The 56,668-nt window shown below is 62.6% G+C and carries 53 protein-coding genes and 2 pseudogenes (1 of these 55 cut by a window edge); 24 read left to right on the top strand and 31 right to left on the bottom strand.

What is annotated here, in order from left to right; genetic code table 11:
- From GTP69_RS17075 to GTP69_RS31105, 3 genes are all read left to right on the top strand, one after another.
- Positions 1-247, top strand: a 247-nt coding sequence (locus tag GTP69_RS17075) for a response regulator transcription factor (RefSeq protein ID WP_161055993.1), incomplete at its 5' end; no start/stop codon positions are given.
- On the top strand, positions 247-2,184 hold the full coding sequence (locus GTP69_RS17080; protein ID WP_161055994.1) for a sensor histidine kinase: 1,938 nt from the start codon (positions 247-249) through the stop codon (positions 2,182-2,184). The genes GTP69_RS17075 and GTP69_RS17080, both read left to right, overlap by 1 nt.
- 301 nt (positions 2,185-2,485) lie before the next feature.
- Positions 2,486-2,623: a hypothetical protein gene (locus GTP69_RS31105; RefSeq protein ID WP_202424471.1), complete on the top strand. Its 138-nt coding sequence runs from the start codon at positions 2,486-2,488 to the stop codon at positions 2,621-2,623.
- A gap of 137 nt (positions 2,624-2,760) precedes the next feature.
- Here the strand turns inward: GTP69_RS31105 and GTP69_RS17085 are convergent, their stop codons facing one another.
- The 3 genes from GTP69_RS17085 to GTP69_RS17095 all read right to left on the bottom strand — a co-directional run bounded on the left by GTP69_RS17085 (position 2,761) and on the right by GTP69_RS17095 (position 7,352).
- Complete coding sequence (locus GTP69_RS17085; RefSeq protein ID WP_161055995.1) at positions 2,761-5,262, bottom strand: TonB-dependent receptor; 2,502 nt, start codon at positions 5,260-5,262, stop codon at positions 2,761-2,763.
- A gap of 152 nt (positions 5,263-5,414) precedes the next feature.
- On the bottom strand, positions 5,415-6,629 hold the full coding sequence (locus tag GTP69_RS17090) for an acyl-CoA dehydrogenase family protein (protein ID WP_161055996.1): 1,215 nt from the start codon (positions 6,627-6,629) through the stop codon (positions 5,415-5,417).
- Positions 6,630-6,647: 18 nt separating this feature from the next.
- Positions 6,648-7,352: a histidine phosphatase family protein gene (locus GTP69_RS17095; protein WP_161055997.1), complete on the bottom strand. Its 705-nt coding sequence runs from the start codon at positions 7,350-7,352 to the stop codon at positions 6,648-6,650.
- 84 nt (positions 7,353-7,436) lie between these two features.
- On the opposite strand from GTP69_RS17095, the gene GTP69_RS17100 reads away from it, so the two are divergent.
- Positions 7,437-8,348, top strand: a complete 912-nt coding sequence (locus GTP69_RS17100; RefSeq protein WP_161055998.1) for a LysR family transcriptional regulator — start codon at positions 7,437-7,439, stop codon at positions 8,346-8,348.
- On the opposite strand, the gene GTP69_RS17105 is transcribed toward GTP69_RS17100, so the two are convergent.
- Positions 8,320-9,459 carry an MFS transporter gene (locus GTP69_RS17105; RefSeq protein ID WP_161055999.1) on the bottom strand — a complete coding sequence of 380 codons (1,140 nt, stop codon included), beginning with the start codon at positions 9,457-9,459 and terminating at the stop codon, positions 8,320-8,322. The two genes, GTP69_RS17100 and GTP69_RS17105, sit on opposite strands and share 29 nt — an antisense overlap.
- Positions 9,460-9,553: 94 nt before the next feature.
- Between GTP69_RS17105 and GTP69_RS17110 the strand changes: the two genes are divergently transcribed.
- Positions 9,554-10,471: a LysR family transcriptional regulator gene (locus GTP69_RS17110; protein ID WP_161056000.1), complete on the top strand. Its 918-nt coding sequence runs from the start codon at positions 9,554-9,556 to the stop codon at positions 10,469-10,471.
- A gap of 32 nt (positions 10,472-10,503) precedes the next feature.
- On the opposite strand, the gene GTP69_RS17115 is transcribed toward GTP69_RS17110, so the two are convergent.
- On the bottom strand, positions 10,504-11,145 hold the full coding sequence (locus GTP69_RS17115) for a glutathione S-transferase (RefSeq protein WP_161056126.1): 642 nt from the start codon (positions 11,143-11,145) through the stop codon (positions 10,504-10,506).
- Between the two features lie 129 nt (positions 11,146-11,274).
- Between GTP69_RS17115 and GTP69_RS17120 the strand changes: the two genes are divergently transcribed.
- Positions 11,275-11,850: a TetR/AcrR family transcriptional regulator gene (locus tag GTP69_RS17120; RefSeq protein WP_371867984.1), complete on the top strand. Its 576-nt coding sequence runs from the start codon at positions 11,275-11,277 to the stop codon at positions 11,848-11,850.
- A 9-nt stretch (positions 11,851-11,859) separates the two neighbouring features.
- Here the strand turns inward: GTP69_RS17120 and GTP69_RS17125 are convergent, their stop codons facing one another.
- From GTP69_RS17125 to GTP69_RS17135, 3 genes are read right to left on the bottom strand one after another with little or no spacing between them, the layout of a single operon-like run.
- Positions 11,860-12,450 carry a PqiC family protein gene (locus GTP69_RS17125; protein ID WP_161056001.1) on the bottom strand — a complete coding sequence of 197 codons (591 nt, stop codon included), beginning with the start codon at positions 12,448-12,450 and terminating at the stop codon, positions 11,860-11,862.
- Entirely contained in the window at positions 12,447-14,069 is a 1,623-nt protein-coding gene (locus GTP69_RS17130; protein WP_161056002.1) for a PqiB family protein, read from the bottom strand. The genes GTP69_RS17125 and GTP69_RS17130 overlap by 4 nt, the downstream gene beginning before the upstream one ends.
- Positions 14,062-15,282, bottom strand: coding sequence for a paraquat-inducible protein A (locus tag GTP69_RS17135; RefSeq protein WP_202424461.1), 1,221 nt, complete (start codon positions 15,280-15,282; stop codon positions 14,062-14,064). The genes GTP69_RS17130 and GTP69_RS17135 overlap by 8 nt, the downstream gene beginning before the upstream one ends.
- Positions 15,283-15,425: 143 nt before the next feature.
- On the opposite strand from GTP69_RS17135, the gene GTP69_RS17140 reads away from it, so the two are divergent.
- On the top strand, positions 15,426-16,142 hold the full coding sequence (locus tag GTP69_RS17140) for a substrate-binding periplasmic protein (protein ID WP_161056004.1): 717 nt from the start codon (positions 15,426-15,428) through the stop codon (positions 16,140-16,142).
- Here the strand turns inward: GTP69_RS17140 and GTP69_RS17145 are convergent.
- Together GTP69_RS17145 and GTP69_RS17150 are read right to left on the bottom strand one after the other, a co-directional pair.
- On the bottom strand, positions 16,135-17,364 hold the full coding sequence (locus tag GTP69_RS17145) for a M20/M25/M40 family metallo-hydrolase (RefSeq protein WP_161056005.1): 1,230 nt from the start codon (positions 17,362-17,364) through the stop codon (positions 16,135-16,137). The genes GTP69_RS17140 and GTP69_RS17145 overlap by 8 nt on opposite strands.
- An 11-nt stretch (positions 17,365-17,375) precedes the next feature.
- Positions 17,376-18,584, bottom strand: a complete 1,209-nt coding sequence (locus tag GTP69_RS17150; RefSeq protein WP_161056006.1) for a urate hydroxylase PuuD — start codon at positions 18,582-18,584, stop codon at positions 17,376-17,378.
- Between the two features lie 116 nt (positions 18,585-18,700).
- Between GTP69_RS17150 and GTP69_RS17155 the strand changes: the two genes are divergently transcribed.
- Both GTP69_RS17155 and GTP69_RS17160 read left to right on the top strand, forming a co-directional pair.
- Positions 18,701-19,639, top strand: coding sequence for a LysR family transcriptional regulator (locus tag GTP69_RS17155; RefSeq protein ID WP_161048722.1), 939 nt, complete (start codon positions 18,701-18,703; stop codon positions 19,637-19,639).
- 71 nt (positions 19,640-19,710) lie between these two features.
- On the top strand, positions 19,711-21,459 hold the full coding sequence (locus GTP69_RS17160; RefSeq protein WP_161056128.1) for an allantoate amidohydrolase: 1,749 nt from the start codon (positions 19,711-19,713) through the stop codon (positions 21,457-21,459).
- Here the strand turns inward: GTP69_RS17160 and GTP69_RS17165 are convergent.
- Positions 21,456-22,370, bottom strand: a complete 915-nt coding sequence (locus GTP69_RS17165; RefSeq protein ID WP_110847177.1) for an AraC family transcriptional regulator — start codon at positions 22,368-22,370, stop codon at positions 21,456-21,458. The genes GTP69_RS17160 and GTP69_RS17165 overlap by 4 nt on opposite strands.
- Before the next feature lie 96 nt (positions 22,371-22,466).
- Between GTP69_RS17165 and GTP69_RS17170 the strand changes: the two genes are divergently transcribed.
- Entirely contained in the window at positions 22,467-23,360 is an 894-nt protein-coding gene (locus GTP69_RS17170) for an SDR family oxidoreductase (RefSeq protein ID WP_161056007.1), read from the top strand.
- Here the strand turns inward: GTP69_RS17170 and GTP69_RS17175 are convergent.
- The 9 genes from GTP69_RS17175 to aptA are packed head-to-tail and all read right to left on the bottom strand — an operon-like array spanning position 23,323 to position 35,560.
- Positions 23,323-24,702 carry a tetratricopeptide repeat-containing glycosyltransferase family protein gene (locus GTP69_RS17175; protein ID WP_161056008.1) on the bottom strand — a complete coding sequence of 460 codons (1,380 nt, stop codon included), beginning with the start codon at positions 24,700-24,702 and terminating at the stop codon, positions 23,323-23,325. The two genes, GTP69_RS17170 and GTP69_RS17175, sit on opposite strands and share 38 nt — an antisense overlap.
- A 32-nt stretch (positions 24,703-24,734) precedes the next feature.
- On the bottom strand, positions 24,735-25,961 hold the full coding sequence (locus GTP69_RS17180) for a Zn-dependent hydrolase (protein WP_161056009.1): 1,227 nt from the start codon (positions 25,959-25,961) through the stop codon (positions 24,735-24,737).
- Positions 25,962-25,971: 10 nt separating this feature from the next.
- Positions 25,972-27,372 carry a dihydropyrimidinase gene (gene hydA / locus GTP69_RS17185; protein WP_161056010.1) on the bottom strand — a complete coding sequence of 467 codons (1,401 nt, stop codon included), beginning with the start codon at positions 27,370-27,372 and terminating at the stop codon, positions 25,972-25,974.
- An 11-nt stretch (positions 27,373-27,383) separates the two neighbouring features.
- Positions 27,384-28,868: an NCS1 family nucleobase:cation symporter-1 gene (locus tag GTP69_RS17190; protein WP_161056011.1), complete on the bottom strand. Its 1,485-nt coding sequence runs from the start codon at positions 28,866-28,868 to the stop codon at positions 27,384-27,386.
- A 50-nt stretch (positions 28,869-28,918) separates the two neighbouring features.
- Positions 28,919-30,214, bottom strand: a complete 1,296-nt coding sequence (gene preA, locus GTP69_RS17195; RefSeq protein WP_161056012.1) for an NAD-dependent dihydropyrimidine dehydrogenase subunit PreA — start codon at positions 30,212-30,214, stop codon at positions 28,919-28,921.
- Positions 30,214-31,584, bottom strand: coding sequence for an NAD(P)-dependent oxidoreductase (locus GTP69_RS17200; protein ID WP_161056013.1), 1,371 nt, complete (start codon positions 31,582-31,584; stop codon positions 30,214-30,216). Before GTP69_RS17200 ends, preA begins: the two co-directional genes overlap by 1 nt.
- A gap of 16 nt (positions 31,585-31,600) precedes the next feature.
- Entirely contained in the window at positions 31,601-33,094 is a 1,494-nt protein-coding gene (locus GTP69_RS17205) for a CoA-acylating methylmalonate-semialdehyde dehydrogenase (RefSeq protein WP_161043643.1), read from the bottom strand.
- Positions 33,095-33,116: 22 nt separating this feature from the next.
- Positions 33,117-34,232, bottom strand: a complete 1,116-nt coding sequence (ald, locus tag GTP69_RS17210) for an alanine dehydrogenase (RefSeq protein WP_161056014.1) — start codon at positions 34,230-34,232, stop codon at positions 33,117-33,119.
- Positions 34,233-34,243: 11 nt separating this feature from the next.
- Positions 34,244-35,560, bottom strand: a complete 1,317-nt coding sequence (aptA, locus tag GTP69_RS17215) for an omega-aminotransferase AptA (protein WP_161056015.1) — start codon at positions 35,558-35,560, stop codon at positions 34,244-34,246.
- A 190-nt stretch (positions 35,561-35,750) separates the two neighbouring features.
- Here aptA and GTP69_RS17220 point away from each other — a divergent pair, with 190 nt between their 5' ends.
- Together GTP69_RS17220 and GTP69_RS17225 are read left to right on the top strand one after the other, a co-directional pair.
- Complete coding sequence (locus tag GTP69_RS17220) at positions 35,751-37,211, top strand: aminotransferase-like domain-containing protein (protein WP_161056016.1); 1,461 nt, start codon at positions 35,751-35,753, stop codon at positions 37,209-37,211.
- Positions 37,199-37,861 (top strand): TetR/AcrR family transcriptional regulator, encoded by a 663-nt coding sequence (locus GTP69_RS17225; protein WP_161048711.1) that lies wholly within the window; start codon positions 37,199-37,201, stop codon positions 37,859-37,861. The genes GTP69_RS17220 and GTP69_RS17225 overlap by 13 nt, the downstream gene beginning before the upstream one ends.
- On the opposite strand, the pseudogene GTP69_RS31935 reads toward GTP69_RS17225, so the two are convergent.
- Positions 37,818-37,925 (bottom strand): annotated as a pseudogene (locus GTP69_RS31935) (FxDxF family PEP-CTERM protein); the annotation flags it as partial. The gene GTP69_RS17225 and the pseudogene GTP69_RS31935 overlap by 44 nt on opposite strands.
- A 48-nt stretch (positions 37,926-37,973) precedes the next feature.
- Positions 37,974-38,756 (bottom strand): annotated as a pseudogene (locus GTP69_RS17230) (choice-of-anchor A family protein); the annotation flags it as partial.
- A gap of 135 nt (positions 38,757-38,891) precedes the next feature.
- Between GTP69_RS17230 and GTP69_RS17235 the strand changes: the two are divergent.
- The 5 genes from GTP69_RS17235 to GTP69_RS17255 all read left to right on the top strand — a co-directional run bounded on the left by GTP69_RS17235 (position 38,892) and on the right by GTP69_RS17255 (position 41,958).
- Complete coding sequence (locus GTP69_RS17235) at positions 38,892-39,437, top strand: GNAT family N-acetyltransferase (RefSeq protein ID WP_371867988.1); 546 nt, start codon at positions 38,892-38,894, stop codon at positions 39,435-39,437.
- 101 nt (positions 39,438-39,538) lie between these two features.
- Positions 39,539-39,790, top strand: coding sequence for a hypothetical protein (locus GTP69_RS17240; protein WP_161056019.1), 252 nt, complete (start codon positions 39,539-39,541; stop codon positions 39,788-39,790).
- A complete protein-coding gene (locus tag GTP69_RS17245) occupies positions 39,787-40,716 on the top strand; it encodes a sensor histidine kinase (RefSeq protein ID WP_110847193.1) in 930 nt (309 codons plus the stop codon). Before GTP69_RS17240 ends, GTP69_RS17245 begins: the two co-directional genes overlap by 4 nt.
- Complete coding sequence (locus GTP69_RS17250) at positions 40,713-41,477, top strand: LytR/AlgR family response regulator transcription factor (RefSeq protein ID WP_161056020.1); 765 nt, start codon at positions 40,713-40,715, stop codon at positions 41,475-41,477. Before GTP69_RS17245 ends, GTP69_RS17250 begins: the two co-directional genes overlap by 4 nt.
- A 55-nt stretch (positions 41,478-41,532) precedes the next feature.
- A complete protein-coding gene (locus tag GTP69_RS17255; protein ID WP_110847195.1) occupies positions 41,533-41,958 on the top strand; it encodes a VOC family protein in 426 nt (141 codons plus the stop codon).
- On the opposite strand, the gene GTP69_RS17260 is transcribed toward GTP69_RS17255, so the two are convergent.
- From GTP69_RS17260 to xapA, 8 genes are all read right to left on the bottom strand, one after another.
- Positions 41,955-42,659, bottom strand: a complete 705-nt coding sequence (locus GTP69_RS17260; protein WP_161056021.1) for a DUF3800 domain-containing protein — start codon at positions 42,657-42,659, stop codon at positions 41,955-41,957. The two genes, GTP69_RS17255 and GTP69_RS17260, sit on opposite strands and share 4 nt — an antisense overlap.
- A 91-nt stretch (positions 42,660-42,750) precedes the next feature.
- Entirely contained in the window at positions 42,751-44,001 is a 1,251-nt protein-coding gene (locus GTP69_RS17265) for a nucleoside deaminase (RefSeq protein ID WP_161056022.1), read from the bottom strand.
- Positions 44,001-44,408: a cytidine deaminase gene (locus GTP69_RS17270; protein ID WP_161056023.1), complete on the bottom strand. Its 408-nt coding sequence runs from the start codon at positions 44,406-44,408 to the stop codon at positions 44,001-44,003. The genes GTP69_RS17265 and GTP69_RS17270 overlap by 1 nt, the downstream gene beginning before the upstream one ends.
- A complete protein-coding gene (deoA, locus tag GTP69_RS17275) occupies positions 44,405-45,730 on the bottom strand; it encodes a thymidine phosphorylase (protein WP_161056024.1) in 1,326 nt (441 codons plus the stop codon). Before deoA ends, GTP69_RS17270 begins: the two co-directional genes overlap by 4 nt.
- A gap of 121 nt (positions 45,731-45,851) precedes the next feature.
- Positions 45,852-48,233: an aldehyde dehydrogenase family protein gene (locus tag GTP69_RS17280; RefSeq protein WP_371867990.1), complete on the bottom strand. Its 2,382-nt coding sequence runs from the start codon at positions 48,231-48,233 to the stop codon at positions 45,852-45,854.
- 13 nt (positions 48,234-48,246) lie between these two features.
- Positions 48,247-49,209, bottom strand: coding sequence for a deoxyribose-phosphate aldolase (gene deoC, locus GTP69_RS17285; protein WP_161056025.1), 963 nt, complete (start codon positions 49,207-49,209; stop codon positions 48,247-48,249).
- Entirely contained in the window at positions 49,206-50,399 is a 1,194-nt protein-coding gene (locus tag GTP69_RS17290; RefSeq protein WP_161056026.1) for a phosphopentomutase, read from the bottom strand. Before GTP69_RS17290 ends, deoC begins: the two co-directional genes overlap by 4 nt.
- Positions 50,400-50,451: 52 nt before the next feature.
- On the bottom strand, positions 50,452-51,291 hold the full coding sequence (gene xapA, locus GTP69_RS17295) for a xanthosine phosphorylase (RefSeq protein WP_161056027.1): 840 nt from the start codon (positions 51,289-51,291) through the stop codon (positions 50,452-50,454).
- 213 nt (positions 51,292-51,504) lie between these two features.
- On the opposite strand from xapA, the gene GTP69_RS17300 reads away from it, so the two are divergent.
- The 7 genes from GTP69_RS17300 (at position 51,505) to GTP69_RS17330 (ending at position 56,467) form a co-directional block, all read left to right on the top strand.
- The gene (locus tag GTP69_RS17300) at positions 51,505-52,635 is read left to right on the top strand and encodes a carbohydrate kinase (protein ID WP_161056028.1); all 1,131 of its coding nucleotides are present in this window, start codon (positions 51,505-51,507) and stop codon (positions 52,633-52,635) included.
- A gap of 4 nt (positions 52,636-52,639) precedes the next feature.
- Positions 52,640-53,554, top strand: a complete 915-nt coding sequence (locus GTP69_RS17305) for a pseudouridine-5'-phosphate glycosidase (RefSeq protein ID WP_161056029.1) — start codon at positions 52,640-52,642, stop codon at positions 53,552-53,554.
- A gap of 18 nt (positions 53,555-53,572) precedes the next feature.
- Entirely contained in the window at positions 53,573-54,481 is a 909-nt protein-coding gene (locus GTP69_RS17310) for a LysR family transcriptional regulator (protein WP_161056030.1), read from the top strand.
- 2 nt (positions 54,482-54,483) lie between these two features.
- Positions 54,484-54,774, top strand: coding sequence for a GNAT family N-acetyltransferase (locus tag GTP69_RS17315; RefSeq protein ID WP_161056031.1), 291 nt, complete (start codon positions 54,484-54,486; stop codon positions 54,772-54,774).
- Positions 54,775-54,925: 151 nt separating this feature from the next.
- A complete protein-coding gene (locus tag GTP69_RS17320; protein WP_161056032.1) occupies positions 54,926-55,687 on the top strand; it encodes an alpha/beta hydrolase in 762 nt (253 codons plus the stop codon).
- Between the two features lie 103 nt (positions 55,688-55,790).
- Positions 55,791-56,012, top strand: coding sequence for a hypothetical protein (locus GTP69_RS17325; RefSeq protein WP_161056033.1), 222 nt, complete (start codon positions 55,791-55,793; stop codon positions 56,010-56,012).
- Positions 56,006-56,467: a PIN domain-containing protein gene (locus GTP69_RS17330; protein ID WP_161056034.1), complete on the top strand. Its 462-nt coding sequence runs from the start codon at positions 56,006-56,008 to the stop codon at positions 56,465-56,467. The genes GTP69_RS17325 and GTP69_RS17330 overlap by 7 nt, the downstream gene beginning before the upstream one ends.
- Positions 56,468-56,483: 16 nt before the next feature.
- On the opposite strand, the gene pcp is transcribed toward GTP69_RS17330, so the two are convergent.
- On the bottom strand, positions 56,484-56,668 hold the 3' end of the coding sequence (pcp, locus tag GTP69_RS17335; protein WP_161056035.1) for a pyroglutamyl-peptidase I. It continues 466 nt past the right edge of the window; the window shows 185 of its 651 coding nt (coding positions 467-651); its start codon lies beyond the right edge, outside the window; the stop codon is at positions 56,484-56,486.

Genomic DNA, 56,668 nt, shown 5'->3' on the forward strand with positions numbered 1-56,668 from the left:
GGTCAGCCCCGCCGGCGCCGGCGCCGATGCCGCCGAGGCCGCCGACGCCCCGCCGTTGCTGTCGCAGCGCGAGAAGGAAGTGCTGGACTACATCACCAAGGGCTTCACCGTGCACGAAATCGCCGGCCTGATGCAGCTCTCGCACTTCACCGTGCGCACCTTTGTGCGCCGCATTTATAGCAAATTGAAAGTCACCTCCAAGGCCGAGGCGATTTACGAGGCGCGCACCCAGGGTCTGCTGTCCTGATGGCGCGTCCACCGCGCCTGCTGGGCAATCTACTGCTGCTGTTCTCGCTTGCCGTGCTGCTGGCGGCCGCGACCCTCTATCTGGACAACGACAGCGGCCACGGCCCGGCCGCCAGCCTGCACCTGACCCAGGCCGGCTGGCAGGAAACCGTCGCCACCGGCTATACGGCGCCGCCGGCCGAGCTCGACAGCGCCAATCTGCCGCCGGCGTGGCAGCTGGTGGCATTGCCGTTCAGCCCGTCGATTGCGCTGCTGCGCCAGGCCGCAGCCGGCGCGGGCGCCGGCGCCACCGGCCATGTGCCGCCCGGCGTACGCATCAGCTGGCTGAAAGTCGCGGTGGACGGCTTGCCGGTGCAGGCCCGGCTGCTGGCCCTGTACGGCATCCGCGTCAAGACTGACGGCACCATCGCGGTGTATATCAACGGCAAGCTGGCGCACCAGGCGCAAGCGGAGGGACCGGCCTGGAACAGCACCCGCACGCCGCTGTGGTTCACACTGGACCAGCATGCCGGCAGCGCGCCGGTGCGCGAAATCCTGCTGCGGCTGGAACACAGCCCGGCGTCGCAGACGGCGCTGTCGTCCTTGCGGCTGGGACCGGCCAACACACTGCAGTCGGCCTATCATGTGCGGCTGTGGCTGCAACAGCAGTTGCCGGCCATGCTCAGCGCCGCCTTCATGGCGGTCGGCGTTTTTTCCGTGTGCGTCTGGCTGCGGCGGCCGCAGGAGATTGCCTACCTGCTGTTCTTCAACCTGGCCGTCACCGCCTTCCTGCGCGGCCTGCATTTCTATGTCGACCTGCCGGTCGAAAATGACTGGTTCGCGTGGCTGACCGTGAATTCGCTGTTCTGGCTGGTATTGGCGGTGCACTTCTTCCTGTGCCAGCTGCACCAGCGGCCACTGGTCTGGCTGACCCGCGCGCTGGTGGCGGTGACGCTGCTGATCGGCGTGCTGACCTTGCCGGTGCTGGCGGTGCTGCCGAATATGCCGACCGTGACGCCGCTGGTCTACCTGATCGCGCCGGTGATGAGCATGATTACCTGCGTGGCCGGCTGGCGCCATTCGCCGGAAGGCCGGCTGGTGGTCTACGGCCTGTTCGCCTGCACCGCCATGGGCATGTCGGACTGGCTGCTGCAAAACAACATCATCAACGCGGAAGGCTGGTATCTGGGGGCGTATGCGCCGGCCGTGTGCTTCATCACCTTCGGCGTGCTGATGTACCGCCGCTATATCGACGCGATTGCCGAGGTCGAGCGCGTCAACGCCGGCCTGGCGGAACGGCTGAAAGTGCGCGAAGCGGAACTGGAAGCCAGCCACCAGCGCCTGCGCGAGATCGAACTGCGCCAGACCATCAGCGACGAGCGCCAGCGGCTGATGCAGGACATGCACGACGGCCTCGGTTCCTCGCTGATCAGCGCGATCCGCTCGGTCGAGCGCGGCAACATCAGCGACGAACGCGTTTCTCAAATATTGAAAGATTGTCTGGATGACCTCAAGCTGACTATCGATTCGATGGAGCCGGTCGAGGCCGACCTGCTGCTGTTGCTGGCCACCCTGCGCTTCCGCCTGGAACCACGGCTGGAAGGCACCGGCGTCAAGCTGCTGTGGGAAGTGCGCGAACTGCCGACGCTGCCGTGGCTAAATCCTTCGAGCGCGCTGCACATCCTGCGCATTGTTCAGGAAAGCATCGCCAACATCCTGCGCCACACGGGCGCCACCGAAATCCGCGTCGCCACCACCGATGGCGTCGACGGCGTGCAGGTGCACATCTCCGACAACGGCAGCGGCTTCGACGTGGCGCAAGCGCTGGGCCAGCCCGGCGGCCGCGGCCTGCAAAACCAGCGCCGCCGCGCCGCCTCGGTGGACGGCAAGGTCAGCTGGCAATCCAACGACACCGGCACCCTGTTCACCCTGTGGCTGCCACTGGCGCGCAAAGCCTAGCCCCACGAGGATATATACAGGGGGTAGCCAGTCCACAGCCCTGTGGCAAACCTTCTATTTTCGCCCCTATTTTTCACTATTTTCATTTGCATTGAACTATTCCACCAACTGCCGATCTAAATAGAGGAAAACAGAGAAAAATAGAAAGACAAATAGAATGAAATCCACAGTGAGTCTGCAGGTAGACACCGATACCCTGCTCCGCCTGGATGGACCTCTACATCAAACGTCCTGAAGACAAGCAGTTCAAGAACGCTGGCCGGCTGCGTCAGACACCACCATCACCGCGTTGCTCGCCGCCTTGCAACAGAAACTGCAAGCACCGCCGGTGCCAGCGGAACCGCCGCCCCGGCCGCGCAACACCACGCCGGGCGAAGGCTGGACCTTGCCCGAGCGGCGCAAATTCCGCTTCCGTATCGAAGACGTCGCGTTTGAATAAAAAAAAGCCCGCTACGAGAGCGGGCTAAATCTATTTCCTTGGAGGAGAATAGAGGAGACAGGTGCAATCATGCCTGCCGCCGAACTATTTATCCAATTTATATTACTGATGCCAGAGATTCACACAACGCATAATGCTCAGAACTTCACATCCAGCTTGACGCTGAAGTAGCGGAACACATCACGCGGCGGCACCCAGCTGCTGGCCGACACCTGCGGCGACGTCGCAGTCGCACCGGCACGGAACGACGACGGACCGCTGGCGTTCGCATTCGGAATATAGAAGCGATCGAACAGATTGTTGACGCGGAAGCTGATCTTGTACTTGTCCTGCGGATCGCGCACGCCGAAGCCCACATCGGTAATGCTGTATGGATCGTTGACCGAGTTCGGATCGTTGTTGATATTGGTGTAATACTTACTCTGATAGCGCACATTGGCGTTGACAAAGGCCCGCAGCGGCATCGTCGGCACATTGAACTCATAGGTGGCGCCGATATTCAGCTTGATCTTCGGCGTGCCCGGGAAGTTGGAATTATTCAGATTCTGCACGCCGGTGGTCGAACCTGGCGAAATCGGGAAGCAAGCGCTGTTCTGGCCGGCGATCGAACCGTTGGCCGCCAGCTTGGTGCCGCCCACCGCCACATTGGTCGAATCGCTGTAGCACGGACCATTGGCCCACTTCTCGATGGTCGGCAGCGTGAACGCCAGCGCCGCATTCACATTCAGATCCTTGGCCGCCAGCGCGTTCACATCCAGTTCAAAGCCATGGGTGGCGATGTTGGGAATCGAATTGAGCTGGCTGTAAATGGTCGGATCGTTCGGCAGCACGTAGGTCACGTTCTGCTGGTAATTGAAGAAATCCGACTTGAAATACGTGGCCGCAATCGACATGCGGTTGTTGAACAGATTGGCCTTGGTGCCCAGCTCGAAGCTCTGGCTGGTTTCCGGCCGAATCGGGAACGCCGCCGACGCCTTCAGGCCCGAGGTCACGTCATACGCCTCGCCCTTGTAGCCGGTCGATACCTGCGAATACACCATCCATTCCGGCGTCACCTGCTTCTGCAGGCTGACCTTGCCGGTGGTGGCGCGGTCGTTGTTGCCGGTGCTCTGGAACTGGTCGACGCCCACCGGACCCGGCTTGAATGAAGCCTCGGTCAGTTGGTCGGTGTAATAGTTGCGCTTGTAGTGGTAGCCGGAAATTTCTTCGTTGACGCGCAGGCCGCCGGTCAGCGTCCAGGTCGGCATGAACTCCCACGACGCCTGGCCAAACACCGCCTTGTTGGTGTTGTAGATGTCGGTGTAGTAGTTGGTCGGGCTGGACGTCGAGGTGGCGCTGCACACGGCCGGCGCCACGCAGTAGCCGCGAATGAAGTGGCGGTAGATCTCGTTATGCGCCAGCCACAGGCCGGCCACGTACTTGACGCTGCCCGAATCCGGCGACACATAGCGCAACTCCTGCGTCTTCGAGCGGATGTCGTAGGTGCCGAACTGGTTGTTGCCCACAGTAGGAATGGTCGAACCGGCGACGGCGATGGTCGGCACGTCGGTAAAGTCCTGGTCGCGGAAGTCGTTGGCCAGGTATTTGCTCCACGACGAGATCGACATCAGCTGCGCATCGTTCGGCAGCGTCCACGACACTTTCAGGCCGACGCCGCGGTCGCTGGAAATCAGCCCGGTCGGGAAATCACGGCGCACATTGCGGTTGTTCGGATCATTGACGTTGATGCCAGCCAACACCGAAGTGGCCGGCAGCAGCGGATTGCCGTTCAGGTACACGCCGTTCAGGCCGATCGGCGTGGTCACCACATTGCCGAGCGCCGTCGAACCGGTGCGCAGGTTGAAGCCGTTGACGGCGGTCACGCCGCGCGAATTGTCCTGGAAGTTATAGCGCGGCGACAAATCCACCTGCAGCGTGTCGGTCGGATTCCATTGCAGCTTGGCCATGAAGGTCTTGCCGCCCGAACCGTTGACGTCCTTGCCGTCGGTCAGGTTGTGGAAGGTGCCCGGCAGGCGGCTCTTGCCGGCGTACAGGCGCAGCGCGAAGTGCTCGTCCAGCTGGCCGCCGGCCGAGGCGTTGACGCGCCATTCGTTGTCATTGGTCAGGTAGGTGCTGGCGCGGTACACCATCGGGCCGGAAATCGGCTTGGTGACGATGTTGACGGCGCCGGCCACGGCCGACTTGCCGAACAGCGTGCTCTGCGGGCCTTTCAGCACCTCGATGCGCGACACGTCGGCCAGATCCTTGAAGGCCTGGAACTGGGTGGCGATCGGGATGTCATCGATGATCACCGCCACGTCCGACTCGACGCCGATGCCGACCGAGACGGTGCCGATGCCGCGCATGAAGATGGCGTTGTTGGCGGCGGTGGTGCCCGAGTTCAAGGTCAGCGACGGCATCATCGCCACCACATCTTCGATTTCGCGGATATTGGTGCGCTGGATTTCCTGCTCGCTCATCACCGAAATCGCCATTGGAACGCTTTCCAATTTTTCGACGCGTTTATTTGCGGTAACTACTACAGTCTCCAGCGTGCCGGGTTTGCTAGTCGATTCTTCTTGTTGCGCGTGGGCGCTCATCGACAGCAAGGCCAGCGCAAGGGCCGACGCCATCGGCGTCAGAAGGATAGGTTTTTTCATCGTCGTCTCCAGCTTTTTGTTTTAGTTAATCGTTTAACTTGCCTGATGTCAAAGATTAAAGCAGGCTTCTACAGATGTCAACACGAAGTCAACACCTGTGAGAAAGCCGCGCAACAGTTTTGCGGAAAACGATTACCTTGACACTATAGTCATTACTTGTAACGTGCTAGTTCCATCTTGCCGATCTGCGCCCGGTGCACCTCGTCCGGACCGTCAGCCAGCCGCAGCGAGCGGGCGCTGGCGTAAGCATGGGCCAGGAAGGGATCGGCCATGCCGCCGCCGCCCTGCACCTGGATTGCCCAGTCGATCACCTGGCAGGCCATAGCCGGCGCCGCCACCTTGATCATGGCAATTTCCTTGGCGGCCACCTTGTTGCCGACCGTATCCATCATATAGGCCGCATTCAGCACCAGCAGCCGCGCCTGGTCGATCAGAATGCGCGACTCGGCGATGCGCTCCAGCGTCACGCCCTGCTGCGCCACCGGCTTGCCGAACGCCACCCGCGCCAGACTGCGCTGGCACATCTGCTGCAAGGCCCGCTCGGCCAGCCCGATCAGGCGCATGCAATGGTGAATCCTGCCCGGTCCCAGCCGGCCCTGCGCAATCTCGAAGCCCCTGCCCTCACCCAGCAGCAGATTGCCGGCCGGCACGCGGACATTGTCAAACACCACTTCCGCATGGCCGTGCGGCGCATCGTCAAAGCCGAACACCGGCAGATGGCGCAGGATGGTCAGGCCCGGTGCATCGCGCGGCACCAAAATCATCGACTGCTGCTTGTGCCGGTTTTCATTATGCGGATCGCTCTTGCCCATGAAGATGAACACCGCGCAGCGCGGATCGTTGGCGCCGGACGACCACCACTTGCGGCCGTTGATCACATACTCGTCGCCATCGCGCACGATCGAGCTTTCGATATTAGTCGCGTCCGACGACGCCACCGCCGGCTCGGTCATGCCGAAGCACGAGCGGATGCGGCCATCCAGCAGCGGCGCCAGCCATTGCTGCTGTTGTTCCGACGTGCCATAGCGCGCCAGCACTTCCATATTGCCGGTATCCGGCGCCGCGCAGTTGAACACCTCCGGCGCCCAATGCACGCGGCCCATGATTTCGCACAGCGGCGCGTATTCCAGATTGGTGAGCCCGGCGCCATGCTCGGAGTCCGGCAGGAACAGATTCCACAGGCCCGCCGCGCGCGCCTTCAGCTTCAGCTCTTCCATGATCCTGGTCGCCACCCAGGCGTTGCCGGCGGCGCGGTTGGCGTCCACCTCGGCGTGGAACACCGCCTCATTCGGATAAATATGTTCATCCATGAAAGCGCGCAGACGCGCTTGCAGTTGCCGTACTTTCGGGCTGTAATCGAAATCCATGAAGTCTCCTTGTCATTATTATCGGTAGGTAACCGCGCCGGGCTGGCCCAGCCATTCCAGATGCGCGTAATTATTCAGATAGCTCAGCGTGAACTGGCCGGGCCGCTGCATCAGCTTGGTGACGGCGCAATTGGCCAGCGTCCAGTTCAGCTCCATCACCTGGAAATCCTGCAAGCCCAGCAGATGCTGCATCAGCGCCGCAATCACGCCGCCAGAGGTGAACACCATCGTGGTCTGTTGGCGGCTGTCGGTATCGAGCCGCTCCAGCGCGCGCACGCAGCGGCGGCGGAAATCCGGCCAGGTCTCGGCATAGTCGCCGTCATGCCAGCCGCCCATCCAGCGCTGCATGGCGGCGCGGAACAAATGCTCCAGCGCGCGCGGCGGATCGACATGGCTGGCCAGCAGCGCCTTGAACGCCGCCGCATCGGCAAACTCCGGGCAGTGGCGCAGCAGCACCTCCTGATGATCGAACTCGGCGAAATCCGCATCGGTGGCCCACTCCGTCTCCAGCAACTGCTTGCGCGGCACCATGGACAGACAGGTATCGGCCGTCTGCCGATGCCGCACCATGCCGCCGGTAATCACCTTGCTGAAGGTCTGGCGGGTATTCGCATACCACTGCCCCAACAGGCGCGCCTGCTCAAAGCCCAGCTCCGACAATTGATCATAATTGGCCTTGCCGAACGAGGCCTGCCCGTGACGCACCAGAAAAATTTGTCCCATCTCGCCTCCTCCGTCAGACCTGTAGCTTACCGGGCGGCCTATAATTCATCAAATGAATAGAATTAATTGAATTGGATAAATTCCATGCATCTATCAAAAGTCGATCTGAACCTGTTCATCGTGCTGGAAGCGATCTATGCGGAAGGCAGCATCACCCGCGCCAGCCTCAAAATGAACCTGACGCAACCGGCCATCAGCCACGCGCTGAACCGCCTGCGCCAGCTGTTCGACGACCCGCTGTTCGAGCGCCAGGGCCACGTGATGACGCCGACGCCGCTGACCCGCTCCATCATCGACCAGGTGCGGCGCGCGTTGCGCGGCTTTGAAGTCACGCTGAGCGGCGCCGCCCACTTCGATCCCGCCAGCAGCGAACGCAGCTTCTCGCTGGCGGTGCGCGACGTGCTGGAAGCCAGCGTGCTGCCGGGCCTGATGGCGGGCATCTCGGCGGCCGCGCCGTCGGCCACGCTGAACACCCTGCAAGTGAGCCGGCGCGAACTGGAAAGCGAACTGGCGGCCGGCACGCTGGACGCCGCCATCGACGTGCTGCTGCCGCTGCCGAACGAAGTGCGGCGCACGCAGCTGGCCGGCGACCAGACCGTGGTGCTGGTGCGGCGCGGCCACCCGCTGGTCAAGCGCCGCGCGCTGACGCTGGACACCTATCTGGAAATGGAACACATCCAGACCAGCTCGCGCCGGCGCGGGCCGGGACTGGAAGATGTGGAACTGAGCCGGCAAGGCCTGCAACGCAAGATCCGGCTGCGCTGCCAGCACTACTTCGCCGCCTGCCGCGTGGTCAGCCAGACCGATCTGGCGCTGACCATGCCCGACCGCCTGGCACGCATCGTCAACCAGCAATTCACCAACCAGATCCTGCCGCTGCCGCTGACCATGCCGTCGCTGGACGTCTATCTGTACTGGCACGCCAACGTCGACAACGACCCCGCCAACACCTGGCTTCGCGCCCAAATCACCGCCGCCATGCAGGCCGCCGGATAAACGCCACCGCCAGCGCCGCCAGCAAGGCAATCGCGCCCGACACGTAGCCGATATTGCCCGCGCCCCAGGCGGAAATACTGCCGCCGCCAATCAGCGCGCCGAGCGCGATACCGCCGTTGGCCGCCGACACATTGATGGTGCCGGCCAGCGCCTGCGCCTGCGTCGCCGCCTGCATCACGCGGATCTGGCACACCGGATACAGCGCCGTATTGGCGATGCCCCACACCGCCAGCGCCAGCACAAACCACGCGCCGCCACCGGCCAGCGCCATGCTCGCCACCATGCCAACCGCCAGCACCGCGCAGAACACCGCCGTCGTCGCCAGCGGCCGACGGCCAGCCCACAAGCCACCCAGCCAGTTGCCCAGCAGTCCCACCGCGCCAAATCCCATCAGCCACCAGCCGACCTGCGCCGGCGCCACGCCGACCGATTTCTCCAGCATCTCGGCCAGATAGGTATAGCCGGTGAACATCGCCGTAAACACCAGCACCGACAAGGCGACGTTGGCCAGGAAGAACGGGCTTTTCAATATCTGCAACTGATCCGCCATGCGTACCGGATGGCGCGCGCGCACCGTCGGCATGCACGCAGCCAGCAGCACCGCAATCAGCAGCGACAGCGCCGCCAGCAGGCCGAACGCGCCGCGCCAGCCAATCGCATCCGACGCCAGCGTGCCCAGCGGAATGCCGAACAACATGGCGCCGGAAATCCCCAGATACACGCGCGACACGGCGCGCCCGCCCTGCCCCGGCGCGGCGATCTGCGCCGCCGTCTCGCTGGCCGTGCCCCAGAACACCGGCAACGCCAGCGCCGGCAACAGCCGCGCGACCGCCAGCACCCAGCCATTCGGCGCCAGCGCCGCCAACGCATTCGACGCCGCGAACAACAGCAGAATCGCAATGAACAAGCGCTTGCGTTCCACATTGGCCAGCCACGCCGTCAGAAACGGCCCGCACAGCATCACCACCACCGCGAACAGCGTCACCAGCTGCCCCGCCGTCGCCACCGCGATGCGCAGATCGCGCGCCAAAGCCGGCAGCAAGCCGACAATCAAAAACTCAGTGGTCACAATCACAAACGCGGCGACCGCCAGAAGAACAGAAGTAAACATGGAGCTTGACCCGGTAAAAAACAGCCGCCATCATAGCCAGGACAAAAATTCCCATGTTGGATGATTATCCCAGCCCTTTATAGAAATAAATTCCATGAGCGCCACGGAACGCCTGAAAGGCCTTGAAACCTTCGTCGCCGTTGCCGACGCCGGCAGCTTCACCGCCGCCGCCGCCCGGCTGCATCTCACCAACTCGGCGGTCGGCAAAGCCATCGCCAGGCTGGAAGAGCGGCTGCACAAGCAGCTGTTCGACCGCAGCGCGCGCCAGCTGACGCTGACCGATGCCGGCGCCACCTTCTACGCCTCGTGCGTGCGCATGCTGGACGAACTGGCGGTGGCTGAACGCGCCTTATCGGATGAAGACACCCTGCCCGGCGGCCGCCTGCGCATCGACCTGCCGGCCACCTTCGGCCGCATGAAAGTGTTGGCGCCGCTGCTGGAGTTCGCCGCCCACTATCCGCACATCACACCGCACATCTCGTTCACCGACCGCTTTGTCGACGTCATCGAAGACGGCATGGACCTGGTAGTGCGGATCGGCGGCGACGACGCCTGGCCGGCGGCAGTGGGCTACCGCCACTTGGGCAACGAAGAACTGATCTTCTGCGCCGCGCCCGCCTTCATCGCCCGCCACGGCGCACCGCAACGCGCAGCCGACCTGCCGGCATACGACGCCATCCTGTACGGCCGCGCCGACGGCAGCACGCAACCGTGGCGCATCCAGGAAGGCGCCGCCCCACTGGCGCGCCAGCACATCAACGGCCGCATGGTGTTCGGCCAGGCCGAATCGCAGGTGGCCGCCGTGGTCGCCGGACTGGGTCTGGCGCAGTTCCCCACCTGGCTGGTGGAACAGCAAATCCGCGACGGCAGCCTGGTCAACATCCTGCCGCAGCTGACCACCCAGGGCCTGCCGCTGCACCTGCTGTGGCAGCGCAGCCGCGAACACACGCCGAAAGTCCAGGCACTGCGCGCACACTTCGAAGCGACGCTGTGCATCAATCCTCAGGCCTGAATGGCCGCCGTCGCCGGTAGCGTCCAAGCTGTTTAGCTGGAAAACGCCGGCTGGGTTATCACACTCTCGCGCTGCTTCATCCGTTCGTACCAGGCCAGCAAGGCCCGGCATTCAGCGGGAATCTCCAGCTTGACAATGGCAGCGAACACCAGGCCGCCGATCACGGTAATGTCGGCCATCGAGAACTCCGCGCCCGCGATGAACGGTTGGCGCTGAAGCACCGTGTCGAAGTAATGCATGCCACGGATCGCCTTGTCACGCTGACGGAATCCCCATTCCTGATTCTGGTACAGCTCCACCGACGGCCCCAGTCCTGGTGTGCCATGGTGAAAATACACGCTGATCGCGTCCAGCAATTCGATTTCGGCGCGCTTGCTCATCATGTGAATGATCCCCTGCTGCAGCGGCGTCGCGCCGGTAAGGCTGGGAGCGCCATTAAGCGTATCGAGATATTGCGTAATCGCGGTGCATTCGGCAATCAGCGTACCGTCGTGAAGTTCCAGCACGGGCAGCGTTCCCGAGTAGTTTTTTTGCGCGACAAACTCGGGCGTCTTGTGCTCACCCTTGTATAAATCGACCATCTTGAACTGGATTTGCGCTTGCAGCTTCTTTTCTGCAATGGCAATCCGTACGCGCGTCGGATAGGGGCCGACCGGAAAATCGTACACCGTCATGGAAGTCATGATCACTCCTGAATAAAAATTGATTGAAAGTCGCTTTGAATTGCCTACCTAACGTTTGGTAGGTTAACGATAGTGCGTTATACTGCACGATGTCAACACTTTTTATCGGCTGGAGTGACAGTGAAGATTGAAGCGGAAACAAATTCGAGGGAAAAGATCCTGATGGAAGCTACCAGGATGGCCCAGGCGCATGGCTATAACGGCCTGAACATTCGTGATCTGGCCAGCGCAGTCGGCATCAAGGCGGCCAGCGTGTACCATCATTTCGCCAGCAAGGCCGATCTGGGAGCGGCAGTCGCCAAGCGCTACTGGGAAGACTCGGAAGCCACGCTGCAGGCGCTGCTCGAAGAGTTGGGCGACCCGCTGGCATGCCTGCGCCGATATCCGGACACTTTTCGCAAAGCCCTCGACCGCGACAATCGCATCTGCCTGTGCAGTTTCATGGCGGCGGAAACAGACGATCTTCCCGACCCAATCAAGCTCGAAGTACGCAAATTCGCCGAGGTGAATATTGCCTGGTTGAAACAAGTGCTGATCGCCGCGGACAGCGTCCCGAGCGATCAATCCGATATCCGCGCCCAAGCCATTTTTGCCGCTGTCGCAGGCGCTCAGCTGATCGCCCGCAGCCGGTGTGACATCACAGTCTATGATCAACTGATCGCAGGTTATGTATCGGCTGGCTTGATACCGTCCTAGCAGCGACCTTCAACAGCCAGATCTTTCTCCGGCGGCCAGCGCCCGCACCGCCTTGGCGATGTCGCTGCCGATGCGGACTACGGCGCGGCGGTGGCCGGCCACCAGCGCGTCATAACCGGCGCCTACCGTCTCCTGCGCCACGCTGCGGCAAGTCAGCACCTGCGTGCTGCCCACCTGCCGCACGCTCCACACCGCGTCGATCAGCGCATACCGCCCCGGCGCCGACTCAAAGCGCTGCACATTGGTGCTGATGCGGTACACCGTCGCCTGCTCCGGCACCGGCGTGCGGAACGCATCGATCGTCCCCAGTTCGCCCGACACCGCCAGCGACAAGGCCTGGCCAATCTCCGCCGCCGGCGGCGCCGCCCAGCGCTCCTGCTCCAGCAGGTCCATGCGCCCCTCGCCAGTGGTCACCAGCAGCTGGTTGCGCGTCACCTGCTTCGGCACCGTCACCGCCGGCATCTCGATGTAATACGACGCGCGCGCCGCCGGCGCTGGTGCCACGCCCAGCCCATTACTCAAACTGTAGAAATGCTCCGGCGGCGAACTCGCGCAGCCGCCCAGCACCAGCACCGCCGCAAGGCCAAATGCACGCATCATTTCTGATCTCCTTTTTTATCGACCTTACCGCGTATCAGCGCTTCCGGATGCCGCTCCAGATAATCGGCCAGCGCATCGAGCGACTGCATCGTCTGCGTCACCTGCTGCAACGCCTCGCGCAAGTCCGACTGCGCCGGCGAATCCTTCTGCAGCAACTCGTCGGCCTGGTGGAACGTCTTGCGCGCCGCCGCCAGCGTGTCCTTCAACTCCGGCACCACCTGCGCATCCAGACGCTTCATCAGCACATCGGCGCTCTTCAGCGTATCGCGCAGGTTCTTGCCGATCTCCTCGAACGGCACCTTATCCAGCTTGCGCGCGATGCTGGAAATCTGCGTCTGCAATTCATCCAGGCTGTTAGGCACGGTCGGCAGCTCCACCACCTCCTGTGACGTATCGATCTTGGCCGGCGCCGCATTGGGGAAGAAGTCCAGCGCCACATACAACTGGCCGGTCAGCAGATTCCCGGTGCGCAGCTGGCCGCGCAGCCCGCGCGCCACCATCCGCTCCAGCACCTGCGTGCCAGCCGAACGGTCCTCGTTGGTGCCGACCGTCTGGGCAAAGCTGCGGCCCAGCCGCGCCGGATACATATCCACCGTCACCGGCATGCGGAAGTTCTTCTTCACCGGATCGAACTCCACGCCCACCGAACGCACCTCGCCCAGCACAATGCCGCGGAAGTCCACCGAGGCGCCGGCCGACAGGCCGCGCAGCGACTGGTCGAAATACAGCACCGTGGTCACCGCCACGCCATCCGGCTCGCGCAGCGCGCTGCCCTGGTCGGCCGCCAGCGCAAAGTCGCTGCCAGCAGGCGCCGGCGCGGACGGTTTCTGCCCGCTGACCGACTCGAACGCAATGCCGCCCACCAGCAGCGCCGCCAGCGACTGCGTGTTGACCTTGAAGCCCGACGAATCGAGCCGCACATCGACCCCGCTGGCATGCCACCAGCGCGAATTCTTGCCCACATACTGATCGTACGGCGCGGCGATAAACACAGACATCTTGACGCCGCGTCCCTTCTCATCGAGATCGAAGCCGGTCACCTGCCCGACCTGGATGCGGCGATAGAAAATCGGCGAACCGACATCGATGGAACCCAGCGACTCGCCATGCAGCACGAACGACGTGCCCTTCTCGTCGCGCGTCACCTGCGGCGGCTTCTCCAGCCCCGTGAACTCGTGCGTGGTCTCTTCCGACTTGCCGGCATCGACGCCGATATAAGAACCGGACAACAGCGTATTCAAGCCGGTCACGCCGCTGGCGCCGATGCGCGGCTTGACCACCCAGAAGCGCGTATCGTTGGCCGTAAAGCGCTTGGCCTCCTTGCTCATGTCAATGGTCACCAGCACCTTGGACAAATCGCGCGCCAGCGTAATCGTCTTCACCAGGCCGATGTCCACGTCCTTGTATTTGACCTTGGTCTTGCCCGGCTCCAGCCCGTCGGCGCTGCGGAAGCTCACCGTCACTGTCGGTCCCTGTTCCAGCACCGTGCGCACCACCAGCGTCAGGCCGATCAGCGCCGCCAGCAATGGAATCAGCCACACCAGCGACGGCAGCCAGCGGCTAGGCTTCTCCACTTCCGGCTCGGGCAACGGCGGCTGGCCGTTATCGTTATCAGACATGCTTCTCTCCGTGTGTATCGATAGGATCCCAGATCAGGCGGGGATCGAACTGCATGGACGCGATCATGGTCAGCACCACCACCGCGCAAAACGCCAGCGCGCCGGGACCGGCCGTGATCACCGCCAGCGACTGGAAGCGCACCAGCGCCACCGTCAGCGTAATGACGAAAATATCCAGCATCGACCAGCGCCCCACAAACTCCACGATGCGATACAACATCGTGCGCTGCAACGGCTGCCAGCGCGAGCGCCGCTGCGTCGTCCACGCCAGCAGCGCCAGCGCCGCCAGCTTCAGCACCGGCACCACAATGCTGGCGACGAAAATAATCGCCGCCAGCGCTGGCGAACCGCTGGTCCAGAAGTAGACCACGCCGCTGATGATGGTGTCGTCCTCCTTGCCGAACAGCGAATGGGTGTACATCACCGGCAGCAAATTGGCGGGAATGTACAGGATCGCCGCCGCCAGCAAAAACGCCCAGGTGCGGCCGACGCTGTCCGGATGACGGCGATGCAGCCGCGCGCCGCAACGCGCACAATACTGGTGCCGCACTGTGTACTTCAGCGACTCCACCAGTCCGCAGGCGTGGCAGGCCAGCAGCGGCGCACCCTTGATAAGCGCGGCGTAATGAAACGTCTTCTGCGCTGCGCGGCGCGGTCCCGGCAAATGCTCGCCAATATTCCACAAAATTTTCGGATCGAACGACACCACGATGGCCAGCATCAGCGTCAGCGCGCCGAAGGCGAATACCCCCGGCTGCACAATCACCTCGGCCAGGCTGGTCATCTTGACGATGGTGATCAGGATGCCGATCATCAGCACCTCGGTCATGCCCCAGCGCCGCGCCATGCCCACCGCGCGCAGCAGATGATCGAAACCGGGCGGCCGCCGGCCCTTGCGCAAGGACAGCGTCACATACAGCAAAGAGCCCAGTTCCACCGCCGGCAGCACCATCGTAAACAGGAACACCACGCTGGCCACCACCTCCATATGCTCGGTCCACAGCACGCGGATCGCGCCCAGCAGCGTGGCGCTGGTGCTGTAGCCGCCGACATCGAGTTGAACGATCGGGAAGAACTGCGCGATCAGGAACGTAAACACCGCGCCCATGGTGATGGCCGCCATGCGGCTGGCATCCGAGTAAATGCCGCGATACAGGACCGAGCGGCAACGCACGCAGCGCGCCTTCTCGCGCGGGCGTACCGGGCGGCGCATATGCAGCACGCCGCAATCGTGGCAACTGATTAAATCGTATCGGTGCACAGGTTAGCTGCTCAGTCAATAATGCTCATATCATACGGCAAAGCCGGATCAGCTATGATAGCCTGCCAAGCCAATAAAAATAACGGATACCGCCCATGCCCCGCCGTTGGTCCGCACTCCTGGCCACCACGCTAGTCGCCAGCGCCGCCGCGCAAGGCCCGGACACGCTCATCTTCGGCACCACGCATGAAACTGACGCCATCGTCTTCCGTTATGCCAGCGACTACCTGCAACGCCTGTGCGCCGACATCCGCCAGCGCTGCGTGCTACAAAGCCTGCCAGGCCGGCGCAGCGAAGCCATGCTGTCTGACGGCAGCCTGGCCGGGGAAATGGGACGCGTCAAGGATTATGGCCGCAAGCATCCACAGTACCTGCGCATTGATGAACCGTTTGTGCAGACACACACATATGTCTTCACGCCGCGCGGCCAGCCGGCTATCGACAGTTGGGAAGAACTGGCCGCCACCGCGCACAGCGTCAGTTACAAGCGCGGCATCTACACCTACCAGACCAAATTGGAAGCACTGCAACCGCGCGTGCGGCCGCACGACGTGCAAAACGTGCCGGCCTGCCTGGAAATGGTAATCAAGGGTCGCGACCAGGCCTGCGTTTACGACGACGGCAGCCTGAGTGCCGCCTCGCGCGCCATGCTGTCGCAGGGCCGCACCGGCAAGCCGCTGGAAGAACTGGGACTTTACATCTACGTCGGCGCCGACCAGCGCGCGCTGGCCGACAGCATCAACGCCGCCGCCCGCCGCCTGCAAGCGCAGGGTGTGAAGGAAGAACTGCGGCGCAAATATTTCGTCAGGTAGCGGCCAGGAAATCGAACAGCGTGGCGGCGACCACCTTGGTGGCCTTGCGCAGGTCTTCCAGATTGAGGCGCTCATCGGCCTTCTTGGCGTTGGATTCAGGGACGGTGCGCGGACCGGCGCCGTATAGCACGGCGGGGATGCCATGTTCGCCGTACAGGCGCGCGTCCGCATATAGCGGCGTGCCTTGCGCCGGGATTTTCTCGCCGATGAAGGTCTCGGCGTTTTGCTGGATGCTGGCCACCAGCTTCTCCGTGCCCGACAACTCGCGCAGCGCGTGCGACAGCAGCAGGCGCTTGATTTCCAGCGTGATGCCGGGCACACCTTGCACCGCGTTCTCGATCAGTGCGCGCACTTGCGCTTCCACCGCCACCGGATCTTCTTCCGGAATCATGCGGCGGTCCATCTTCAGCACCACTTTGCCCGGCACCACGTTGGTGTTGGTGCCGCCGTCGATGCGGCCCACCAGCATGGTCGGCGAATCGATGCCGGCGATCTTCGACTTGATCTTCTTCAGCTCCGGCAGCTGGTCGTAGATCGCATTCAGGATGCGCGTCGCCGCCTGCAAGGCATCGTGCCCGGTCTCCGGCATCGCGCCGTGACCTGACTTGCCGTGCACCGTCACCTCCAGCTGCAAGCAGGCGTTGTGCGCGGTGACGATGTTGTAGCTGAAGCCTGCCGCGATCACATAATCCGGCTTGGTCAGTTTCTGCTCCAGCAGCCAGCCTGGCCCCAGCAGGCCGCCGAATTCCTCGTCATAGGTGAAGTGCAGTTCCAGCCCGCCCTTCAGCGGCACGCCCAATGCCTCCAGCGCGCGCACCGCAAAGATATAGGTCGCAAAATCGCACTTGGACACCGCCGCCGCGCGGCCGTAGATAAAGCCATCTGCCACCACGCCGCCATACGGCGGATAAGTCCAGTTATCACCCGGCGGCACCACGTCGCCGTGCGCATTCAGCGCTACGGTCGGCCCGCCCGCCGCATAAGGACGGCGCACGATCAGATTGGTGATGCTCTGCATGCCGTAATCATGCACCGCCTGTTCCGGCACCGCGTGCTTCTCGGCCGTCCAGCCATAGGCCTTGACCAGATCCGCCACCATCTCCGCATGCGGCGCGTTGTTACCGGGCGGCGTGTCGGTCGGTACCCGCAGCAGTTGTTGCAGCACGCCGACTTCCTCGTCAAAGTGGGCGTCGATCCATTCGGCCAGTTTTTGCTTGTTCATTGCTTGTTCTTTCATTTGGCGCCGGCCTCGTACCAGGCCGCGATCTGCGTCCGTTCCGCATCCGTCATATTGGTCAGGTTAGCCAGCGGCATCGCCTTGGTCTGCACGACCTGCTTGTAAATTTTTTCCGCGTTCTGATGAATCTCGGCGGCGTTATCAAACGCCACGCCCAGCGGCGCGGCCGCAAAGCCGGCCTGCGTTGGATGCGCCGAATGGCACGCCACGCAACGCTGCGCCACCACTGCCTGCACCGTGGCGAAAGCCGCCGCCGGATCAGCCGCCGGCGCCACCGCCGCCGGTTTGGACGGCGCAATCGCCACCGCCACGCCGGCCAGCAGCAGCACGCCGATCGCCGGATAACGCCACTCCACGCGGCCCTTGTGACGCAGGTTGAAGAAGTGGCGAATGAACACGCCGGCCGCCATGATAAACGCCAGTACCAGCCACGCGCGGTCGTTCCGGTAGGTCATCGCATAGTGGTTGCTGATCATGATGAACAGCACCGGCAGCGTGAAGTAGTTATTGTGCACGCTGCGCTGCTTGGCCTTCTGCCCATGGATCGGGTCTGGCGTGCGGCCGGCCGACATCGCGTCGACCATCTTACGCTGGCCCGGAATAATCAGCATCAGCACATTACCAACCATGATGGTGCCGATTAGCGCACCGATGTGAATATAGGCCGCGCGTCCGCTCAGCACATGCGTCAGGCCATACGCCGTGGCGACGATCAGCACGAAGATCACCACGCCGAACCACAAGTCACGCTTGCCCAGCGGGGAGCGGCACAGCAGGTCATACACCGTCCAGCCAACCACCAGGGTGCCGATGCCGATGCCGACCGCCTGCCAGCTGCTGATGTCAGCCACCGACTTATCGATCATCATCGCCTGCGCGTTGAAGTAGTAGGCGATGGTCAGCAACGCAATGCCGGAGAGCCAGGTGGAATACGCCTCCCATTTAAACCAGTGCAGTTCCTTCGGCAGCTCGGCCGGCGCCACCAGATATTTTTGCGGGTTGTAGAAGCCACCGCCGTGCACCGCCCACAACTCGCCCGACACGCCCTTCTTCGCCAGATCCGATCCCGGCGCCGGCGGCCGGATCGAATTGTCCAGCCAAACAAAGTAGAACGACGCGCCTATCCAGGCGATGCCGGTGATGATGTGCAGCCAGCGCACCAGCAGGTTCGCCCACTCGAGGCCATAAGGGATCAGATATTCCATGTATTTTTAAAGGTAAAAATGTGGCTAATTTACAGAAGATAAACGGATTTGATTCCGGCTACATGAACATTAGAGTATATTGAACATATCCATTCCCGTATAAACGAAACAAACTCATGTCCGCTTTGCCGCAACACCTGGACCTTCACCTGATCCGCATCCTCTACCTGCTACTGGTCGAGAAAAACGTCTCCCGCGTCGCCCTCAAACTGAATCAACCGCAGCCCTCCATCTCCGCGTCCTTGCGCAAACTGCGCGAGCTGACCGGCGATCCCCTTTTGGTGCGCGGCGCGCGCGGCATGGTGCCGACCCAGCATGGTGAAAGCCTGCTTGCACCAGCAAAGCGCATTCTCGATGAAACCGAGAACCTGTTCCTCAAGAAGGCACCTTTCGTGCCACAGGAAGAAGCGCGCACCTTCCACGTGGCCGCGCCGGACTACCTGGACAGCCAGTTCCTGCCCAACCTGGTGGCGCTGCTGCGGCGCGGATCGCCCAACAGCCGCATCAAGATCCACAGCCTGGGCGCCGGCTCCGACTATGTGCGCCTGCTGTCGGACGGCGACATGGACCTGGTCATCGCCAACTGGGACGAGCCGCCCGAACACCTGCATATGTCCAAGCTGTTCGAAGATCCGATCATCTGCGTGATGCGCGCCGACTGCCCGTACGCGCTGCGCACGCCGGCCGACAAGATGTCGATGGACGACTACCTCACGCTGCCGCATGTGGCGCCGACCCAGATCCTGCCCGGCTACGTCGGCGTCATCGACGACTACCTGGAGCGCCAGGGCCTGCAACGCAACGTGGTAGTGGAATCGGCCTACTTCGGCCTGATCCCCAACATGCTGGCGCAGACCGATTTGGTACTAACGACCGGCAGCCAGTTCGTGCGCCACTATGAAAAGCAGATGCCGCTGAAGACCTACAGCGTGCCGGTGCAGTTCCCGCCGATGCGCTTCTATCAGCTGTGGCACGAGCGCGTCCACCAGGCGCCGGAACACAAATGGCTGCGCGAGCAGGTTGGCGCGGCCGCCAAGGCGCTGACGCAGAAGTAAGCGCAGTCATATAAACCGTACCGCATACCGCATATATCGCAGCGGTACTGGCGCGTTATGATGGAGCCATGATGACCACACTCCCAGACCTGAACAGCTGCGACAGCGCCACCTTCGTCGAACGCCTGCGCGGCATCTACGAGCATTCGCCATGGATACCGGAACGCGCCGCCGCGCGCCGTCCGTTCGCCAACGTCACCGCCTTGAAGCTGGCCTTGCAGGATGTGGTCAGCGCCGCCACGCTGGACGAGCAACTGGGCCTGATCCGCGCCCACCCGGAGCTGGCCGGCAAAGCCGCCATCGCCGGCCAGCTGACGGCCGAATCGACCAGCGAGCAAGCCAAGTCCGGCCTGCACCTGTGCAGCGCCGAGGAATTCGCCACGCTGCACCAGCTGAACGCCGACTACAACGCCAAGTTCGGCTTCCCCTTCATCCTGGCCGTTAAAGGCCCGACCGGACAAGGGCTGACCCGCCAGAGCGTCATCGCCACCTTCGCGCGCCGCCTGAAGAACCAGCGCGCCGACGAAATTGCCGAATGCCTTCGCCAGATCAAGCGCATCGCCGAGATCCGCCTCAACGACCTGCTGGCCGTGCAGCTGGACTTCGGCCCCGCCATCATGCAGTGGAGCGAAGACCTGGCCGCATGGAGCGATGATGAAAATGCGCTGACCTGTGCCTACATGACGTCCGCCCACCGCCAGACCGCCGCCCAGTTGCTGGACTGGATGCGCGAAGCCGGTATGGACGCGCACATCGACGCCGTCGGCAACGTCGCCGGCATCTACCGCTCGGACGCGCCCAACGCCAGGACACTCATCACCGGTTCGCACTACGACACCGTCCGCAACGGCGGCAAGTACGACGGCCGCCTCGGCATCCTGCTGCCGATCGCCATCGTCCGCCACCTGCACCAGCGCGGCGAAAAGCTGCCCTTCAATCTGGAAGTGATCGGCTTCGCGGAAGAAGAAGGCGTGCGCTTCAAGAGCACCTTCCTGGGCAGCACCGCCATTACCGGCCGCTTCGACCTGTCGCTGCTCGACCAGACCGACACCGACGGCGTCAGCATGCGCGACGCGCTGCTGGCCGCCGGCCACGACGTGGCGCGCATCCCGGCCATCGCCCGCAATCCGGCCGACCTGCTCGGCTTTGTGGAAGTCCATATCGAACAAGGCCCGGTGCTGCTGGAGCGCGACCTGGCGCTGGGCGTGGTCACCGCCATCGCCGGCAGCTCGCGCTACCTGCTCGACCTCACCGGCCTGGCCAGCCACGCCGGCACTACGCCGATGAACATGCGCAAGGACGCCGCCGCTGCCGCCGCCGAAATCGTGCTGCTGGTCGAACAGCGCTGCGCACAAGCGCCGTCGCTGGTCGGCACGGTCGGCCAGTTGCAGGTGCCGAATGGCTCGGTCAACGTCATCCCCGGCGCCTGCAAGCTGTCGCTCGACATCCGCGCTGCCGACGACGCCGTGCGCCTGGCCGCAGTCAAGGATGTCATGGACGGCATCGCCGCCATCTGCGCGCGCCGCCAGATTGAATTCACGCTGCAACCGCTGCTGAACGCCAGCGCCGCGCCGTGCGCGCCACGCCTGATGCAGCAATTCGGCGACGCCATCGAACGCGCCGGCCTGCCACGCTTCGACCTGCTGTCCGGCGCCGGCCACGATGCGATGGCGATGGCCGCCATCACCGACGTCGCCATGCTGTTCACGCGCTGCGGCAACGGCGGCATCAGCCACAATCCGCTGGAGACCATGACCGCCGACGACGCCGACATCGCCGCCCGCGTACTGCTCGACTTCCTGCGCAGCTACCGCGACTAAGCTGCCGCCTGATCGCGCACGTACTGGCGCGGCGAACAGCCCATCACGCGCTTGAAGGCGGTGCTGAACGCGCTGTCCGACTCATAACCCAGCGCCTGCGCAATCACCGACACCGGCTGGCTGGAATGCACCAGCCGGTCGCCGGCCAGCAGCATGCGCCAGCGCGTCAGGTATTCCATCGGCGACGCGCCCACGGTCTGCTTGAACTTCAGCGCCAGCGTGGAGCGCGACATGCCGACATGCTGCGCCAGCGTCTCCAAGGTCCAGCGCTGCGCCGGATCGCTGTGCAGCGCGCCGATGGCGCCGCCGATCTGCGGATCGGCCAGCGCATACAGCCAGCCGACGCCATTGCTCTCTTCTTCCGCCAGCACCAGCCGCAAGGCCTGCACCAGCATCATGTGCGCCATGTGCTGCGCGATCAGCACACAGCCGGGCCGGCGCTCCTTCAACTCCTGCACCAGCTTCTCCAGCGACCAGCGTAGCGACTCGCGGTCCGACTCCTTGTGCACGTGCGAGATCGGCGGCAGCGCCTCCAGCAGGATGCTGGTATGCCGGCCGTTGAACACAAAGTGGCCGCCGACCAGCATGCAATCGCCGCCGCCATTGATGACGCCCACGCCGGCCTCCCGCCGCCGGCGCAGCAGTTCCAGCGCATCCTGCGGCGGCAGCGACAGATCGCTGGCCAGGCGGAACGGCAGGCCGCGCGGCAGCAGAAAGCATTCGCCAGCCTTCAGCAGCACCGGCTCAGCCACGCCCTGCACCGCCAGCCAGCATTGGCCGGAGACCACGGCGTAGCATTTGATGCCCTCGTGTTTCTGGAATTGCAGCGACCAGTCGCCGCCGGCGTCAAAGCCGCCTGCCATGTAGCTGCGCGGCTTGAGCAGCGAGAGTACGTCTGATAAGGGATCCATGATTCGGACGATCGCAAAGAAAATACGGATTCTACAGCATTGATCGTCCAGCAAGCATCTTCTATCATGCATGCCATCGACACCAGGGAGATGCACATGAAAGTATTCGTCACAGGCGCCACGGGCTGGGTAGGCTCGGCCGTCATTCAGGAACTGCTGGGCGCTGGCCATGAGGTATTGGGACTGGCGCGCAGCGACGACGGCGCCGACACGTTGCGCCAGCGCGGCATCGCCGTGCATCGCGGCGACCTGTCGGACCTCGACGCGCTGGCCGCCGGCGCGCGGGCTTGCGATGGCGTAATCCACACCGCCTTCATTCACGACTTCAAGGACTTCAACGCTGCCGGCGAAACCGACCGCCTCGCGATTGAAGCCATGGGCGAAGCACTGGCAGGCAGCGGCAAGCCGTTGATCACCACCTCCGGTAGCGCACTGCTGCCACATGGGCGTGTAGGCACCGAAAACGACGCACCTGATCCAGCCGGCCCGGCGCAGCACCGCACAGCGTCCGAGCAGCTCACACTGGCGCTGGCTGCACGCGGCGTGCGCTCATCACTGGTGCGCCTGCCGCCGTCGGTGCATGGCGATGGCGATTACGGCTTCGCGCCACGACTGGTGGACATCGCCCGCGCCAAAGGCGTGTCGGCTTACATCGGTGAGGGCAATAACCGCTGGCCGGCCGTGCATCGGTTTGATGCGGCGCGTCTTTATCGGCTGGTGTTGGAGCATGGCGTGGCCGGTGTGCGCTATCACGCCATCGGCGAGCAAGGCGTCGCCACGCGGGAGATTGCGGAGGTGATCGGCAAGGGGCTTGGCGTGCCGGTCGTCAGCCTGTCGGCCGAAGAAGCGCCGGAGCACTTCGGCTTCCTGGCCCGCTTCTTTGGCGCGGACTGTCCGGCGTCCAGCGCCCAAACTCGGGAGCAACTGGGCTGGCAGCCTGCCGGTCCGGGACTTATAGAGGATCTGGCGCAGCACTACTTCCGAGGCTGACCAGCGCCGCTGCCACTTGCTCGATGACCGGCGTCCAGCCGCCACCGCGCGGCTGGCGGAACAGGCGCATGGACGGATACCACGGCGTATCGTCGCGGTCCGCCATCCAGCGCCAGTCGCAACGATAATCGGGCAGCAGCAGCCAGCAAGGCTTTCCCAACGCGCCGGCCAGATGCGCCACCGCCGTGTCCACGCTGATCACCAGATCGAGATTGGCGATCAGTGCCGCCGTCTCGGCAAAGTCCTGCAAGCGCGAGGCCAGCGGATGCACATACATGCCGACCGGCGGCGTCAACGCCTCCGCCTCGCCCGGACCTTTTTGCAGGCTGACGAAATGCACAGCGCCAGATGCTGCCCCCAGCGGGGCAAGCGCCATCAATGATGGCAGCGAGCGGTCCGCGTCATTCTCAAAGTTGGCGTTGCCGCGCCATGCCAGGCCAACGCGCAGTCCTTGCTGCGGCAGCACGTCGCGCCATTGGGCGACCAGTTGTGGCTCCGCGTGCAGATACGGCACGTCGGCAGGAATGCTGGCCATCTCCGTGCCGAACAATCCCGGCAAGCGCATCGGCCGCGTCCAATAATCCCAGCCACCGGGCAGCGCCTCGCCCAACGCATGCACGCGATCCACTCCGGCCAGCGTGGCGAACAAGCGCTGCAAGCCCGGATGGCACACAACCTCTACCCGCTTCGCGCCGCGCGCCTTGAGCATGGGCGCATAGCGGCAGAAATGAATCATGTCGCCATGCCCCGCCTCCAGCCCGATCACAATGGACTTGCCATCCAGCGGCTCGCCATTCCAGAACGGACAATCAAACGACAACGGGAAATGATCGAACTGCCAACGCGCTTCCAGCATGCGCCAGCCTTCTTCAAAGCGCGCCTGCCGCAGCAGAAGGTAACTGAGATTGAACTGCGCCCGCGCATGCTCCGGATCGAGCGCCAGCGCCTGCCGATAGCAAGCCTCGCCCTCCGGCTCTCGATGCGTACACACCAGCACCGCGCCAAGCTGGCTCCACGCCGTCGGCGAATCCGGCGCCAACTCCACCGCCGTCCGCAGCGCCGCTTCCGACTCCGCCAGCCGCTTCTCCTTGAACAGCAGCGCACCCAGATTCTGATGCAGCTGCGCGTGATCCGGGATCAAACCAATCGCCTGACGATAATGGAACTCCGCTTCCGCCACCGCGCCCTGCTGCTCCTTCAGATACCCCAGATTGGCGCGCGCCGCCACATGCCAAGGTTGCAGCGCCAACGCTTGCAGATAACAAGCCTCAGCACCGGCGTAGTCGCCGGCGGCCATCATGTGATTGGCATCGAGATAGGCTTGCTGAGGGTCGGTGTGCATGCGACGCAGTATGCCCTCAGCCCGGCCGCCGGTCAAACGATGCGGGCGCGCTCCAGCATCGCATGCAGCAGCACATTGCAACCGGCTTCCAGATGCTCCGCCTTCGCATCCTCGATTTCATTGTGGCTGATGCCGTCCTTGCAAGGCACGAAGATCATGCCGGCCGGCGCCAGACGCGCGGCGTAGATGGCGTCATGGCCGGCGCCGGACACCACGTCCATGGTCGAATATCCCAACTTCGCAGTCGCGTTGCGCACCGCATCCACGCACTCCGGATGGAACGGGCATGGCGGATAGTAGGACACGCGCTCGATCTCAATCTTCAATCCCGACTCGCTGCGGGTCTTGTCGATAAAAGCCAGCATTTCCTCATGCATGGTGTTCAGCAGCTCATCGTTCACGTTGCGCAGGTCGATGCTGAATTTGACTTCGCCGGGAATCACGTTGCGGCTGTTCGGGAACACCTGCACCATGCCCACCGTGCCACGGCCATATGGCGGGTAGCGATTGGCGATGGCGACCACTTCCTGCATGATCTTCGTGGACACTTGCAGCGCATCCTTGCGCAGTCCCATCGGCGTTGGACCGGCGTGGGCTTCCATGCCGGTGACCACGCAGTCATACCACGAAAGCCCCATCACCGCCGGTACCACGCCGATCACCTTGTCGGCATCTTCCAGCACCGGGCCTTGCTCGATGTGCGTTTCAAAGTAAGCGCCGATAGGATGATCTCCCGGCACCTGCGGCCCCTTGTAGCCGATGCGTTCCAGCTCATCGCCGACGGTCTTGCCATCGACGTCCTTCGCCGCATAAGCCGTCTCCAGCGAAAACGCGCCGCAGAACACGCCGGAACCCATCATCACGGGCACGAAACGCGAGCCTTCCTCATTGGTCCAGAAAGCGACTTCAATCGGCGCCTCGGTCTTGATCTTCAAATCGTTCAGCGTGCGCACCACTTCCAGCCCGGCCAGCACGCCGTAGTTGCCATCGAATTTACCGCCGGTCGGCTGGGTGTCGATATGGCTGCCGGTCATCACCGGCGGCAGCGCATTGTTGGTGCCGTCGCGGCGCATGAAGACGTTGCCGATCTGGTCGATCGTAATCGACAGGCCCGCCTCCTTGGCCCAGCCGACCACCAGGTCGCGGCCCTGCTTGTCCAGATCCGTCAACGCCAGGCGCTTGACGCCGCCCTTTTCCGTTGCACCGATTTTCGCCAGTTCCATCAGCGATGCCCACAGGCGGTCACCATTAATCTTCATGTGCTGCTCCTTAACCTTGGCGTGCCGACGTCGCCTTGAACGCCGGACGATTGATATAGCGGCCCGCGCCCTCCACCGCCATCAGCACGCCGCGATGGAACACGACGTTACCGGCAGACAGCGTGGTGCTGGGGATTCCTCGTACAGTGCGGCCTTCAAACACATTGAAGCCGCCCCTGGCGAATTGCGTCAATGCAGAAATGGTGCGCGTGCCCTCTGGGTCCCACACCACCACGTCCGCATCCGCGCCCGGCGCAATCACGCCCTTGCGCGGATAGATATTGAAGATCTGCGCCGTATTGGTCGACGTGATCTTGACGAATTCAGATGGCGTCAGCATGCCGCTGTTGACGCCCGCATCCCACACCACCGACATGCGGTCTTCCACGCCGCCGCAACCGTTCGGGATCTTCGTGAAGTCATCCTTGCCCATCGCCTTCTGCTCGGCGCAAAAGGTGCAGTGATCGGTCGCCGTGGTATGCAGGTTTCCGCCGCGCAGCCCTTGCCACAAGGCCGCCTGATGATGCTTGCTGCGGAACGGAGGACTCATCACGTGGCCCGCCGCGAATTCCAGGTCATCGCTCTGGTACACGCTGTCGTCGATCACCAGATGGCCGGCCAGCGCCTCGCCATACACGCGCTGCCCATGCGCGCGAGCGCGGGTGATGGCCTCCAGCGATTCGGCGCACGACACGTGCACGATGTAGACCGGCGTATTCATCACGTTCGCAATCGCGATCGCGCGGTTGGCCGCTTCCGCCTCCACTTCCGGAGGCCGCGACAGCGGATGCGAACTTGGCCCGGTCAGACCACGCTTGATCAGATCCTGCTGCAGCTGGTACACCAGCTCACCGTTCTCCGCATGCACGGTCGGCATCGCGCCCAGCTCCAGGCAGCGGCGGAAGCTCTTCACCAGCGTTTCGTCGTCGGCCATGATGGCGTTCTTGTAAGCCATGAAGTGCTTGAAGCTGTTGACGCCATGGTCCCGCACCAGGATTTCCATGTCACGGTGTACCGTCTCGTCCCACCACGTGATCGCCACGTGGAAGGTGTAGTCGCCGGCCGACTTCTTCGCCCACTCGCGCCACTGGTGATAGGCCTCGATCAGGTTTTGCTTCGGCGCCGGAATCACGAAATCGATAATGCTGGTGGTGCCGCCGGCCAGCCCTGCGGCGGTGCCGGTGTAGAAGTCATCCTGCGTCACCGTACCCATAAACGGCAGGTTCATATGCGTGTGCGGGTCGATCCCGCCCGGCATCACATATTGGCCGCCGGCGTCGATCACCTTGGCGCCGGACGGTACTTCCAGGTTCTCGCCGACGGCGACGATCTTGTCGCCCTGGCACAGCACATCGGCGCGAAAGGCACGGTCGGCGTTGACGACAGTTCCGCCACGGATGATAGTTTTCATAAAGCGTCTCCTTACGGGTGGGCCGCCGTCCGCACTGCGGACGTGGTCTTCCCTTTCATCAGAACCCCATACACCACGGCCGAAATGGCGATGCCAACGAACCATGCATAGGTATAAATCGTTTTAAACGTTTCCGACACGCCGGGAAAAGACGCCGGAAACGCCGCGTTGAGGAAGCCAGGAATATTCGGCAGCACGCCAATTACAAACGCCACCAGCGCCGCCGTATTCCAGCCCTTGCCATACGAGTATTGACCATCTGCGCGATACAGGTCGCCGACGTTCAGTTCCGTCTTGCGCACCATGTAGTAGTCGACGATCAGCACACCGGCGATAGGCCCGAGCAGCGCCGAGTAGCCAATCAGCCAGGTGAACACATAGCCTTGCGTAGATTCGAGTATCTTCCACGGCATCATGAGGATGGCGATGGCGGCGGTGATGTAGCCGCCGGTTTTGTAGGTGATCTTGTTTGGCGCCAGCGCCGAGAAGTCATACGCCGGGCCAACCAGATTGGCCGCCAGATTGACCGACACGGTATCGATCAGCAGGATCACCAGCGCCACCAGCACCGCCACACCGGTCATGCGGCTGGACAGTTCGACCGGGTCCCAGATCGCCTTGCCGTACAAGACCACCGTGGCCGAGGTCACGATCACCGCCATCGCCGCCAGCAGGCCCATAGGCACCGGTAGGCCCACAGTCTGGCCGATCACCTGGTCGCGCTGGGTTTTGGCGAAGCGCGTAAAGTCGGGAATATTCAGCGCCAGCGTGGCCCAGAAGCCCACCATCGCCGTCAGCGAAGGCCAGAAGGTGGTCCAGAACTGGCCGGCCTTCTGGCCGCCTTCGACAAACTGCGATGGCGCCGACAGCAGGTCGCCGAAGCCACCGGCCTTGCTGTGCACCCAGCCAAGCAACACGAAGCAGATGGCGATCTTCAGCGGCGCGGTGTAAGTCTCCAGCTTGCGGATCGACTCCATGCCATGCACGATGTAGTAGAACTGGATGGCCCAGAAAGCCAGGAAGCAAAGCAGCTGGCTGCCGTTGATGCCGAGGCCTGCGATCTTTGCACCGCCGACCTCCCCCCCCATCATCACGCCGATCAGCGTGTAGATCATTGAGCCGCCGAACCAGGTTTGAATGCCATACCATCCGCAAGCGACGATGGCGCGCATCAGCGCCGGCAGCTTTGCGCCCGAAGTGCCGAACGACGCCCGCGCCAGCACCGCATACGGAATGCCGTACTTGGTGCCGGCGTGGCCGATCAGCAGCATCGGCAGCAGCACGATGGCATTGGCCAGGAACACCGTCAGCACCGCCTGGTATCCCGACATGCCGCCTTCGATCAAACTGGCGGACAAGGTGTACGCCGGAATGCACATCACCATGCCAACCCACAGCGCCGAGAAGTGATACCAGCGCCAGGTACGCTGTGCCGCCGTGGTCGGCGCGAGGTCTTCGTTCCAGAGTTGCGTGCTGCCAGATGGTTCTGTGCTCAATGCGTTCTCCAAAGGGTTGAGTTATCGCTTCAACACTGCAAGTTCCGTACCTATGCGGCTTGCTCCACCTTGATGTTCTCCCCGCGCGGATTGCGGGGGTCCTGCGTCCAGTTCATGTATGGCTTGCCGGTATCCTGCGGCACCATCGTGATGCAACCCTGCACCGGACAGGTGATCTCGCACAGATTACACCCAACGCACTCCTCTTTGTTCACTTCATATGTGCGCGTGCCGGTGGCGGCATCGATCAGCTGATTGATCGACTGGTGCGACGTATCTTCGCACGCCACGTAACAGCGGCCGCATTTGATGCAATCGTCCTGATTGATCTGCGCAATCACCTGATAATTCATGTTCAGGTATTTCCAGTCGGTGGTGTTGGGCACCGCCTTGCCGACGAATTCGGCGACGCTCTTGTAGCCCTTCTGATCCATCCAGCGCGACAAGCCATCCTTCATCTCTTCAACGATGCGGAAGCCGTGCAGCATCGCCGCCGTGCACACCTGCACGCAGCCCGAACCCAGCGCGATGAACTCCGCCGCATCGCGCCAGTTGCCGATGCCGCCGATGCCGGAAATCGGCAAGCCCGCCGTCTGCGGATCGCGCGCAATCTCGGCCACCATATTCAGCGCAATCGGCTTCACCGCAGAACCGCAGTAGCCGCCGTGCGTGCTGGCGCCGCCGACAATCGGAAACGCCACCATCTGATCCAGGTCCAGATGCGTAATCGAGTTGATCGTGTTGATCAGCGAAACCGCATCGGCGCCACCTGCCTTGGCGGCGCGCGCCGGCGCCCGCACGTCGGTGATATTCGGCGTCAGCTTGACGATCACCGGCAGCCTGGTATTTTGCTTGCACCAGCGCGTGACCATCTCCACGTATTCCGGCACCTGCCCCACCGCTGCACCCATGCCGCGTTCCGGCATGCCGTGCGGGCAGCCGAAATTCAGCTCGATGCCATCGGCGCCGGTAGCTTCCACCAGCGGCAGGATGTCGGCCCACAGACGTTCCTCGCAAGGCAGCATCAGCGACACGATGATCACGCGGTCCGGCCAGTCCTTCTTGACCTGCGTAATCTCTTCCAGGTTCAGCGCCAGCGAACGATCGGTAATCAGCTCGATGTTATTGAAACCGAGGACTTCGCGGTTCTTGCCGTAATGCGCCGAGTAGCGCGACGACACGTTGACCGCGGCCGGATCTTCACCCAGCGTCTTCCACACCACGCCGCCCCATCCCGCTTCAAATGCGCGCACCACGTTGTAGGCCTTGTCCGTTGGCGGCGCGGAGGCCAGCCAGAACGGATTGATGGACTTGATGCCGCAGAATTCTATGCTCAGGTCAGCCATTATGCAGCCTCTTTTAAACCGTTGATGTCTTGATGGATGGCGTGCGCCGCCAGCTTGCCGTGTTGGACCGCCTGCACCGTCAGATCCTGCCCCGGCGCCACGCAGTCGCCGCCGGCGTAGATGCCCGGCAGGACGGTGCGGAAGTGATCATCGACATAAATCTTGTCGCCGTCGCGCTTCAGCGTTTTCGCCAGCGGATCGCTGATGCTGGCTTCGTCCATGCTCTGGCCGATGGCCTTGAAGATGGCGTCTGCCGCAATCTCAAACGTCTCGCCGGTGCCGGACAAGCGGCCGTTGACTACCGCCGTTTTCTCGAAGCGCATGCCGCGCACGCGGCCAGCATCGTCCAGTAGCACCTGCTGCGGCTGTGCCCACGTGCGCATGCGGACTTGATTCTCTTTGGCGATGTGCTGTTCGTGCTCGGTGGCGCTCATCGCCTCAAAGCCGCGACGATAAACCAGCGTCACTTCATCAGCGCCGAGGCGTTGAATCTGCACCGCCATATCGATGGCCGTGTTACCAGCGCCGATAACGATGGCGCGCGATGGCACCGGCAGCTTGGCCAGATCATCGGACTGGCGCAGCTCCGCGATGTAATCGACCGCAGCCAGCAGCCCAGGCGCGTCCTCGCCGGTCAGCCCCATTTGCTTGCTGGCGCCGAGGCCCAGGCCGAGGAACACCGCATCGTAACTGGCATGCAGATCACGCAGCTGCACGTTGACGCCCAGCGCCTGCCCATGCTTGATGGTGATGCCGCCGATCTCCAACAGGAAATCGACTTCCTTCTGCGCGAAGTTATCGGTCAGCTTGTACTTGGCGATGCCGTATTCATTGAGGCCGCCGGATTTTTCGCGTGCCTCATAAATCACCACATCATTGCCCAGCATCGCCAGCCGGTGCGCGCACGACAAGCCGGCAGGGCCAGCACCCACCACGGCGATCTTCTTGCCGGTGGCGGCGAAGCGCTTGAACGGATGCTCTTCCAATTGCATATTGTCGATGGCGTAGCGTTGCAGCAGGCCGATTTTCACCGGCTGCCCTTCCGCATCGTGATTGCGCACGCAGGCGTCTTCGCACAGGATTTCGGTCGGGCAGACGCGCGAGCAGCTGCCGCCGAGGATGTTCTGTTTGAGGATGCCGACGGCGGCGCCGTTGATATTCTCGTCGTGGATGTTACGGATAAAACTGGCGACATCGATCTCCGATGGGCAGATGCGCGTGCATGGCGCATCGTAGCAATACAGGCAGCGCGATGCTTCAATCGCAGCCTGCCGCGCAGTCAATGCCGGAGCCAGGTCGGTGAAGTGTTTAGCCAATGATTCATTGGCTTCCTTCGATGTCGGCAGATAGCTAATCGATTCGAGAATCATGATGGTTCCTGTTTGATTATTTCATCTGTGGGAATGCAAATTCCGCGCCAGCGCTGGCGGTATTGGGCCAGCGCTGCATCACCGCTTTGTGGCGCGTGTAGAAGCGCACGCCTTCCGGACCGTATGCATGATGATCGCCAAACAGACTGCGCTTCCAGCCGCCGAAACTATTGAACGCCATCGGCACTGGCAGCGGTACATTCACGCCCACCATGCCGACCTGAATCTGCCGCACGAATTCGCGCGCCACGCCGCCGTCGCGCGTGTAGATCGCCACGCCGTTGCCATACTCATTGCGGTTGATCAGCTCTACCGCCGTGCCCACATCCGGCGCGCGCAGCATGCACAGCACCGGGCCGAAAATCTCTTCCTTGTAAATCGTCATATCCGGCGTGACGTGATCGAACAAGGTGCCACCGATGAAGAAGCCGTTCTCGCGTCCGACCACCTTGTGATCGCGTCCATCGACCACCAATTTTGCACCCTGCTCAACGCCCTCGCCAATCAAGCGCTCTATACGCTGCTTGGCTGCGCTGCTGACCACCGGCCCCATTTCGGCATCCGACGCCATGCCGTCGCGCACTTTCAGTGCAGCGGTGCGCTTTGCCAGTGCATCGACAATCTTGTCGCCCGCATCGCCAACGGCGACAACGACCGAAATCGCCATGCAGCGCTCACCGGCCGAACCGAAGGCGGCGCCCATCAGTGCATCCACCGTCATCTCCATATCCGCATCCGGCATCACCACCATATGATTCTTGGCGCCGCCCAAAGCCTGCACGCGCTTGCCCGCAGCGCAGCCGCGCGAGTAGATGTATTCCGCAATCGGCGTCGAGCCGACAAAGCTGATCGCCTGCACCACCGGATGATCGAGCAGCGCATCGACCGTCACCTTATCGCCCTGCACCACATTGAATACGCCGTCCGGCAAACCGGCTTCCTTCAGCAAACGCGCATGCAGCAGCGACGCCGACGGATCGCGCTCGGAAGGCTTGAGAATAAACGTGTTCCCGCAAGCCAGCGCCACAGGGAACATCCACATCGGCACCATCACCGGGAAGTTAAACGGGGTAATGCCCGCCACTACGCCCAGCGCCTGGCGCATCGACCACGCATCGATGCCGCGCGAAATCTGATCGGTGAATTCGCCCTTCAGCATTTGCGGAATGCCGACCGCAAACTCCACCATCTCGATACCGCGCGCCACTTCACCCTTAGCATCCTCAAAGGTCTTGCCATGCTCGCGCGTGATCATCGCCGCGAATTCGTCCACATGCTGCTGGCACAGTTGCAGATACTTGAACAGCACGCGCGCGCGGGTCAGCGGCGGCGTGGCGGACCACGAAGGAAATGCCTGCTCGGCGGCGCGCACGGCGGCGTCAACTTCTTCCGCCGTGCCCAGCGCCACCCTGGCTACCGGTTCGCCCAAAGCGGGATTGAACACGTCTGCATGGCGGCCGCTTTGCGTATCGACGGTAACGCCGTTGATGAAATGGGTGATGGTATCCATGATGCTCTTTCAAGTGTGCGGCTTAACCTAAGAGGCTGTCCGCGTCTACGTAGTGATAACCAAGGCCGTGCGCCACCGCTTCATAAGTGACCTTGCCCTGGCAGACATTCAAACCATTCTTCAAATGCGGATTGGCTTTCAGCGCTTTCTGCCAACCCTTGTCGGCCAGCGCTACCGCATGGCCTATCGTTGCGTTGTTCAATGCGAAGGTCGAGGTGCGCGCCACTGCGCCGGGCATGTTCGCCACGCAGTAGTGCACCACGCCGTCCACCACATACGTCGGTTGCTCGTGCGTGGTGGCGTGCGACGTTTCAAAACAGCCGCCCTGGTCGATCGCCACGTCCACCACCACCGCGCCCTGCTTCATGCGCGCGATCATGGACTTGGTGACCAGCTTGGGCGCCGCCGCTCCCGGCACCAACACGCCGCCGATCACCAGGTCTGCATCCAGCACCGCTTCCTCAATCGAGTGCGCGTTGGAATACATGGTGGCGACGCGGTTGCCGTACACGAGGTCCAGCTGGCGCAGGCGGTCCACGTTTTTATCGAGGATGGTCACGCGCGCGCCGATGCCGACCGCCATCTGCAAGGCATTGGTGCCGACCACGCCGGCGCCGATGATGGCGATATGGCCCGGCGCCACGCCCGGCACGCCGCCCAGCAGCAAACCCATGCCGCCCTTGGACTTCTCCAGATGCGCGGCGCCGGCCTGGATCGACATACGCCCCGCCACTTCGCTCATCGGCGCCAGCAACGGCAAGCCGCCATTCGGGCCGGTGATGGTTTCGTATGCGATGCAGACGGCGCCCGACGCCACAAGAGCCCTGGTCTGCTCCGGGTCCGGCGCCAGGTGCAGATAGGTGTACAGGATCTGCCCTTCGCGCAGCATCGCGCATTCCTGCACTTGCGGTTCCTTCACTTTGACGATCATCTCGGCGCGCGCAAAAATCTCCTCCGCATCAGCGATGATGGTGGCGCCGGATGCTTCATACATCGCATCCGTCAGGCCGATGGCCGCGCCGGCGTTTTGTTGTACCAATACTTGATGACCACGCAAAATGAGTTCCTTGACGCTGGCCGGGGTAAGGCCAACGCGGGACTCCTGGTTCTTAATCTCTTTTGGGACGCCGACCAGCATGGTGTTTCTCCTCAGTCCAGGTTTTTAAGTACTTCCCTCAGCTTTCCGAACAATTCGTCGATGTGTTTTTTCTCCAGCACCAGCGGTGGCGACAAGGCGATGACGTCGCCGGTAACGCGAATCAGGATGCCGTCCTCGAACGCCTGCTTGAAGGCGGCGAATGCGCGCGCACCCGGCTTGCCCGCAATCGGCGCCAGCTCGATGCCGGCGATCAGGCCAATGGTGCGGATATCGATTACGTGCGGCAGTCCTTTCAGCGAATGCACCGCGTCGGCCCAGTATTCGGCCATGCCGGCCGCGTGCTCGAGGATCTTCTGTTCCTTGAACACTTCCAGCGTCGCCAGCGAAGCGGCGCAAGCCACCGGGTGGCCCGAGTAGGTATAACCGTGGAACAGCTCAATGCCGGCCGGCGCGTCCATGAAGGCATCGTGGATATGCTTTTTGCTGAACACCGCACCCATTGGAATGGTGCCGTTGGTCAGGCCCTTCGCAGTGGTCATCAGGTCCGGCTCGACGTCGAAGTAGTCGGCGGCGAACGGCGTGGTCAAACGGCCGAAGCCCGTAATCACTTCATCGAAGATCAGCAGAATGCCGTGCTTGGTGCACAGCTCGCGCAAGCGCTTCAGATAACCCTTAGGCGGAATCAGCACCCCGGTCGATCCAGCCACCGGCTCGACGATCACCGCAGCGATGGTCGAGGCATCGTGCAGCGTAACGATGCGTTCCAGTTCATCGGCCAGGTTGGCGCCATGTTCCGGTTCGCCGCGCGTGTAGGCGTTCTTCTCAAGATTGTGGGTGTGCGGCAGATGATCGACGCCCGGCAGCATCACGCCATACGGCTTGCGGTTGCCGGCGATGCCGCCCACCGAAATGCCGCCGAAGCCGACGCCGTGGTAACCGCGTTCGCGGCCGATGAAGCGCGTGCGGCTGGCTTCACCGCGCGCCTTGTGATACGCCAGCGCGATCTTCAGCGCCGTGTCCACCGCCTCGGAACCGGAGTTGGTGTAGAAAACGTGGCCGAAGCGATGGTTGGTGTATTCCATCAGCGCTTCCGCCAGGTCGAAGGCGGCCGGGTGGCCCATCTGGAAGGTCGGCGCGAAATCCAGCTGGCCCACCATCTCGCGCACGGCGGCGACGATCTTCGGCTGCGCGTGGCCGCACGGCACGCACCACAGGCCGGCGGCGCCGTCCAGGATGCTGCGGCCGTCCACGTCCTTGTAGTACATGCCTTCCGCCGATACCAGCAGGCGCGGATGCGCCTTGAAATCGCGGTTGTTCGTAAATGGCATCCAGAAGGATTCCATCGATACTGGTCGAGACTCGTTCATGCACATCTCCTATGAAACAACTGCTTTCGGATTTTTTTGACAGACCGTAAAAAAATTTACCAGTTGGCAAAATGATGATGCAATAATAGACAGCGCAACAACTATGGCACAGATACACAATTCATCAAACTGTCCAACCGTACTGGCAACAAAAACACTACAGTTTCACTTTCGCTGCGTGGAGTCAAGGATGGAAGAGGCAAGTGCTGTCATCGATCAAACCGGCGGGCCGGCAAGCTGGCCCTGCGTCGCCATCGAACGCCGGCATAAAGACAGCCTGGTGGAGCAGATCGTGGCCGCCATCAGCACCATGGTCGGCAGCCGGGAGTTGCGCGTAGGAACTAAGATGCCGTCGGTGCGGCAGTTTGCCAAGTGTAATGGCGTTAGCACCTTTACAGTTGTCGAGTCCTACGATCGCCTTGTGACGCTCGGCCTGCTGTCGTCGCGGCGCGGTTCCGGCTATTTTGTGGCCCGCCAGGACGTGCCGGCCACGCTGCTGCAGGCTGCTCCCAGCGCCGCGCCGCTGGCCATCGACGCCCTCACGCCCGAACTGTATTCCGGCGTCTCGGAAGCGCTTCCGGTGGGCGCCGGCTGGCTGCCGCCCGAGTGGTATGGCGAAGACACCATCCTCGACGCCGTGCGCCAGGCCATGAAGATTCCGGCCAATCGCCTGCGCGGCTACGGCCACCCGCTCGGTTTCCCCACGCTGCGCCAGCACATGGCGGCCACGCTGGGCGACGAATTGTTCCCGGTCGAAGCCGAACAAATACTGCTGACGCATGGCGCCACCCACGCCTTCGACCTGATCCTGCGCACGCTGACCAAGCCGGGCGACACGGTGCTGGTCGAAGATCCCGGCTACAGCAATCTGCTGTCGTTAATTCGCCACCATGGCTGCATCGCGGTCGGCATTCCGCGCGGCGAAAACGGGCTGGATCTGGACCTGCTGGCGCAGCAGGCGGCGCTGACGCAGCCCAAGCTCATGTTCGTCAACACGGTGCTGCAAAACCCGCTGGGCACCTCGCTGAGCGCGGCACAGGCACATCGGCTGCTGGCCTTGGCCGAGCAGTTCGACTTCTGGCTGGTGGAGGACGATATTTACCGCGAACTGGCGCCGCGCGGCGAAGCCTCGCTGGCGGCGATGGACGGCTTGCGGCGCGTGATCCGCGTCGGCAGCTTTTCCAAGACGCTGTCGCCGGTGCTGCGGGTCGGCTCGATCAGCGCTTCATCGTCGCTGATTCCCGAACTGCTGCGAGTAAAGATGCTGACCGGCCTCACCACCTCCGAGATCAACGAACGCGCCGTCTACCACGCCATCACCGCCCGCCCCTACAAGCGCATGGTGGACAAGCTGGTGACGCAGCTGGACGCCGGCCGCGAACGCGCCATGGCCAGCCTGCGCGACGTCGGCATGACCTTGCTGGCGCGGCCGCGCGGCGGCATGTTCGTCAGCGCCGGCTGGCACGATGCGCCCTCGCCCGCATGGAACGGCAAATTCATCGCCGACCTCGCGCTCAAGCACGGCATCCTGCTGTCGCCGTGCGACTTCTTCATGCTGCGCGCACCAGAGGCGATCTGGTTCCGCTTCAACGTGGCGTATGCCGATCACCCGCAACTGCTCAACTTCCTGAGACTGATATGCCGACAGTAAAAATCAACCGTCGCCTGCTCAACCGCGACAAGCTGGAAGCCGAGATCACCGCCGAAGCGGTGCGCGTGTTTGCCGAATGCGGCTACGAAGGCACCTCGATCGCCACGGTGGCGGAGAACGCCGGCCTGTCGAAGCAGAACCTGATGTACTACTTCCCCACCAAGCAGTCGCTCTACCAGCGCGTGCTGGACGAAGTGTTGGACGATTGGCTGGCGCGCATGGAAAGCCTGGCCGCCGCCGACCAGGAGCCGCGCGAAGTGCTGCGCACCTACGTCCAGGCCAAGCTGAAATTCTCGCGCGAGAATCCATGGGCGTCGCGCGTCTACGCGATGGAAGTGATCAGCGGCGCGCCGCTATACGGCGGCCAGATACAGAACCGCGTGGTGCCGCTGGTGCGCAAGGATATCGAGGTGTTTGAACGCTGGATCAGCGAGGGTAAAATGGCGCCGCTGAACGCGACCCATCTGCTGTTTGCGATCTGGGCGATGACGCAGTCCTATGCCGACTTCTCGGCCCAGATGGCGCTGGTGCTCAACCGCAAACAGCTGACCAAAAAAGATTTCGACGATGCCGAGAAGGTCATCGTCGATATGGTGCTGGCGGCGATCAGCGTGCCGGCGCAGCAGCCTTCTGGCGACGGCGCGCCATAAAGCCCATCAGGCCCAGGCCGCCCAGCAGCATGGCATAGGTTTCCGGCTCGGGAATCGCCGTCACCAGGCCCGCCACGTTGGTGGACACGAAGGCGTTGGTCGAGTTGATCTGCACGCCCGAACTCCACGACTTGACCACGACGTTACCATCGATGACGCCGGAGCCGTCTTTCACCGAAGCGGTCGGCGCCAGGATGCTGATGTTGGCGCCGGTGCCGATGTTCAGCGTGGTGGCGTCAACAAAGTTGAACAGCACGTTGTACGCGTCGAACTGTTTGTAGCCGCCCTGGATGGTAGCGGTTTTGCCGACTACGTTGACGATGATGGTGGCGTCGGTGGCGAAGTTACTCAGCACAAATTCAGTGGCCGAATTCATCTGCGCGGCACTCACGGTCACCACATCCACACCACTTTTGGTGCCGGTCAAGAAGATCTGGCTGTTGACCTGCTTGGTGTTCGCGGTCGCGCTGATGGCTGCCAGCTCGGCCGATGTCTTAACCAGACCGGAGGCCAAGTTGCTCAGGTTAACCGGCGCGGTGCCCTTGACGGTGGTATAGCCCTTGTCCAACACATTGTAGGACGGATAGGTCACATCGCCACTCACATAGACGTTGCCGTTGTGGATGTTGCCGTTGCCAAAAGTCAGGCTGCCACCCACGACCATCGCGTACTGGCCATAGGCGTCCTGGTTATTCTTGTTGACGGTATACGAAGTCAGCGACACATTGCCGCCGGCCAGAATCGCGCCCTCGACGTCGGCCGATGGCGCGCTAAAATTGGTAAAAGAGAAAACATTGGCGTTGCCCAGATACGCGTTCAGATTCAGTACGGCAGCTTGCGCGCTGCCCAGGGATGCGATCGCCAATGCCACAGCGGTAACAGCGGATTTCATCATGGTGATTTCACTTAGGTAATAATAATTACCTTAAGGATATCATATTTTACGTAAATATATTGCACTGCAACTTGTGTATCATTAATTTCCTGTTTAAAGCCAATCCGATAACTTTTCATGACGATTTTTTCTCCCGTGATCTTACAAACCGCGCGCCTGCAACTGCGCACGGTGAACGCCAGCGACGCGGCGGCCATGTTCCGTGTCCATTCAGATCCGGAAACCATGCGCTATTTCAGCAGCACTGCTTGGCAGCAACCGGCGCAGGCCGATGAACACATCGCCAAAACCCTGGCGGACTACCAGAACGGCAGCGCGCTGCGGCTGGCCATCGTGCTGGCCGGCGAAGTGATCGGCAGCATCACCTTGTACGCTTTCGACCGCCGCAACCACCGCTGCGAAATCGGCTACATCCTCGGCCGGCCGTACTGGGGCCAGCGTTATATGCAAGAGGCATTGGCAGCCATGATCGGCTACGCCTTTGGCCCGCTGGCGCTGCACCGGCTGGAGGCCGATATCCATCCCGACAACATTGCCTCGAAGCGTCTGCTGGAAGGCCAGCAGTTCCAGCGCGAAGGCCATCTGCGCGAGCGCTGGTTTGTCGGTGACGAAGTGTCGGACAGCATCATCTATGGCTTGTTACGCAAGGATTGGGAAGCCGCCATTCATCCCGCGCAATAACCGGCCATGCCCGTCAAACCGCAGTTGATCGGAATCCACTACGCGCCGGTGCGGGGCTTTGCTACAGTGCTCTCATCGCAACGCCTTATGGAGACACTAAAATGAACAAAGCCACCGCTCTCATCGACGAAATTTTCCAGGCCCTGACCAATATGCTGCGCTACGCCGGACGCCTGATCGGCCGCATGTCGCCGCCGGCCTTGCTGGGTGCGGCGCTGGTGCTGGCCTTCCTGTTCTCGATCCTGCCGTTGGCGCTGGTGCTGTTCGTGGCCTTCATGCTGATCAAGGTGGCGGTCGGCGCCTGCGTCATCGGCGGCCGCCGCGCCAAACGCGCCCAGGAGCACGTTGAATGAAAAAGCATCGGCTGGCCCAGGCCGGCTATAAAAATGCCAAGAGCCTGCTGGACATCGTCCGCGAAATCGGCGAAACCGCAGTCAGCGTCTGGTGGCATTTCTTTGACTGGCTGGCGCAGGTGGAGTGGCGCAAGCTGGTCATCATCTGGCTGCTGTTGCTGATCCTGTCGGCCTCGCTGTTCCACATGAACGACCAGACCTGGGGCTTCATTTTGGTGTCGTTCGGCCTGAAGGTGCTGGCCGGCGGCAAGCGCAAGGCCGAGCTGGAAGCGCGCAACGCCGAATCGCACGCCGACGAGGAAAGCATCGAACGGCGCGTGGTCGAGGCGCGCATGGCGGCCTTGCAAGCGCAGGTTGAGCCGCACTTTTTGTTCAACACCCTGGCGCTGATCGGCCAGCTGATCGAAACCGATCCGCCGCAAGCGGCGCGCATTCACCAGAACCTGATTGACTACCTGCGCGCCACGCTGCCGCAGATGCGCGCCAAGGGTTCCGGCACGCTGGGTCGGCAGATCGAGATGTCGCGCGCCTACCTGGCCATCATGCAGGCGCGCATGCGCTCGCGGCTGGCCGTGTCGATCGACGTGCCGGATGAAATGCTGAGCGCCACCTTCCCGGTGATGATGTTGCAGATCCTGATCGAAAACGCCATCAAGCACGGACTGGAGCCGAAGATCGCCGGCGGCCGCATCGACATCCGCGCCGCAGTGGACGGCCAGATGCTGCAAGTGGATGTTTGCGACGACGGCGTCGGCTTCAACGCCTTCGCCGGCGACGGCCTCGGCTTGGCCAATGTGCGCGAACGCCTGCGCATCCAGTACGGCAACCGCGCGCAGCTGGTGATCGAAGCGCCGCTGACCGGCGGCACGCGCGCCAGCATCCGCGTTCCCTATGCCCCCGATATTTTTGCTGCGAGTTCCAAATGAATGCTCCCACCGCCCTGATCGCCGACGATGAAGAAGGCATGCGCCAGCAACTGCGCAGCCGCTTGCAGGAAGCCTGGCCGGCGCTGAACATCGTCGCCGAAGCCGAGAACGGCATCGAAGCCGTGGCGCTGGCCGGCAAGCACCAGCCGGACATCGTCTTCCTCGACATCCGCATGCCGGGCCTGTCCGGCATTGAAGCGGCGCGCATGCTGTTCAACCGCTGCCACCTGGTGTTCGTCACCGCCTATGACCAGTACGCGATTGAAGCGTTTGAACAAGGCGCGCTGGATTATCTGTTGAAGCCGGTCGGCGGCGAGCGCCTGAAGACCACCTGCACGCGGCTGCAATCGCTGATCGGCCAGCAGCCGTCCAACATCGAGCGGCAGCTGAGCCAGTTGCTGTCACACCACAGCAAGCCGGCGGCGGCCAAGACCGATTACCTGCGCTGGATCCAGGCCGTGGTCGGCACCAACCTGCGCATGATCTCGACGCGCGAAGTGCTGTTCTTCCAGGCCGACGAAAAGTACACGCGGGTGCAGACCGAGCAATCAGAAGTGCTGATCCGCAAGACGCTGAAGGAGCTGGCGGACGAACTGGACCCGGACGAATTCTGGCGCATCCACCGCTCGACCCTGGTGCGCGTGGATGCCATTGAAGAAGTCACGCGTGACTTGCGCGGCCGCCAGATGGTGCGCATCCGCAACCACCCAGAACTGCTGGAAGTGAGCCGCGGCCACACCCATTTATTCCAGCAAATGTAATCGCATCGGCGGGCCATCGGCGTATACTGGATTGCTTCACTCAAGGGAGGGAACGATGTCCAGCATACCCAAGCAAACGCATTGCGGCGTCATACCATGCCTGCGCTACCGCGACGCGCCGGCCGCCATCGACTGGCTGTGCAGCACCCTCGGCTTTGAAGTGCAGTTCGTGGTACCCAACGAGGACGGCAGCATCGCCCACGCCCAGCTCACCTTCGGCAACAGTATGGTCATGCTGGGCTCCGTGTTCGACACCGAATACGGCCGCCTGCTCAAGCAGCCGATGGAAACCGGCGGCTTCGTCACGCAGAGCGCCTACCTGGTAGTCAACAGCGCCGACCATGTGTACGGCCGCGTGCTGGAAGCCGGCGGCCAGATCGTGCTCGACATCAAGGACGAAGACTACGGCGGCCGCGGCTTCACCTGCCGCGACCCCGAAGGTCACATCTGGAGCATCGGCACTTACGATCCCTACGCTTAAGGAGTCCGAACAAGGACAAAGCCATGCTGAGTTTCGGCGTCTTGATCGAATCTGTTTTTCAGAAGATCAAAGTATTGGCTATCGCTATGCTCAAAGTGCCTGAAAAGAGAATACGCAACCAGGTCAGCAAGCTGCACCAGGCGGCTTGCGCGTGAGTCCAAAAAAACAGGAACTTCCGCGTAGTGATGCGCAGCTCCATAGACTTGGCCGCTCATTTCGAACTCCCTGGCTAACCTTCGGAGACGGTGTTCCATGGTCGACTCATCAAACAAAATCAATCCGTGTTGAGGATCGTGGTATCTCACGGCCCGGCGTTGCAAAAATAAATTGAAACGTGTGGCTATCTGCTCAAAGCAGTAGCGAACCGGGTCATATCCGCATAGGGCAATTTTCTCCACCACGCATCCGAACAAGCGTACGCCTGCAGCCGGTTGCGCAATAACGCCAGCAATCAATGCATCTTTTATTAACTGCTCCCGATCCGCTAATGCGATCTTTCTGAAGAAACCTTTACCGCTTCGAATTGGTGAGCCGTGCAGTTCCAGTTCAGGCATATGCGGTGCGAAACAGGTGATGATCGCATCGAGATTGCTGGCGATATTTTGAGTAGCGCTTTCAAATACGCAGACTCCGGCCAGCACAAAGTGCCTTTGGCTCATGTCTTCTACGAGACCAGATTCGTCTGCATACAATAGATGCATGGTGTGTCCACGAGCGAGGGAGGGTGAGTCAGGTGAAACAGACGTTCAACGCACCACAAGGAAGGCGGTGCTCCCGACCCAGACTTTAATTCTACGCCGATTGGGAGGTCGCTGCGCTGCCTATACTTAACGCTTGAGCCAGATCAAGGTCTGCCACTTGCGTCGGTTGGATGCGGATGATGTTGCGGTAGAGGGGCGGCATGGCGGCGCACAGGGCGGCCAGTTCGGCTGGCGGCAACGATGGCAGAACATACTGGAACTGGGTGGGATTCTCCAGCGGCAGCGGGCCTTCCATGGTGGAGCCATAGGCACCCAGGTTCATATAGCTGACGGCGCTGGCGTCCGGCCCTTTGGCGAAGACGAAGGTGCCGTCCTTCGGATGGCCGAGGTAGTGGCGCACATCGTCCTGCTGCGCGGCCGAAGCGCCGTTCAGCAGTTTGTAGCGCAGCTGCGCGTAGGCGCGCGTGGTTTCCATGAAGGCGCTGCGGATGCCCGACTGCGTCATCCGCCCCGCCATGCACAAGAGCAGATTGCCGAACGAATCCAGCAAGGCCACCGCATCCCCTGCCCCGCCATGTTCGCGGTCGCGCGCCATCGCTTGCAGCAGGAACGGCGCCAGGCCGGCATTGGGCCGGTGCGGCGCGCAGCGGTAGGTCAGCGCGTCCGGATATTGCTGCTTCAGCGCGCGCACGATGGCGTGATCGGCCGACAGCGTAGCCGGGTCTTTCAGCGATGGCTGCGGCCGGTCGGTGTTCAGCATCGCCATCACGTCGGCCGATGTGGCCTCAAACACCAATGAGCATAAAGCCTGCGTCGGTTCGGAGATGGTTTTACCGATGAAGAAAGACTTCGGCGTGGCGCCGGTCGCGGCACGCGCGTACAGCGACGAGCCAAGGATGGCCGGGTAGCTGAAGCTGTCGCCGGCCTGCGCGCGCAGCGCTGCCGGCAGAGCCTTGAAGGCGGCGCTGTTGTCGTAATTGATGCCGGACGCCTGGTCCGGCGCAGCCACCACCACGTTGAAGCCACCGGCCAGAATCGCGCCGCTGCACATGCAGCACGGGTCGAGCGAAGTGACGATGGTGATGTCCTGCGGCACCGGCAGTTCGCGGCCCTTGGCGCGCTCGGCGTAATACCAGTCGATCAACTGGCGCTCGCCGTGCGCGGTAGGGTCGAACACCAGGCCGTCCTTGACGACGTTGTTGTGCAGCGACTGCAGCACGTTGCCGTGCTGGTCGAGCATCAGGCCGCCGACGCCGAATGTGCCTTGCGTCTTGGCGGCGATGGCTTCGGACGCCGCAATGGCGACCGCTGCCTGCACATCAATCGTCTTCTTGTGGGCCATTACTTCTTCTTGAGGTCCGCGCCGCCGAAAGCGTTCGGCAGTTGTTCCGCTGCGGTGGTTTCGAAGATGTCGCCTTTCAGGTTGGTCAGCAGCACCGGCAGCTCGTTGCCGCCCAGTTCCAGGATCACCTGGCGGCAGGCGCCGCATGGTGCGATCGGGCCGTCGGTTTCGCCGATGACCACCAGCTGGTCGAAATCGCCAACCTTGTAGCCATGGGCGAAGGCGCTGAAGAACGCGGTGCGTTCGGCGCAGTTGCACAGGCCATAGGCTGCGTTTTCCACGTTACAGCCGTGGAACACCTTGCCGTCGTTGGTCAGCAGCGCAGCGCCGACCTTGAAGTTGGAGTATGGCGCGTAAGCCTTCAGGCGCGCGGCGGCGGCTTCGGCGATCAGTTCTGGTTTGTTCATGGTTTGATGGTACGGTAGATGACTGGGTTGGCGGCAGGCGCGGCATCGGTGATCTGATACGCAGCCTGGATTTCGCGAATGGCTTGTTCGGCCGCTTGCTGCGTGCGCGCGTGCACCATCGCCAGCGGCTGGCCGGCTTCGATCTTGTCGCCCAGGCCCGCCAGGTCGGTCAGGCCGACCGCGAAGTCGATCGGATCGGCGGCGCGGCGACGGCCACCGCCCAGCGATACCACCGCCAGGCCGATCTCGCGGCAGTTGGCCGCAGCGGCATAACCCGAGGTCAGCGCCGGCGCCGGCACGATGATCGGCGAGCGTTCCAGGTACTTGTCCGGATTGTCCATCAGGTCCGCAGGACCGCCCAGCGCCGTCACCATGCGCGCAAAGCGCTCGGCCGCTTCGCCGCTGTCCAGCGACGCTTGCAGCTTGGCGCGCGCTTCTTCTTCGGTCGCCGCCAGTTTGCCCAGCACCAGCATCTCGGCGCACAGCGCCATCGTTACTTCGTGCAGACGCGCAGGACGCGACTTGCCGGTCAGGTAGTCGATCGCGCCGCGCACTTCAACGGCGTTGCCGGCGTATGGCGCCAGCGATTCGTTCATGTCGGTCAGGATGGCGGAGGTCATCATGCCCGCGCCGTTGCCGACCTTGACGATGCTCTCGGCCAGCTCCACCGATTTGTCGTAGGTCGGCATGAAGGCGCCGCTGCCCACCTTGACGTCCATCGCCAATGCATCCAGGCCGGCCGACAGTTTCTTCGACAGGATAGAGCCGGTGATCATGGCGACCGATTCCACGGTGGCGGTAACGTCACGCACGCCGTAGAAGATCTTGTCCGACGGCGCCAGCGACGAGGTCTGGCCGATGATGGCCACGCCAACTTCTTTCACGACCTTGCGGAACAGCGCATTGTCCGGCACCGTGGTGTAGCCGGGGATGGAGTCGAACTTGTCCAGCGTGCCGCCGGTGTGGCCCAGACCACGGCCGGAGATCATCGGCACGTAGCCGCCACAGGCCGCGACCATAGGTCCGAGCAGCAGCGAGACGACATCGCCGACGCCACCGGTGGAGTGCTTGTCGACTACCGGGCCGTTCAGGTCCAGCGAGCGCCAGTCCAGCACTTCACCGGAGTCGCGCATGGCCAGCGTGAAGGCGACGCGTTCGTCCATGGTCATGTCGTTGAAGTAGACCGCCATCGCCAGCGCAGCGATCTGGCTTTCGGTCACGCCGCCGGAGGTGATGCCGCCAACGAAGAACTGGATCTCCTCGGCCGACAGAATGCCGCCGTCACGCTTTTTGCGGATGATCTCTTGAGGTAAATAGGACATAAATTCTCCGGGAATCAAAACGCGTCATTCCGGCGTAGGCCGGAATCCATAGAGCGATGCCTACTTCGGCAACTCAGCATGGATTCCGGCTTTCGCCGGAATGACGGGGATGCTGCTGTGGTTAGACGCCGTAAGGAATCCAGATGTTTTTGACTTGCGACGCATGTGCCAGCACGGCGCGGCCACCCGCTTGCGCGGTGCTATACCAGTCGCGGCCTTTGGCGCCGCCAACCCAGGTACGCTTCAGCGACGATGCCGACAGACGCTCCACTTCGGCGCAGCCTTCGGCCGAACCGTCATGACGCCATACCGCATCGATATCGCCATGCGTTGCCAGCGTGCGCGCCAGTTCATCGGCCGAACCGGTGATGATGTTGACCACACCGGCCGGCAGGTCCGAGGTATCCAGCACCTGATACAGATCGGTGGCCGACAGCGGATGCGCTTCCGATGGCACCACCACCACGCGGTTGCCCAGCGCGATGGCCGGCGCCACCAGCGAGATAAAGCCCAGCAGCGGCGACTCGTTCGGGCACACGATGCCGATCACGCCCAGCGGCTCGTTCAGCGCCACGGTAATGCCGTGCATCGGCGGCTGATGCGCCAGGCCATCGTACTTGTCGGCCCACGCCGCCCAGTAGAACAGACGCTCGATCGATGCCTGCACTTCCTTCTCGGCGTTCTTGGTGCCGGTCATGGCAGCGATACGTGCCGCGAATTCCTCGCCGCGCGCGGCCAGGTTTTCTGCGATGTAGTACAGCACTTGCGCGCGATTGTGCGCAGTAGCCTTGGTCCAGCCGGTGGCCTTGTGCGCTGCTTCCACCGCGTTGCGGATGTCCTTGCGGCTGCCCTCGCCCACTTCGGCGATGAGGGCGCCATCGGCGCCGTGAATCGCGCGGCTATAGGCGCCATCAGGGCGGGCCTGTTTGCCGCCGATGTACAACTTGGCAGTGCGGTCGATGGCGAATGGACTGCCGGCCGGCACTGCGGCTTTGGCCTTCGCTTTTGGTTCCAGCAGCGGCGCGGCAGGACGTGCATCTTCCGACAGTGCGGTCATGTACTCGTACATGCCTTCGCGGCCGCCTTCACGGCCGTAGCCGGATTCGCGGTAGCCACCGAAGCCGCAAGCGGCGTCGAACTGGTTGGCGGTGTTAATCCACACCACGCCAGCCTTGATGGCAGGTGCAACGTCCAGCGCCAGCGAGATATTCTCGGTCCACACGCATGCGGCCAGGCCGTACACGGTGTTGTTTGCCAGCTGCACGGCTTCCGGCGGAGTGCGGAAGCTCATCGCCACCAGCACCGGGCCAAAGATTTCGGCCTGCGCCACGGCGGCGGCGGTCGAAGCGCCGGTGATCAGGGTTGGCGGGAACCACGAGCCATCGGCCGGCAGTTCGCAGGCTGGCTGGTACACGGTGCAACCTTCGTCGCGCGCCGATTGCACCAGGCCTTCGATGCGCTGCTTCTGCACCGGATCGACCAGCGCGCCGATGTCCATCGACTTGTCCAGCGGCGAACCGAGGGTCAGCTTGTCCATGCGGGCGCGCAGCTTGGCCAGGAATTTATCCTGCACCGACTCCTGCACCAGCAGGCGCGAACCTGCGCAGCAGACCTGGCCCTGATTGAACCAGATCGAATCGACCAGGCCTTCAACCGCAGCGTCCAGGTCCGCGTCTTCAAACACGATGAACGGCGACTTGCCGCCCAGTTCCAGCGACAGCTTCTTGCCGCTGCCGGCCGACGCTTCGCGGATCAGGCGACCGACTTCGGTCGAACCGGTGAACGCCAGCTTGTCGATACCTTCGTGCTTGACGATGGCTTCGCCCACGCGGCCGTCGCCGGTGATGATATTGACCACGCCCGCAGGCACGCCGGCCTGCACGCAGATGTCGGCGAACAGCAGCGCCGTCAGCGAAGTGAATTCGGCCGGTTTGAAGACCACGGTGTTACCGGCGGCCAGCGCCGGGGCGATTTTCCATGCCAGCATCAGCAGCGGGAAGTTCCACGGCACGATCTGGCCGACCACGCCGACAGCGCGGTAGTCCGAGAATTCTTCGGCTTGCAGTTGCGCCCAGCCGGCGTGGTAGTAGAAGTGACGCGCTACCAGCGGCAAGTCGACATCGCGGGTTTCGCGGATGGTCTTGCCGTTGTCCAGCGTTTCCAGCACGGCGAACAGGCGCGCGTGCTTTTGCATCAGGCGCGCAATCGCATACAGCACCTTGGCGCGGCCATGGCCGCCCAGCGCCTGCCAGCCCGGTTGCGCGGCGCGCGCTGCGGCGACGGCGCGGTCGACGTCTGCCGCGCTGCCTTGCGTCAGGTCCGCCAGCTTGGCGCCGCTGGCTGGATTGATGGACGCGAACAGCTCACCGGCCTCGCTCCATTCGTTGTTGATGAACAGGCCGAATTGGCGGCCGCGTTGTTCCAGCCACGCTTGCGCTTCTTTCGTGCTTTCCGGTGCTGGGCCGTATTCCATAGTATTCAGGATCTCTTTAATTGATGGCATGACGTGTCCGTAATTAAGGTTGCGCGTGGCGATGTGCGGCCGAGTAGTTACCGGTCACGTAGTGCTCCAGCTGACGCTCGATGTCGGTCAGCAGGCTGGAAGCGCCGATGCGGAACAGGTGGGGTTCCAGCCACTCGTTGCCCAGTTCTTCCTTCATCAGGGTCAGGTACTGCAGCGCGGCCTTGGCCGTGCCGACGCCGCCCGCCGGCTTGTAGCCGATCTTGAAGCCGGTCTGCTCGTGGTACTCGCGAATCGCGCGCACCATCGTCAGCGACACCGGGATCGTGGCGTTGACCGGCTCCTTGCCGGTCGAGGTCTTGATGAAATCCGCGCCAGCCATCATGCACACCCACGACGCCTTGGCGACGTTTTCCAGCGTGACCAGTTCACCGGTCGCCAGAATCGCCTTGACGTGCGCTTCGCCGCAAGCCTTGCGGTAAGCCAGCATCTCGTCGTACAGCGCTTGCCAGTTGCCCGTCAAAACGTGCTGACGGGTGATGACGATATCGATCTCGGAAGCTCCGGCGGCGACCGACAGTTCGATCTCGCGCACCTTGGTTTCCATGCTGGTCAGGCCGGCCGGGAAGCCGGTCGACACCGCAGCGATAGGCAGGCGGCCTTGCAGCACTTCCACCGCAGGTTTGATCATCTCGTGGTACACGCAAACGGCGCCAGTGGCCAGCTTGACATCTTGCAGGCCCAGAGCTTCCACCAGGTCGGTGCGCAGTGGACGCAGCGCCTTGCGGCACAGGCGTTCAACGCGGCCTGGCGTATCGTCGCCGGACAGCGTGGTCAGGTCGATCAGGCCGATGGCCTTGACCAGCCAGGCGGCCTGGTATTCCTTCTTCACCGTGCGGCGGTTGGCCAGGCTGGCGGCGCGGCGGTCGGCGGCGCTCTTGTTCACGTGGATGTGATTGATCCAGCCCAGGTCCAGCGGGACGGCTTCATTGCGTTTGAAATCGGTAATGATGCTCATAACAGATTGGTTCCGTTTGCGAGTGGTTTGACGCCGAGGTGATGGGCCAGGGTCTGGCCGATATCGGAGAAGGTTTCGGAAATGCCCAGCGACTGCGCTTTCACATTCGGGCCGAAGAAGATCATCGGGATGTGTTCACGGGTGTGGTCGGAGCCTGGCCAGGTCGGATCGCAGCCATGGTCGGCGGTGATCACCACCAGATCGTCCGGTTGCAGCTTGGCGATGAACTCCGGCAGGCGCGCGTCCATCTCGTGCAGCGCGTTCGAGTAGCCGTTGACGTCGCGGCGATGGCCGAAGGCCTGGTCGAAGTCGACGAAGTTCACGAAGGTCAGCGACTTGTCGCCGGCTTCGTCGGCCACTTTCAGCAGCGCGTCGAACAGCGCCATATTGTCCTTGCCCTTCACCAGGCGCGATACGCCTTGCGTCGCGAAGATGTCGCTGATCTTACCCAGCGCGATCACTTCGCCGCCGTCGTTCTTGACGTGGTCCAGCAGCGTCGGCGCCGGCGGCGCGACCGCGTAGTCGTGACGGTTGGTGGTGCGGGTGTAGTTGCCGTTCGCGCCCAGGAACGGACGGGCGATCACGCGGCCGATGTTGTACGGCTCAACCAGTTTAAAGGCGATCTCGCACACTTCGTACAAACGCTCCAGGCCAAACGACTCTTCGTGCGCGGCGATTTGCAGCACCGAGTCGGCGGAGGTGTAGATAATCGGTTTGCCGGTGGCGACATGCTCGTCACCGTGCTTGTTGATGATGTCCGTGCCCGAAGCGTGGCAGTCGCCGAGGAAGCCGGGCACGCCGGTCAGCTCTTGCAGCTTGGCGGTCAGCTCGGCCGGGAACGACGGTACGGTTTTCGGGAAGTAGCCCCAGTCGAATTCCACCGGCACGCCGGCGATTTCCCAGTGGCCGGACTGGGTGTCCTTGCCGGTCGAACGCTCGCGCGCGGCGCCATAGGCGGCGGTGAAACCTTCGCGTTGCGTAAAGCCGGTGGCCCATTCGCCGCTGGCCAGATGGGCGGCGGCGGTCAGGCCCAGTTTTTCCATGGTCGGCAGCGACATCGGCGTGCCGCTTTTGGCGACGCTTGCCGCGATGTGGCCGAAGGTATTGGCGCCGACGTCGTTGTACTTCGCCGCGTCGGGCGTGGCGCCCAGACCAAACGAATCGAGCAGCAGGATAAATGCGCGTTTCATAATGAACTCCTAAAAGCAAAAAGGGGCGGACTGCGCCGCCCCTGTCGGATTCTTAAGCTTGCGGCGTTTTCGCTACATTGCCCAGGAAGCCCAGGATCACTTCAATCAGCGACGTCGCTGCGATCGCTGCGTATTTCAAGGTCTGGTCATGCGACAGCGGGAACGGCGACAAGCCTTCGGCCAGGTTGGTGATGGCCGATACGCCCACCACCTTCAGGCCGCAATGACGGGCCGACACCACTTCCGGCACCACCGACATGCCGACCACGTCCGCACCCAGCGTCTTGAACGCGCGGATTTCCGCAGGCGTTTCAAAGTTAGGACCGGCGTAAGCAATGTACACGCCTTCATGCAGCGTGACGTTTTTCTCTTTGGCCGAGGTGTGCAGCAGCGCGCGCAGATCCGCATCGTAGGCGTTGGCCATGCTGAAGAAGCGTGGACCAAAGCGCTCATCGTTCGGGCCCATCATCGGGGTGCCCGGCAGGTAGTTGATATGGTCGGTCAGCGCGACCAGCGCGCCGGCGTCCACTTCGGTGCGCAGCGAACCGGCGGCGTTGGTCACGAACAGCATTTCGCAGCCCAGCAGCTTCATGGTGCGCACGGCGCTGGTCATCACGCCCAGGCCGTAGCCTTCGTAGACGTGGCCGCGGCCCTTCATGCACACCACCGACACGCCCGACAGGGTGCCGATCACCAGTTCGCCGGCGTGGCCGTGCACGGTGGAGATCGGGAAGCCCGGCAGTTCGTCGTAGCCGATGGTGACCGCGTCGGTCATCTGTTCCGCCAGCACACCGAGGCCGGAACCGAGAATCATCGCAACGCGCGGCTTGAAGCCTTCTGGAAGACGGGCGCGAATAATGTCGGCTGCCTGGAATGGAGAGTTATTAGACATGGAAATCCTCGAATTTTTTGATGTGGCTGGGGAAGCTGGCACTATGCATCATCGTGCATATGTATGGCAAATACCATTTTTCTTGGCTATTTATATAAAAGTGATATAAATCGCGGGTATTATAAACCAAGCGAAACTTAGCCGTGGAGCGCGGTTGACTCGCTTAAGACATATGTTTACCATTGAAGACAAATGTTTTTAAGGGCCACTACCGTGACCGACACCTCCAAGAAGGAACAGCTTTACCAGCTGATCCGCGCCAACCCCTTCATCTCCCAGCAAGACCTGGCGGTGGAACTGCGCCTGTCGCGGTCCGCCGTGGCCGGCCACATCGCCGGCCTGATCCGCGAACGCCGCCTGCTGGGCCGCGCCTACGTGCTGCCGGACAAGCGTCCGGTGATGTGCGTCGGCGCCGCCAACCTGGACCGCAAACTGCGCACCATCGAGGCGATGCAGCTGGGCACCTCCAATCCCGCCACCGCCGAGGAAGTCTACGGCGGCGTGGCGCGCAACATTGCCGAAAACCTGGCCCGTCTGAACCTGCCGGTGGCGCTGCTGACCGCCGTCGGCGACGACAGCGCCGGCCGCAACCTGCAAGACCACGCGGACGCGGCCGGCATCGACACCCGTGGCAGCCTCAAGCTGCAAGACGCCGCCACCGGCACCTATACCGCCATCCTCGATGACAAGGGCGAGCTGGTGCTGGCCCTGGCCGACATGGCCCTGTACGACCGCATCACGCCGGCCTTCCTGGTCAGCCGCCTGCCCCAACGCTCAGCCGCCGCCATGACCGTGGCCGATCTGAACCTGCCTGCCGACAGCATCACAGCGCTCCTGGAAAGTGCGCGCACCGACAACGTGCCCCTGGTGATTGTTGCCGTCTCGCAGCCGAAGATGGCCCGGCTGCCGGCGGACCTGGGCGGCCTGCGGCTGCTGATCCTGAATCGCGGCGAACTGGAAACCCGCGTCGCCCGCGCCCTGCCGACCGAAGCGGACGTGCGCGCGGCCTGCAACGAGGTTTGCGCACAAGGCGCCAGGGACGTCATCGTCACCTGCGGCAGCCAGGGCGTGTACCACACGCGCGGCAATGAGTTGGTGTGGCTGGCCGCGCACCAGGTGGAGGTGGTGGACGTCACCGGCGCCGGCGATGCGTTTTCGGCCGCCGTCTGCTGGTCTCTCTATCAAGGCAGCGACGATCTGACGCTGGCCTGCCGCCGCGGCCTGAAAGTCGCCGCCATGACGCTGGAAAGCCCGGAGACCGTATCGCCGGTGCTGGCCGCCGACGTCCTCGACGAAATACACGATTTTGACCTTAGCGCTCCGCTGTTCCCAAGTAAAGGATAAGACCATGCACCAATACCTGTTGTTCTCGCCGGAAGTGGCTGCCGCCCGCGCCGCCGGCAAACCGATCGTCGCGCTGGAATCGACCATCATCTCGCACGGCATGCCGTATCCGCAAAACGTGCAGATGGCGCGTGAAGTGGAACAGATCATCCGCGACGGCGGCGCCGTGCCGGCCACCATCGCCATCATCGGCGGCAAAATCTGTGTCGGCTTGTCGGACGAGCAGCTGGAGTTGCTGGGCACCGCCGGCGATGCGATTAAAGTGAGCCGCCGCGACCTGCCCTACGTGCTGTCGCAATCCAAACTCGGCGCGACCACCGTGGCCGCCACCATGATCTGCGCCGAACTGGCCGGCATCCAGGTATTCGTCACCGGCGGCATCGGCGGCGTGCACCGTGGCGCCGAAACCAGCTTTGATATTTCGGCCGACTTGCAGGAACTGGCGCAGACGTCGGTGGCGGTAGTATGCGCCGGCGTCAAATCCATCCTCGACATCGGCCTGACGCTGGAATACCTGGAAACCCACGGCGTGCCGGTGGTCAGTGTCGGCCAGCGCGGCTTCCCGGCTTTCTTCACCCGCGAAAGCGGCTTCAATGCCGACTTCCAGCTGGATACGCCGGACCAGCAGGCGGCCTTCATCGCCACCAAGTGGGCGCTGGGCCTGAAAGGCGGCGTCGTCGTCAGCAATCCGGTGCCGGCCGCCGAGGCGATGCCGAAGGAAGAAATCGACCGCATCACCGAACAGGCCTTGCAAGAGGCGGATCAGCAAGGCGTCACCGGCAAGAACGTTACGCCGTTCCTGCTGGCGCGCATCAAGGCGCTGACCGAAGGCCGCAGCCTGGTGACCAACATCGCACTGGTGAAGAACAACGCCCGTTGCGGCGCCGCGCTGGCGGTGGCCATGCAGTCCCCACACTAACCGACATCAGGCGCCGCCATGTCCATCGATCTGAAACAACTCAAGTATTTTCTCGCCGTCGCTGAAGAAAAGAGTTTCAGCCGCGCCGCTGAGCGCCTGCACATCTCGCAGCCGCCATTGAGCCAGCAGATCATGAAGCTGGAGAGTGAACTGGGCGTCAAACTGTTCGCCCGCACCACCCGCACCTTTGAATTGACGGTGGCCGGCAAGGCGCTGATGAACGAAGCGGCCGAGCTGCTGGCCAAGATGCGCATGACCATCGACACCATCCGCCAGATCGACCGCGGTGAAGTGGGCCGGCTGCGGGTGGGCATCGTCGGTTCAGCGATGTGGGGGCCGATTCCCAGCCTGCTGGAAGAATTCCAGACCAAGTTCCCGCGCGTGACGTGGACCCTGCACGAGCTGGGGCCAACGCTGCAATACGACGCGCTGCGCGCCAAGCAGATCGACGTCGGCTTCTGGCGCGAGCCCAAACTGGATGAAGATGGACTCAAGAGCGACAACCTGCGTCAGGAACTGTGCTTCCGCGAAGACGTGTGCGTGGCGCTCAACGAGCATCACCCGCTGGCCAAGCAGGATGCGATCGAACTGATGGACATCGCCGACCAGCCGATGCTGACGCTGGCGCTCGACAAGTCGGCCTTCCCGCGCTACCTGATGCAATGCTGTGTGAAGGCCGGCTTCCAGCCGACGATCTTCCAGGAAGCGTCCGAACCGCAAACGCTGCTGGCCATGGTCGGCGCGGGACTGGGCGTGGCGCTGATGCCGGAGACCACCAGCCGTATTGGCTGGCCGGGCGTGGTGTTTGTGCCGATCCGCAGCAATCCGCCATCGGCCAATCTGTACATCACCTACACCACCACCGATGATGCGCCGGTGGTAAGGGCCTTCCTGAACATCCTCAATCCGCCGTCACGGGAGAACTGACCATGACCGTCCTGTCCACCGCCCGGCTGGAATTACAGCCCTTCGACGACCAGCACTACGATGGTCTGCGAGCGCTCAACAGCGACCCGCAAGTCATGCGCTACATCACCGGCAGACCGGAGACGCCAGAGGAAACCACGGCCTTCATCGCCAGGGGCAAAGCCGCGTGGGCCGCGCTGGGTTATTCGTGGTGGGCGTTCATCGAGCGCGATTCCGGGCGGCTGATTGGCGCCGGGTGCATCCAGCATATCGAACGCAATCCTGACAATCCGCCGGAAGCCGCCTGGGCATGACCTATCGCGGCGTCGAGCGGTGGTACAACACCGATACCACGGTGTACGCCGTGACTGCCTATGACTGGCACTCATAGGATAACAACACGCCTTCTTCGCGCGGATTGATCTCCATACACTGGTCTCACTTAACCAACTTTGGAGAATCAACATGAACACCATGACCCGCATCGCCGCAGCCCTCGCCCTGACTTCCGCAACCATCGCCGCACCGGCCGCCATGGCGGCGCCGGTCAAGAACATCGTCCTGGTCCACGGCTTCTTCGCAGATGGTTCCGGCTGGCAGGGTGTGGCCGACATCCTGACCCGTGACGGTTTCAACGTCGCCGTGGTGCAGCAACCGGAAACCTCGCTGGCCGAAGACGTGAAAGCCACCAACAGCATCGTCAACTCGCTGGATGGCGACAGCATCCTGGTCGGCCATAGCTATGGCGGTGTGGTCATTACTGAAGCCGGCAATAACGCCAAGGTCAAAGGCCTGGTCTACGTCGCCGCATTCGCGCCGGACGCCGGCGAAAGCCTGCTGACGCTGGTCAAAAAAACGCCGCCGGCAAGCGAAGGCGTGAAAGCCACGGCCGACGGCCAGCTGTACTTCGACCACGCCCTGTTCCACGCCGACTTTGCCGCCGACCTGCCGGCTGCGCAAGCCAACTTCATGGCCCGCGCACAAGTCCTGCCGGCAGTCCAAACCGCCGCCGCGCCGGTCACCCAGGCCGCCTGGAAAACCAAACCAAGCTGGGCCATCGTATCGACCGCTGACCGCACGGTGAATCCAGACCTGGAACGCTTCATGGCCAAACGCGCCGGCAGCAAAATCACCGAAATCAACGGCAGCCACGCAACCTTCATCGTCCACCCAGCCGAAGTGGCCAAAGTGATCGAGCAAGCCGCAGGCTTTACTGGCAACAACTAAACTCGCGAGAAACCTGCTGCGCAAACGGTACGCGCAGCAGGCATATGGTGTGTAGTCATGGTATTGTATTCGCCATAAGCGCATCAATTTTAGTGAGGCTCATATGAGCATGCCTGCCAAAATCCCGAAGCGAAAGTTGCGAAAAATCGCAGCTCAAACCATTGCTGACAGCCCAAACGCAGCACTTGCCCCGCACGTCCCAAACAATGCTGATCAAGAAAAGCGCATGCAGGCGCTCGACTTGGTCTTCGGCATGTGGAAAGATCGTGATGACGTGCCAAAAGACGGCCTTGCCTTTCAGCAGGAGATGCGCAAGGAATGGTAACCAAGGTACTTGTTGACACGAATATTCTCATCGACTTGATGAATGGCGTGCCAGAGGCCAAAGTGGAACTCGGATATTTTTCCGACTTCGCTATCAGTTCGCTTACCTGGATGGAGGTCATGGTCGGGTGCAAGACCCAGGCCGACACCTTAAAGTTCGAAACATTCTTGAAAATGCTGAACGTCCAGGTTGTGCACCCCGACGACGCCATCATGGCGACAGCAGTAACTATTCGCTCAGCCGGCCTCGCTAGAACGCCCAAGCGCAAGATCAAGGCACCCGACGCAATTATTGGCGCTACAGCCAAAGTACTTGGCCGCATGATCATCACTCGCAACCCGGCAGACTTCGAACCAAGCCAGCTACGCGCCCCATACAAGCTGAAGTATCAGAAAGACGACAAGGGCAACATCACAGGCTGGATAGCCTCCGATGTTGCAGACCCGCCCGAATGAGCGCTTATCACAAGCCTTAGTGCGTCAAGCCGCCCGCCTCGCGCACATCTACTGTGTGGGCGAGCGTGGTGCGGACGGCGATGCGCAGGCCTTCCACGACATCTTCCAGTTTCATGCTGGCGGTGCCGGGATGGCGGGCCGCCTGCTGCGGCAGATACGGAATGTGAATGAAACCGGCGCGCATGGTGGTGCCCCACTCGT

The organism is Duganella levis (assembly GCF_009857605.1).
In the GTDB taxonomy this organism is placed as follows: Bacteria; Pseudomonadota; Gammaproteobacteria; order Burkholderiales; family Burkholderiaceae_D; genus Rugamonas; species Rugamonas levis.

Excerpts from the sequence above, each read along its gene's own strand:
- GTP69_RS17080 (WP_161055994.1), top strand. The coding sequence starts at position 247 with ATGGCGCGTCCACCGCGCCTGCTGGGCAATCTACTGCTGCTGTTCTCG.
- GTP69_RS17085 (WP_161055995.1), bottom strand. The coding sequence starts at position 5,262 with ATGAAAAAACCTATCCTTCTGACGCCGATGGCGTCGGCCCTTGCGCTG.
- GTP69_RS17090 (WP_161055996.1), bottom strand. The coding sequence starts at position 6,629 with ATGGATTTCGATTACAGCCCGAAAGTACGGCAACTGCAAGCGCGTCTG.
- GTP69_RS17095 (WP_161055997.1), bottom strand. The coding sequence starts at position 7,352 with ATGGGACAAATTTTTCTGGTGCGTCACGGGCAGGCCTCGTTCGGCAAG.
- GTP69_RS17100 (WP_161055998.1), top strand. The coding sequence starts at position 7,437 with ATGCATCTATCAAAAGTCGATCTGAACCTGTTCATCGTGCTGGAAGCG.
- GTP69_RS17105 (WP_161055999.1), bottom strand. The coding sequence starts at position 9,459 with ATGTTTACTTCTGTTCTTCTGGCGGTCGCCGCGTTTGTGATTGTGACC.
- GTP69_RS17110 (WP_161056000.1), top strand. The coding sequence starts at position 9,554 with ATGAGCGCCACGGAACGCCTGAAAGGCCTTGAAACCTTCGTCGCCGTT.
- GTP69_RS17115 (WP_161056126.1), bottom strand. The coding sequence starts at position 11,145 with ATGACGGTGTACGATTTTCCGGTCGGCCCCTATCCGACGCGCGTACGG.
- GTP69_RS17125 (WP_161056001.1), bottom strand. The coding sequence starts at position 12,450 with ATGATGCGTGCATTTGGCCTTGCGGCGGTGCTGGTGCTGGGCGGCTGC.
- GTP69_RS17130 (WP_161056002.1), bottom strand. The coding sequence starts at position 14,069 with ATGTCTGATAACGATAACGGCCAGCCGCCGTTGCCCGAGCCGGAAGTG.
- GTP69_RS17135 (WP_202424461.1), bottom strand. The coding sequence starts at position 15,282 with ATGCGCCGCCCGGTACGCCCGCGCGAGAAGGCGCGCTGCGTGCGTTGC.
- GTP69_RS17140 (WP_161056004.1), top strand. The coding sequence starts at position 15,426 with ATGCCCCGCCGTTGGTCCGCACTCCTGGCCACCACGCTAGTCGCCAGC.
- GTP69_RS17145 (WP_161056005.1), bottom strand. The coding sequence starts at position 17,364 with ATGAACAAGCAAAAACTGGCCGAATGGATCGACGCCCACTTTGACGAG.
- GTP69_RS17150 (WP_161056006.1), bottom strand. The coding sequence starts at position 18,584 with ATGGAATATCTGATCCCTTATGGCCTCGAGTGGGCGAACCTGCTGGTG.
- GTP69_RS17155 (WP_161048722.1), top strand. The coding sequence starts at position 18,701 with ATGTCCGCTTTGCCGCAACACCTGGACCTTCACCTGATCCGCATCCTC.
- GTP69_RS17160 (WP_161056128.1), top strand. The coding sequence starts at position 19,711 with ATGACCACACTCCCAGACCTGAACAGCTGCGACAGCGCCACCTTCGTC.
- GTP69_RS17165 (WP_110847177.1), bottom strand. The coding sequence starts at position 22,370 with ATGGATCCCTTATCAGACGTACTCTCGCTGCTCAAGCCGCGCAGCTAC.
- GTP69_RS17170 (WP_161056007.1), top strand. The coding sequence starts at position 22,467 with ATGAAAGTATTCGTCACAGGCGCCACGGGCTGGGTAGGCTCGGCCGTC.
- GTP69_RS17175 (WP_161056008.1), bottom strand. The coding sequence starts at position 24,702 with ATGCACACCGACCCTCAGCAAGCCTATCTCGATGCCAATCACATGATG.
- GTP69_RS17180 (WP_161056009.1), bottom strand. The coding sequence starts at position 25,961 with ATGAAGATTAATGGTGACCGCCTGTGGGCATCGCTGATGGAACTGGCG.
- hydA (WP_161056010.1), bottom strand. The coding sequence starts at position 27,372 with ATGAAAACTATCATCCGTGGCGGAACTGTCGTCAACGCCGACCGTGCC.
- preA (WP_161056012.1), bottom strand. The coding sequence starts at position 30,214 with ATGGCTGACCTGAGCATAGAATTCTGCGGCATCAAGTCCATCAATCCG.
- GTP69_RS17200 (WP_161056013.1), bottom strand. The coding sequence starts at position 31,584 with ATGATTCTCGAATCGATTAGCTATCTGCCGACATCGAAGGAAGCCAAT.
- GTP69_RS17205 (WP_161043643.1), bottom strand. The coding sequence starts at position 33,094 with ATGGATACCATCACCCATTTCATCAACGGCGTTACCGTCGATACGCAA.
- ald (WP_161056014.1), bottom strand. The coding sequence starts at position 34,232 with ATGCTGGTCGGCGTCCCAAAAGAGATTAAGAACCAGGAGTCCCGCGTT.
- aptA (WP_161056015.1), bottom strand. The coding sequence starts at position 35,560 with ATGAACGAGTCTCGACCAGTATCGATGGAATCCTTCTGGATGCCATTT.
- GTP69_RS17220 (WP_161056016.1), top strand. The coding sequence starts at position 35,751 with ATGGAAGAGGCAAGTGCTGTCATCGATCAAACCGGCGGGCCGGCAAGC.
- GTP69_RS17225 (WP_161048711.1), top strand. The coding sequence starts at position 37,199 with ATGCCGACAGTAAAAATCAACCGTCGCCTGCTCAACCGCGACAAGCTG.
- GTP69_RS17240 (WP_161056019.1), top strand. The coding sequence starts at position 39,539 with ATGAACAAAGCCACCGCTCTCATCGACGAAATTTTCCAGGCCCTGACC.
- GTP69_RS17245 (WP_110847193.1), top strand. The coding sequence starts at position 39,787 with ATGAAAAAGCATCGGCTGGCCCAGGCCGGCTATAAAAATGCCAAGAGC.
- GTP69_RS17250 (WP_161056020.1), top strand. The coding sequence starts at position 40,713 with ATGAATGCTCCCACCGCCCTGATCGCCGACGATGAAGAAGGCATGCGC.
- GTP69_RS17255 (WP_110847195.1), top strand. The coding sequence starts at position 41,533 with ATGTCCAGCATACCCAAGCAAACGCATTGCGGCGTCATACCATGCCTG.
- GTP69_RS17260 (WP_161056021.1), bottom strand. The coding sequence starts at position 42,659 with ATGCATCTATTGTATGCAGACGAATCTGGTCTCGTAGAAGACATGAGC.
- GTP69_RS17265 (WP_161056022.1), bottom strand. The coding sequence starts at position 44,001 with ATGGCCCACAAGAAGACGATTGATGTGCAGGCAGCGGTCGCCATTGCG.
- GTP69_RS17270 (WP_161056023.1), bottom strand. The coding sequence starts at position 44,408 with ATGAACAAACCAGAACTGATCGCCGAAGCCGCCGCCGCGCGCCTGAAG.
- deoA (WP_161056024.1), bottom strand. The coding sequence starts at position 45,730 with ATGTCCTATTTACCTCAAGAGATCATCCGCAAAAAGCGTGACGGCGGC.
- GTP69_RS17280 (WP_371867990.1), bottom strand. The coding sequence starts at position 48,233 with ATGCCATCAATTAAAGAGATCCTGAATACTATGGAATACGGCCCAGCA.
- deoC (WP_161056025.1), bottom strand. The coding sequence starts at position 49,209 with ATGAGCATCATTACCGATTTCAAACGCAATGAAGCCGTCCCGCTGGAC.
- GTP69_RS17290 (WP_161056026.1), bottom strand. The coding sequence starts at position 50,399 with ATGAAACGCGCATTTATCCTGCTGCTCGATTCGTTTGGTCTGGGCGCC.
- xapA (WP_161056027.1), bottom strand. The coding sequence starts at position 51,291 with ATGTCTAATAACTCTCCATTCCAGGCAGCCGACATTATTCGCGCCCGT.
- GTP69_RS17305 (WP_161056029.1), top strand. The coding sequence starts at position 52,640 with ATGCACCAATACCTGTTGTTCTCGCCGGAAGTGGCTGCCGCCCGCGCC.
- GTP69_RS17310 (WP_161056030.1), top strand. The coding sequence starts at position 53,573 with ATGTCCATCGATCTGAAACAACTCAAGTATTTTCTCGCCGTCGCTGAA.
- GTP69_RS17315 (WP_161056031.1), top strand. The coding sequence starts at position 54,484 with ATGACCGTCCTGTCCACCGCCCGGCTGGAATTACAGCCCTTCGACGAC.
- GTP69_RS17320 (WP_161056032.1), top strand. The coding sequence starts at position 54,926 with ATGAACACCATGACCCGCATCGCCGCAGCCCTCGCCCTGACTTCCGCA.
- GTP69_RS17325 (WP_161056033.1), top strand. The coding sequence starts at position 55,791 with ATGAGCATGCCTGCCAAAATCCCGAAGCGAAAGTTGCGAAAAATCGCA.
- GTP69_RS17330 (WP_161056034.1), top strand. The coding sequence starts at position 56,006 with ATGGTAACCAAGGTACTTGTTGACACGAATATTCTCATCGACTTGATG.